The organism is Klebsiella sp. K-Nf6 (assembly GCF_002806655.1).
Taxonomy (GTDB): domain Bacteria; phylum Pseudomonadota; class Gammaproteobacteria; order Enterobacterales; family Enterobacteriaceae; genus Klebsiella; species Klebsiella variicola.
This window is the reverse complement of the sequence record NZ_PIBN01000003.1, coordinates 344,004-389,560: the sequence shown is the minus strand read 5'-3', so window position 1 is coordinate 389,560 and position 45,557 is coordinate 344,004. Positions and strand designations below refer to the sequence as shown.

At 57.1% G+C, this 45,557-nt stretch carries 48 protein-coding genes (1 of these 48 only partly in view); 15 read left to right on the top strand and 33 right to left on the bottom strand.

Going from position 1 to position 45,557, the window contains the following annotated elements:
• The 9 genes from CWM61_RS08255 to fkpA form a co-directional block, all read right to left on the bottom strand.
• On the bottom strand, positions 1 to 253 hold a 253-nt coding region (locus CWM61_RS08255), incomplete at its 3' end, for a GTP-binding protein (protein WP_032983140.1).
• A 69-nt stretch (positions 254 to 322) separates the two neighbouring features.
• A complete protein-coding gene (gene fusA, locus CWM61_RS08250) occupies positions 323 to 2,437 on the bottom strand; it encodes an elongation factor G (RefSeq protein ID WP_100631046.1) in 2,115 nt (704 codons plus the stop codon).
• A gap of 96 nt (positions 2,438 to 2,533) precedes the next feature.
• Entirely contained in the window at positions 2,534 to 3,004 is a 471-nt protein-coding gene (gene rpsG, locus CWM61_RS08245) for a 30S ribosomal protein S7 (protein WP_008807044.1), read from the bottom strand.
• A 96-nt stretch (positions 3,005 to 3,100) separates the two neighbouring features.
• Positions 3,101 to 3,475: a 30S ribosomal protein S12 gene (gene rpsL / locus CWM61_RS08240; protein ID WP_002920115.1), complete on the bottom strand. Its 375-nt coding sequence runs from the start codon at positions 3,473 to 3,475 to the stop codon at positions 3,101 to 3,103.
• 124 nt (positions 3,476 to 3,599) lie between these two features.
• Positions 3,600 to 3,887: a sulfurtransferase complex subunit TusB gene (gene tusB, locus CWM61_RS08235; protein ID WP_008807043.1), complete on the bottom strand. Its 288-nt coding sequence runs from the start codon at positions 3,885 to 3,887 to the stop codon at positions 3,600 to 3,602.
• A 7-nt stretch (positions 3,888 to 3,894) separates the two neighbouring features.
• Positions 3,895 to 4,254 (bottom strand): sulfurtransferase complex subunit TusC, encoded by a 360-nt coding sequence (gene tusC / locus CWM61_RS08230; RefSeq protein WP_074387079.1) that lies wholly within the window; start codon positions 4,252 to 4,254, stop codon positions 3,895 to 3,897.
• The gene (gene tusD, locus CWM61_RS08225; RefSeq protein ID WP_074387078.1) at positions 4,254 to 4,640 is read right to left on the bottom strand and encodes a sulfurtransferase complex subunit TusD; all 387 of its coding nucleotides are present in this window, start codon (positions 4,638 to 4,640) and stop codon (positions 4,254 to 4,256) included. Before tusD ends, tusC begins: the two co-directional genes overlap by 1 nt.
• A complete protein-coding gene (locus tag CWM61_RS08220) occupies positions 4,640 to 5,362 on the bottom strand; it encodes a transcriptional regulator (protein WP_002920130.1) in 723 nt (240 codons plus the stop codon). The genes tusD and CWM61_RS08220 overlap by 1 nt, the downstream gene beginning before the upstream one ends.
• A 168-nt stretch (positions 5,363 to 5,530) precedes the next feature.
• On the bottom strand, positions 5,531 to 6,361 hold the full coding sequence (gene fkpA / locus CWM61_RS08210) for an FKBP-type peptidyl-prolyl cis-trans isomerase (RefSeq protein ID WP_008807040.1): 831 nt from the start codon (positions 6,359 to 6,361) through the stop codon (positions 5,531 to 5,533).
• 222 nt (positions 6,362 to 6,583) lie between these two features.
• Here fkpA and CWM61_RS08205 point away from each other — a divergent pair, with 222 nt between their 5' ends.
• Entirely contained in the window at positions 6,584 to 6,802 is a 219-nt protein-coding gene (locus CWM61_RS08205; RefSeq protein ID WP_002920136.1) for a protein SlyX, read from the top strand.
• A 58-nt stretch (positions 6,803 to 6,860) separates the two neighbouring features.
• Here the strand turns inward: CWM61_RS08205 and slyD are convergent, their stop codons facing one another.
• From slyD to kefG, 4 genes are all read right to left on the bottom strand, one after another.
• Positions 6,861 to 7,451 (bottom strand): peptidylprolyl isomerase, encoded by a 591-nt coding sequence (gene slyD, locus CWM61_RS08200; RefSeq protein ID WP_008807039.1) that lies wholly within the window; start codon positions 7,449 to 7,451, stop codon positions 6,861 to 6,863.
• Positions 7,452 to 7,544: 93 nt separating this feature from the next.
• A complete protein-coding gene (locus tag CWM61_RS08195; RefSeq protein ID WP_002920143.1) occupies positions 7,545 to 7,745 on the bottom strand; it encodes a YheV family putative zinc ribbon protein in 201 nt (66 codons plus the stop codon).
• 11 nt (positions 7,746 to 7,756) lie between these two features.
• The gene (gene kefB / locus CWM61_RS08190) at positions 7,757 to 9,562 is read right to left on the bottom strand and encodes a glutathione-regulated potassium-efflux system protein KefB (protein WP_100631045.1); all 1,806 of its coding nucleotides are present in this window, start codon (positions 9,560 to 9,562) and stop codon (positions 7,757 to 7,759) included.
• Positions 9,549 to 10,112 carry a glutathione-regulated potassium-efflux system ancillary protein KefG gene (gene kefG, locus CWM61_RS08185; RefSeq protein ID WP_074387076.1) on the bottom strand — a complete coding sequence of 188 codons (564 nt, stop codon included), beginning with the start codon at positions 10,110 to 10,112 and terminating at the stop codon, positions 9,549 to 9,551. The genes kefB and kefG overlap by 14 nt, the downstream gene beginning before the upstream one ends.
• Before the next feature lie 173 nt (positions 10,113 to 10,285).
• On the opposite strand from kefG, the gene CWM61_RS08175 reads away from it, so the two are divergent.
• The 4 genes from CWM61_RS08175 to CWM61_RS08155 all read left to right on the top strand — a co-directional run bounded on the left by CWM61_RS08175 (position 10,286) and on the right by CWM61_RS08155 (position 14,535).
• Positions 10,286 to 12,190 carry an ABC transporter ATP-binding protein gene (locus tag CWM61_RS08175; protein ID WP_074387075.1) on the top strand — a complete coding sequence of 635 codons (1,905 nt, stop codon included), beginning with the start codon at positions 10,286 to 10,288 and terminating at the stop codon, positions 12,188 to 12,190.
• A gap of 225 nt (positions 12,191 to 12,415) precedes the next feature.
• Positions 12,416 to 13,414 (top strand): hydrolase, encoded by a 999-nt coding sequence (locus CWM61_RS08165; RefSeq protein ID WP_165784225.1) that lies wholly within the window; start codon positions 12,416 to 12,418, stop codon positions 13,412 to 13,414.
• Positions 13,411 to 13,629, top strand: a complete 219-nt coding sequence (locus tag CWM61_RS08160; RefSeq protein ID WP_061153124.1) for a YheU family protein — start codon at positions 13,411 to 13,413, stop codon at positions 13,627 to 13,629. The genes CWM61_RS08165 and CWM61_RS08160 overlap by 4 nt, the downstream gene beginning before the upstream one ends.
• 36 nt (positions 13,630 to 13,665) lie before the next feature.
• The gene (locus tag CWM61_RS08155) at positions 13,666 to 14,535 is read left to right on the top strand and encodes a phosphoribulokinase (RefSeq protein WP_061153123.1); all 870 of its coding nucleotides are present in this window, start codon (positions 13,666 to 13,668) and stop codon (positions 14,533 to 14,535) included.
• 55 nt (positions 14,536 to 14,590) lie between these two features.
• Here the strand turns inward: CWM61_RS08155 and CWM61_RS08150 are convergent, their stop codons facing one another.
• Entirely contained in the window at positions 14,591 to 14,995 is a 405-nt protein-coding gene (locus CWM61_RS08150) for an OsmC family protein (RefSeq protein ID WP_004202200.1), read from the bottom strand.
• Positions 14,996 to 15,301: 306 nt separating this feature from the next.
• On the opposite strand from CWM61_RS08150, the gene crp reads away from it, so the two are divergent.
• The gene (crp, locus tag CWM61_RS08140; RefSeq protein ID WP_000242758.1) at positions 15,302 to 15,934 is read left to right on the top strand and encodes a cAMP-activated global transcriptional regulator CRP; all 633 of its coding nucleotides are present in this window, start codon (positions 15,302 to 15,304) and stop codon (positions 15,932 to 15,934) included.
• A gap of 51 nt (positions 15,935 to 15,985) precedes the next feature.
• Positions 15,986 to 18,064 (top strand): YccS/YhfK family putative transporter, encoded by a 2,079-nt coding sequence (locus CWM61_RS08135; RefSeq protein ID WP_100631044.1) that lies wholly within the window; start codon positions 15,986 to 15,988, stop codon positions 18,062 to 18,064.
• Here the strand turns inward: CWM61_RS08135 and argD are convergent.
• The 5 genes from argD to ppiA all read right to left on the bottom strand — a co-directional run bounded on the left by argD (position 18,054) and on the right by ppiA (position 21,396).
• A complete protein-coding gene (gene argD / locus CWM61_RS08130) occupies positions 18,054 to 19,274 on the bottom strand; it encodes a bifunctional acetylornithine/succinyldiaminopimelate transaminase (protein ID WP_100631043.1) in 1,221 nt (406 codons plus the stop codon). The genes CWM61_RS08135 and argD overlap by 11 nt on opposite strands.
• Positions 19,275 to 19,364: 90 nt before the next feature.
• Positions 19,365 to 19,928 (bottom strand): aminodeoxychorismate synthase component 2, encoded by a 564-nt coding sequence (gene pabA, locus CWM61_RS08125; RefSeq protein ID WP_008807029.1) that lies wholly within the window; start codon positions 19,926 to 19,928, stop codon positions 19,365 to 19,367.
• Between the two features lie 32 nt (positions 19,929 to 19,960).
• On the bottom strand, positions 19,961 to 20,563 hold the full coding sequence (locus CWM61_RS08120; protein WP_061153119.1) for a putative adenosine monophosphate-protein transferase Fic: 603 nt from the start codon (positions 20,561 to 20,563) through the stop codon (positions 19,961 to 19,963).
• A complete protein-coding gene (locus CWM61_RS08115) occupies positions 20,553 to 20,720 on the bottom strand; it encodes a YhfG family protein (RefSeq protein WP_012540423.1) in 168 nt (55 codons plus the stop codon). The genes CWM61_RS08120 and CWM61_RS08115 overlap by 11 nt, the downstream gene beginning before the upstream one ends.
• A gap of 106 nt (positions 20,721 to 20,826) precedes the next feature.
• Positions 20,827 to 21,396, bottom strand: coding sequence for a peptidylprolyl isomerase A (gene ppiA / locus CWM61_RS08110; protein WP_002920238.1), 570 nt, complete (start codon positions 21,394 to 21,396; stop codon positions 20,827 to 20,829).
• A 277-nt stretch (positions 21,397 to 21,673) separates the two neighbouring features.
• On the opposite strand from ppiA, the gene tsgA reads away from it, so the two are divergent.
• Positions 21,674 to 22,861 (top strand): MFS transporter TsgA, encoded by a 1,188-nt coding sequence (gene tsgA / locus CWM61_RS08105; RefSeq protein ID WP_061153118.1) that lies wholly within the window; start codon positions 21,674 to 21,676, stop codon positions 22,859 to 22,861.
• On the opposite strand, the gene CWM61_RS08100 is transcribed toward tsgA, so the two are convergent.
• On the bottom strand, positions 22,858 to 24,180 hold the full coding sequence (locus CWM61_RS08100) for a cytosine deaminase (RefSeq protein WP_061153117.1): 1,323 nt from the start codon (positions 24,178 to 24,180) through the stop codon (positions 22,858 to 22,860). The two genes, tsgA and CWM61_RS08100, sit on opposite strands and share 4 nt — an antisense overlap.
• 238 nt (positions 24,181 to 24,418) lie before the next feature.
• Here CWM61_RS08100 and nirB point away from each other — a divergent pair, with 238 nt between their 5' ends.
• The 3 genes from nirB to cysG all read left to right on the top strand — a co-directional run bounded on the left by nirB (position 24,419) and on the right by cysG (position 28,811).
• A complete protein-coding gene (gene nirB / locus CWM61_RS08095) occupies positions 24,419 to 26,962 on the top strand; it encodes a nitrite reductase large subunit NirB (RefSeq protein ID WP_074387069.1) in 2,544 nt (847 codons plus the stop codon).
• Entirely contained in the window at positions 26,959 to 27,285 is a 327-nt protein-coding gene (nirD, locus tag CWM61_RS08090) for a nitrite reductase small subunit NirD (protein WP_074387068.1), read from the top strand. Before nirB ends, nirD begins: the two co-directional genes overlap by 4 nt.
• Before the next feature lie 152 nt (positions 27,286 to 27,437).
• On the top strand, positions 27,438 to 28,811 hold the full coding sequence (cysG, locus tag CWM61_RS08085; RefSeq protein ID WP_012967144.1) for a siroheme synthase CysG: 1,374 nt from the start codon (positions 27,438 to 27,440) through the stop codon (positions 28,809 to 28,811).
• A 74-nt stretch (positions 28,812 to 28,885) separates the two neighbouring features.
• Here cysG and trpS read toward each other — a convergent pair whose 3' ends face one another.
• The 12 genes from trpS to CWM61_RS08020 all read right to left on the bottom strand — a co-directional run bounded on the left by trpS (position 28,886) and on the right by CWM61_RS08020 (position 38,848).
• Positions 28,886 to 29,890 carry a tryptophan--tRNA ligase gene (gene trpS, locus CWM61_RS08080; protein WP_008807022.1) on the bottom strand — a complete coding sequence of 335 codons (1,005 nt, stop codon included), beginning with the start codon at positions 29,888 to 29,890 and terminating at the stop codon, positions 28,886 to 28,888.
• On the bottom strand, positions 29,883 to 30,644 hold the full coding sequence (gene gph / locus CWM61_RS08075; RefSeq protein ID WP_012540418.1) for a phosphoglycolate phosphatase: 762 nt from the start codon (positions 30,642 to 30,644) through the stop codon (positions 29,883 to 29,885). Before gph ends, trpS begins: the two co-directional genes overlap by 8 nt.
• Positions 30,637 to 31,314, bottom strand: coding sequence for a ribulose-phosphate 3-epimerase (gene rpe / locus CWM61_RS08070; protein WP_004202179.1), 678 nt, complete (start codon positions 31,312 to 31,314; stop codon positions 30,637 to 30,639). Before rpe ends, gph begins: the two co-directional genes overlap by 8 nt.
• A gap of 17 nt (positions 31,315 to 31,331) precedes the next feature.
• The gene (gene dam / locus CWM61_RS08065; RefSeq protein WP_074387066.1) at positions 31,332 to 32,159 is read right to left on the bottom strand and encodes an adenine-specific DNA-methyltransferase; all 828 of its coding nucleotides are present in this window, start codon (positions 32,157 to 32,159) and stop codon (positions 31,332 to 31,334) included.
• Positions 32,160 to 32,237: 78 nt separating this feature from the next.
• Positions 32,238 to 33,539, bottom strand: a complete 1,302-nt coding sequence (gene damX / locus CWM61_RS08060) for a cell division protein DamX (protein WP_100631042.1) — start codon at positions 33,537 to 33,539, stop codon at positions 32,238 to 32,240.
• A gap of 84 nt (positions 33,540 to 33,623) precedes the next feature.
• Positions 33,624 to 34,718 (bottom strand): 3-dehydroquinate synthase, encoded by a 1,095-nt coding sequence (gene aroB, locus CWM61_RS08055; protein ID WP_061153111.1) that lies wholly within the window; start codon positions 34,716 to 34,718, stop codon positions 33,624 to 33,626.
• A 55-nt stretch (positions 34,719 to 34,773) separates the two neighbouring features.
• On the bottom strand, positions 34,774 to 35,295 hold the full coding sequence (gene aroK, locus CWM61_RS08050) for a shikimate kinase AroK (RefSeq protein ID WP_004106441.1): 522 nt from the start codon (positions 35,293 to 35,295) through the stop codon (positions 34,774 to 34,776).
• Positions 35,296 to 35,565: 270 nt separating this feature from the next.
• Positions 35,566 to 36,807 carry a DNA uptake porin HofQ gene (gene hofQ, locus CWM61_RS08040; protein WP_074387064.1) on the bottom strand — a complete coding sequence of 414 codons (1,242 nt, stop codon included), beginning with the start codon at positions 36,805 to 36,807 and terminating at the stop codon, positions 35,566 to 35,568.
• Positions 36,743 to 37,123, bottom strand: coding sequence for a HofP DNA utilization family protein (locus CWM61_RS08035; RefSeq protein WP_100631041.1), 381 nt, complete (start codon positions 37,121 to 37,123; stop codon positions 36,743 to 36,745). Before CWM61_RS08035 ends, hofQ begins: the two co-directional genes overlap by 65 nt.
• Positions 37,113 to 37,541: a pilus assembly protein PilO gene (locus CWM61_RS08030; protein WP_100631040.1), complete on the bottom strand. Its 429-nt coding sequence runs from the start codon at positions 37,539 to 37,541 to the stop codon at positions 37,113 to 37,115. The genes CWM61_RS08035 and CWM61_RS08030 overlap by 11 nt, the downstream gene beginning before the upstream one ends.
• On the bottom strand, positions 37,531 to 38,064 hold the full coding sequence (locus tag CWM61_RS08025; protein ID WP_100631039.1) for a PilN domain-containing protein: 534 nt from the start codon (positions 38,062 to 38,064) through the stop codon (positions 37,531 to 37,533). The genes CWM61_RS08030 and CWM61_RS08025 overlap by 11 nt, the downstream gene beginning before the upstream one ends.
• Positions 38,048 to 38,848 (bottom strand): pilus assembly protein, encoded by an 801-nt coding sequence (locus CWM61_RS08020; RefSeq protein WP_100631038.1) that lies wholly within the window; start codon positions 38,846 to 38,848, stop codon positions 38,048 to 38,050. Before CWM61_RS08020 ends, CWM61_RS08025 begins: the two co-directional genes overlap by 17 nt.
• Positions 38,849 to 38,966: 118 nt before the next feature.
• Between CWM61_RS08020 and mrcA the strand changes: the two genes are divergently transcribed.
• The gene (gene mrcA, locus CWM61_RS08015) at positions 38,967 to 41,525 is read left to right on the top strand and encodes a peptidoglycan glycosyltransferase/peptidoglycan DD-transpeptidase MrcA (protein WP_074387060.1); all 2,559 of its coding nucleotides are present in this window, start codon (positions 38,967 to 38,969) and stop codon (positions 41,523 to 41,525) included.
• Positions 41,526 to 41,578: 53 nt separating this feature from the next.
• Here mrcA and nudE read toward each other — a convergent pair whose 3' ends face one another.
• Positions 41,579 to 42,139 (bottom strand): ADP compounds hydrolase NudE, encoded by a 561-nt coding sequence (gene nudE / locus CWM61_RS08010; RefSeq protein WP_012967138.1) that lies wholly within the window; start codon positions 42,137 to 42,139, stop codon positions 41,579 to 41,581.
• A gap of 320 nt (positions 42,140 to 42,459) precedes the next feature.
• Between nudE and CWM61_RS08005 the strand changes: the two genes are divergently transcribed.
• The 3 genes in view from CWM61_RS08005 to hslR are tightly spaced (at most 60 nt apart) and all read left to right on the top strand, a layout consistent with a single transcriptional unit that may run on beyond the window.
• The gene (locus CWM61_RS08005; protein ID WP_100631037.1) at positions 42,460 to 44,589 is read left to right on the top strand and encodes an intracellular growth attenuator family protein; all 2,130 of its coding nucleotides are present in this window, start codon (positions 42,460 to 42,462) and stop codon (positions 44,587 to 44,589) included.
• A 60-nt stretch (positions 44,590 to 44,649) separates the two neighbouring features.
• A complete protein-coding gene (gene yrfG, locus CWM61_RS08000) occupies positions 44,650 to 45,333 on the top strand; it encodes a GMP/IMP nucleotidase (protein ID WP_074387058.1) in 684 nt (227 codons plus the stop codon).
• A protein-coding gene (gene hslR / locus CWM61_RS07995; protein WP_008807008.1) for a ribosome-associated heat shock protein Hsp15 crosses the window boundary here: on the top strand, positions 45,330 to 45,557 show its 5' portion. The gene runs 174 nt beyond the window's last position; only the first 228 of its 402 coding nucleotides appear in the window; the start codon lies at positions 45,330 to 45,332; its stop codon lies off the right edge, out of view. The genes yrfG and hslR overlap by 4 nt, the downstream gene beginning before the upstream one ends.

The window sequence follows — 45,557 nt, the reverse complement described above, 5'->3', positions numbered from 1 at the left end:
GGCCCGGGCAGTCTACGTGCGCGTAGTGGCGAGTCGGGGTGTCATATTCAACGTGAGAAGTGTTGATGGTGATACCACGAGCTTTTTCTTCCGGCGCGTTATCGATCTGGTCGAATGCACGAGCAGAACCACCGTAGGTTTTAGCCAGAACGGTAGTGATGGCAGCAGTCAGGGTAGTTTTACCATGGTCAACGTGGCCGATAGTACCAACGTTGACGTGCGGTTTTGTACGTTCAAATTTTTCTTTAGACACGGCTATATTCCTTACTATAGTGCTCTCCCCACCGGAGAGAGCACGGGACTTAGGTTTTAATCCTGTGGATTATTTACCACGGGCTTCAATAACGGCCTGAGCAACGTTGTTCGGCGCATCATCATACTTCAGGAATTCCATGGTGTATGATGCACGACCTTTGGTCAGAGAACGCAGCTGAGTTGCATAACCGAACATTTCGGACAGCGGTACTTCAGCGTGGATCTTAACGCCGGTTACTTCGGATTCCTGACCGCGCAGCATACCGCGACGACGGCTCAAGTCACCGATAACATCACCCGTGTTCTCTTCCGGAGTTTCTACTTCAACCTTCATGATCGGCTCAAGCAGAACTGGTTTTGCTTTCTTAAAGCCTTCTTTAAAGGCAATAGACGCAGCCAGTTTAAACGCCAGCTCAGAGGAGTCAACGTCGTGGTAAGAACCGAAGTGCAGACGGATACCCATATCAACTACCGGGTAACCTGCCAGCGGACCAGCTTTCAGCTGTTCCTGGATGCCTTTATCAACGGCCGGGATGTATTCGCCAGGAATTACACCACCTTTGATGTCGTTGATGAACTCGTAACCTTTCGGGTTAGAGCCCGGCTCCAGCGGGTACATGTCGATCACAACGTGACCGTACTGACCACGACCACCAGACTGCTTGGCGTGTTTACCTTCGATATCGGTAACTTTCGCGCGAATCGCTTCACGGTAAGCAACCTGAGGTTTACCAACGTTCGCTTCAACGTTGAATTCACGCTTCATACGGTCAACGATGATGTCGAGGTGCAGCTCACCCATACCAGCGATGATGGTCTGGTTAGACTCTTCGTCAGTCCATACACGGAATGACGGGTCTTCTTTAGCCAGACGACCCAGAGCCAGACCCATTTTTTCCTGGTCAGCTTTGGTTTTCGGCTCAACGGCGATGGAGATTACCGGCTCAGGGAATTCCATACGCTCCAGAATGATCGGCGCATCCGGGTCACACAGGGTGTCACCAGTGGTTACGTCTTTCAGACCGATAGCAGCAGCGATGTCGCCCGCGCGAACTTCTTTGATCTCTTCACGTTTGTTAGCGTGCATCTGAACGATACGACCGAAACGCTCACGTGCAGTTTTCACGGAGTTCAGTACGGTATCACCAGAGTTAACCACACCGGAGTACACACGGAAGAAGGTCAGGTTACCCACGAACGGGTCGGTAGCGATTTTGAACGCCAGTGCAGAGAACGGCTCTTCGTCGCTTGCGTGACGCTCAGCCGGAGTATCTTTACCGTCGTCCAGAATACCGTTGATTGCCGGAACATCGACCGGGGATGGCAGGTAATCAATTACCGCATCCAGCATCGCCTGAACACCTTTGTTCTTGAACGCAGAACCGCAGGTTACCAGGATGATTTCGTTGTTCAGAACGCGCTGACGCAGAGCTTTTTTGATCTCTTCTTCAGTCAGTTCTTCACCACCCAGGTATTTTTCCATCAGCTCTTCGGAAGCTTCCGCAGCGGACTCGATCAGGTTCTGGTGCCATTCGTCAGCCAGGTCCTGCATTTCAGCCGGGATATCTTCGTATTCGAAGGTAACGCCCTGGTCGGCATCGTTCCAGTTGATGGCTTTCATTTTCACCAGGTCAACAACACCGGTGAAACCTTCTTCAGCACCAATCGCCAGCTGCAGCGGAACCGGGTTCGCGCCCAGACGGGATTTGATCTGACCAACAACTTTCAGGAAGTTCGCACCCATGCGGTCCATTTTGTTAACGAACGCAATGCGCGGAACTTTATATTTGTTTGCCTGACGCCATACGGTTTCAGACTGCGGCTGAACACCACCAACTGCGCAGTAAACCATTACCGCACCATCAAGAACACGCATGGAACGTTCTACTTCGATAGTGAAGTCAACGTGCCCCGGGGTGTCGATGATGTTTACACGGTGCGGTTCATACTGCTTAGCCATACCAGACCAGAATGCAGTAGTCGCAGCGGAAGTGATGGTGATACCACGTTCCTGCTCCTGCTCCATCCAGTCCATGGTAGCGGCGCCGTCATGAACTTCACCGATTTTGTGGTTTACACCGGTGTAGAACAGAATACGTTCGGTAGTAGTGGTTTTACCGGCGTCGATGTGCGCACTGATACCGATGTTACGGTAGCGTGCGATGGGTGTTGTACGAGCCATTTGATTCCTCGTTTATTTCTTTAGGCGTTCAGTTAAGTTATCCAGAGCGGGCGACTCATCTGAAGCGCCCGCCTGGTGACTATGACTCCGAAGGGATTACCAACGGTAGTGTGCGAACGCCTTGTTGGCTTCGGCCATACGGTGAACGTCTTCACGTTTCTTAACTGCAGTACCTTTGTTGTCTGCAGCATCAGTGAGTTCGTTCGCCAGGCGCAGAGCCATGGATTTATCACCGCGTTTACGAGCAGCTTCAACGATCCAACGCATTGCCAGAGCATTACGACGAACCGGACGAACTTCAACTGGAACCTGATAAGTAGAACCACCAACGCGGCGAGACTTAACTTCTACAGTCGGGCGCACGTTGTCGAGAGCGACTTCGAAAGCTTCCAGTTCATTTTTACCAGAGCGCTGAGCCAGGGTCTCCAGCGCGCTGTATACGATTGCTTCTGCAGTAGATTTTTTACCATCTACCATCAGGATATTGACAAATTTAGCCAGCAGTTCTGATCCGAACTTCGGATCCGGCAGAATTTTACGCTGACCAATGACGCGACGACGTGGCATGGAAATACTCCGTTGTTAATTCAGGATTGTCCAAAACTCTAAGAGTTTAGTATGACATTAAGGTAAATCAGTTTGGCCTTACTTAACGGAGAACCATTAAGCCTTAGGACGCTTCACGCCGTACTTGGAGCGAGCCTGCTTACGGTCTTTAACGCCGGAGCAGTCAAGCGCACCACGAACGGTGTGGTAACGAACACCCGGAAGGTCTTTAACACGACCGCCACGGATCAGGATCACGGAGTGCTCCTGCAGGTTGTGACCTTCACCACCGATGTAGGAGGTGACTTCGAAACCGTTAGTCAGACGCACACGGCAAACTTTACGCAGTGCGGAGTTCGGTTTCTTAGGAGTGGTGGTATATACGCGAGTACATACGCCACGTTTCTGCGGGCAGGCTTCCAGCGCAGGCACGTTGCTCTTTGCAACTTTGCGTGCGCGTGGTTTGCGTACCAGCTGGTTAATTGTTGCCATTAAATAGCTCCTGGTTTTAGCTTTTGCTTCGTAAACACGTAATAAATCGCCTCATATAATATGAGGACGCAGAATTTTAGGGCGGTGCCGAAAAGGTGTCAAGAAATATACAACGATCCCGCCATCACCAGGCCAACTGACCGGCATGTTTTACCGTGAGTCTGACGAAATCAGTATAGCTAACCCTACCGACACTGTCCGCAATTTGACCAGCCAACCCGCGGGCGTCAACGTCGTCTTGCAGCACATAGAGGGTTATGGGGGCGGATTGCAGGATCTCAAGGAAGCGACCGCCGGCGATGGCCGCCGTGACGCCATCAGACAGCAATAACAGATCGTCGCCGTGATCCATCACGCGAAGCATTGCTGCGATATCGGCATGCCAGGGAGAAACACTGAGCGTATGGAGCATGGGGACCTCAGAAACGCAAAATCACATCAAATTCATGCAGACGGGCGCGCAGGGTATCCGGCGCCAGGCATTCGACATCCACCGCCCACGGAGTAGCGGGGTCCAGACCGCGCTCCCGCGCGGAGTCGGCACACAGCCAGCACTGATCGATGTCATACAGTGACAGCAGTTTAAAGGTGGCTATGTAGTCGCGAGCCAGCACTGCACCCGGCCGTTGATCGGGCAGCAGTTGAAAAACGCCGTCGCCGACAAAAAATACGCCAATCTCGTCGGTAAGCGCGGAGGTGGCGAGTAACGCATCGAGGCCTTCCCTGCCGGCGGCGCTACCGTGCGGCGCGGAGGAAAAAACAAAAGCTACACGTTTCATCAGAACTGTACCATCCGATCGCAAGTGAGCGCGGCTTCCGCCAGCGCACCGAGCCCGCTAAGCGTGAAACCCGGCTGCAAATTGTGGCTGGCCAGCGCGAGCTGTTGCGCTTCACGTTCGTCCGTTACGCCTCGACGTAAGGCAGCCGCCACACAGATGTGCAATGCCACACCTTGTTCATCGTGCAGTGACTGCCATGCGCGCACCAGATCGAACTCATCGCTGGCGGGCGCCGTCAGCTGATTAGCGTTGAGTACGCCTTCGCGATAGAAAAAAACACATGCCAGTTCATGACCTTCCTGCAAAACGGCCTGGGCAAACTGCCAGGCGCTGCTTGCCTGCTGCGTCCCATAGGCAGGGCCAGTCACCGTAATGGCAAAACGCATTACTTATCCAGCCCCTGGAAATCGCCGCTCTTGAACTGGCGGATATAGAGGTAGACGGTGTGCTTGGAGATGTTCAGACGATCGGCCACCTGGTTAATGGCGTCTTTGATATCGAAGATCCCTTTTTCATAGAGATTCAGCACGATTTGGCGGTTTTTCGCATTATTAGACACGCTGCGATCGGCATTCACCTCTTCAATGGTGAATTCCAGCGTCTGCGCGACCAGATCGTCAACCGAGGAAGCAAAGTTCACCGGTGAGTTGACCTCCGGCGTTTCTGGCGGAATAAAGGTGCTCATGATCTGGGAAAACGGAACATCCAGATTCATGTTGATGCACAGCAGACCAATCACCCGATGATCGCGGTTGCGAATGGCAATCGTCACCGACTTCATCAGTACGCCGCTTTTGGCGCGGGTGAAGTAGCATTTGGAAACGCTGCTATCGGCGCCAGTCATATCGTGCAGCATGCGCAGCGCAAGATCGGTAATCGGTGAACCGATTTGGCGGCCGGTATGTTCACCATTGGCGATACGAATGGCAGAGCATTTAAGATCCTGCAAAGAATGCAGCACGATTTCACAGTGCGAACCGATGAGCATCGCCAACCCGTCCACCACCGCTTCATAAGATTTAAGAATATCGAAATCGGTCTGGTCAAAGGGACGTTGATCCAGCAGGTCAAGCTCGCTGGTTTCGTTGGTTAAAAGCGACCTGGACATGAAAAAAAGCACTCCTTTTCAGGAGCCTGTCGTTATTGTCAGGGCAGGCTCATCATCATTATTAAGCTATCTAAAGTAATACAGCGCCTGAGGATCTTTCCAGTTTTAATTATATCTGCGCTCAATAAAAAAGCCGCCGCCTCTGACGAGACGGCGGCCTGAACTCGATTACTTCTTAGCGTCAGCGTTCGCGTCTGCGGCTTTCGCTTCGCCAGCGGCTTCCGGCTGTGCATCTGCCTTCGGCGCCGGTTTGATATCCAGCAGTTCTACGTCAAAGACCAGCGTAGAGTTGGCCGGGATCCCCGGAACGCCGGTTTTGCCGTACGCCAGATCCGGTGGAATGACCAGCTTGATTTTACCGCCTTTCTTGATGTTCTTCAGGCCTTCCGTCCAGCCCGGGATCACGCCGTCCAGGCGGAAAGAGAGCGGCTCACCACGGGTATAAGAGTTATCAAACTCTTTACCATCGATCAGGGTGCCTTTGTAGTTAACGACCACAGTGTCGCTGTCTTTCGGCGCATCACCAGTGCCTTCTTTCTCGACTTTATACAGCAGGCCAGTTTTCGAGGTTTTCACGCCCTTCTCTTTAGCAAAGCTATCGCGGAAGGTTTTGCCTTTGGCTTCGTTCTCAGTTGCGTCTTTTTCCATTTTCTGCTGAGCCGCGGTCTTCACGCGCGTTTCAAAGGCCTGCAGAGTCTGTTCGATCTCCTGGTCGGACAGCTTGCTCTTGTCGGCAAACGCGTCCTGTACGCCGGCGATCAGCTGGGCTTTGTCCAGCTTGATGCCCAGCTTTTCTTGTTCTTTCAGGGAATTTTCCATGTAACGCCCCAGGGACGCGCCCAGCGCATAGGCGGATTTCTGATCGTCATTTTTAAATGCCGATTTACTCTCAGCCGCTGGGGCTGCCTTCGCCGCCGTATCTGCAGCAAAGGTCAGCGGTGCATTCAGGGCGACGGCCATTGTGGTCGCCAGCAGCGTTACTTTAAACAGTGATTTCATCCATTTCTCCAGGGCCGGGGCCTCTCACCCCAGGGTTATCGTAAAAAGCAAAAAACGTACTATAGAACGTTGCCGTTAAAATCTACATACGGACGTTCCTGAATATCGCCTCTTTTAGGACTATTTTTGTATGAATAAGTTTCCTGTCAGACGCAGCGATGCTGCGCGAAAAGAGAAACTTAAGTAGAATCCGCTCGCAGGATCAGACTAAAGAGGTTACCCATGCACGATAGCACATTAGAAACGCGCCTTGCAGAGCTGGAAAGCCGGCTGGCGTTTCAGGAAATCACCATCGAAGACCTCAATAAAACCGTGACCGCCCACGAGATAGAGATGGCGAAGATGCGGGAGCATATGCGTCTGATGATCGAGAAACTGAAGGCGACCCAACCGTCCCATATCGCCTCTCAGGCAGAAGAGACGCCGCCGCCGCATTATTGAGACGTAAAAAAAGCGGGTTTCCCCGCTTTTTTTGGCTATCCGCGCGAACGCGACGCCATTAGTGGCAACCGCAACCACCGTTACCGCAACCACCTTTGCCGTGTTCATGGTCGTGACCATGATCGTGGCCGTGGCCGCCGCAGCAACCGTCATGACCGTGGTCATGATCGTGATCGTGGCCATGAGCGCCATGCACGTGACCATGCTCCAGCTCTTCAGCCGTTGCTTCACGGATAGCGACAACTTCCACATTGAACTTCAGGTTCTGGCCAGCCAGCATGTGGTTGCCATCAACCACAACGTGGTCGTCTTCAACTTCAGTGATTTCTACCGGTACTGGACCCTGATCGGTCTCCGCCAGGAAGCGCATGCCAACCTGCAGTTCATCAACGCCCATAAAGACGTCTTTCGGTACACGCTGCACCAGGTTTTCGTCATACTGGCCGTAAGCGTCGTTAGCGCCGACAGCTACGTCAAATTTGTCGCCCACTTCGTGGCCATCCAGCGCGTTTTCCAGGCCGGAAATCAGGGAGCCGTGACCATGCAGGTAATCCAGCGGCGCGCTTACCGGAGACTCATCAACCAACACACCGTCTTCTGTACGTACCTGATAGGCCAGGCTGACCACCAGGTCTTTTGCTACTTTCATGATATCTCCTGAGATGGGAAGAATAGTGGCGCAGATTGTAGCGGAATTCTGCAGCCGTGTACCCTCTAGCTTAAAAAAAGCCGACGGATAACGCTAGTCGGGATGAAAAATGCCAATCACCTGCTCCTCTTTGCGTACATGCTCGCGGGCCTCTTTATCCGCCTCACGCATTTGGTGACCACACTTAACGCATTCAACGACATCAACATTATTCTCACGCCACATCGCCAGCGAATCCTGCGCCTGGCACGCCGGACATTTAGCCCCGGCAATAAAACGTTTACGTACTGCCATATGATTTACCTTTATTCAAACTCGTCCCAGCCGTCCAGCTGCCGGCTTTCTTTCTGCATTTCACGCTGAAAAATCTCTTCCAGTTCGCGTCGGGCTTCCCGCACGCGAGATATCTGTACCGTATCAGTATGCACCGGCATTAACTCACGCAGCATTCGCATATCGAGCCGTCGGAAGTGCAGCTGCGCGCGCTGCGCCTGGTGAGGATGCATGCCCAGGGTGATAAGCGCTTTCCGCCCCAGCTCCAGCGCGCTGGAGAAGGTTTCACGAGAAAACTGCGTCACGCCGGCCTGCAGCAGCTCATGCGCCTCAACGCGGCCGCGTGCGCGGGCCAGAATATGCAGATGTGGAAAGTGTTGTTGACACATTTCCACCAGCCGCATGGTGTCTTCCGGCTCATTACAGGTGATGACGATCGACTGCGCCTCTTCCGCACCTGCCGAGCGCAGCAGCTCCAGCTGGGTGGCATCGCCAAAATAGACTTTATAGCCATAGTTGCGCATCAGATTCACCGCGCTGATGTCCCGCTCCAGCACCGTAATACGCATCTTATTGGCCATCAGCAGGCGGCCGATGACCTGACCAAAGCGACCAAACCCGACAATAATCACCTGCGGCTTGTCATCCTCCACCCACGGCGCCTCATCGGTATCGTCCGCTGGATTCAGCCGTCGCGACAATAGCCTATCTATCCCCTTCATCAGCAGCGGCGTCGTCATCATCGACAACGTCACCGCCACCAACAGCAGCGCCATCTGGTCATGCTGGAACAACCGCTGAGAGGCGGGCAACGAAAAGAGGACAAAGGCGAACTCGCCGCCCTGGCTTAATACGCCCGCGAACTGCATCCGCTCTGAACTTCGCAGGCCATAGAGGCGGGCCAGGAGATAGAGCACCAGCATTTTTACCGCCACCAGCACCGCCACGCTCACCGCCACCCACAGCAGATGGGTGTACAGCACGCCAAGGTTCAACGCCATGCCGACGGAGATAAAGAACAGCCCGAGCAGCAGCCCCTTGAACGGATCGATAGCGATTTCCAGTTCGTGGCGATACTCGCTTTCCGCCAGCAGCACGCCGGCAATAAAGGTACCCAGCGCCATCGACAGCCCCAGCGCCTCCATAAACAGCGCAGACCCAAGAACCAGCAGCAGCGTGGCGGCAGTAAACACTTCCCTGACCCCCGAGCTGGCGATAAAGCGGAACACCGGCCGCAGCAGATAACGTCCGCCAATCAGCATCCCGGCAAAGGCCAGGACCTTCATGCCGACCGTCAGCCAGTTAACATGCTCCTCCGCTGAACCGGCCAGCAGGGGCACCAGCGCCAGCGCCGGGATCACTGCCAGATCCTGAAACAGCAGCACCGAAAAGCCTAATTGCCCCGACTCACTACGGCTCATTCCCTTCTCACGCATCAGCTGCAGCGCCATGGCGGTGGAAGACATCGCCAGGCCGATCCCGCCGACCACCGCCGCCTGCCATGAAAACCCGGTCGTCATCAGCAGACCGCCGAGGATCGCCGCGCTGAGCATCACCTGCGCCGCGCCAACGCCGAAGATGGAGCTCCGCAGCCGCCATAACTTGGCCGGATTAAGCTCCAGGCCGATGATAAACATCAGAAACACTACGCCGAGCTCAGAGAAATGGAGAATCTCATCCACATCGCTGATAAACCCAAGTCCCCACGGACCAATCGCAATCCCGGCCAGCAGATAGCCCAGCACCGCGCCAATACCCAGTCTTGAGGCCAGAGGGACGGCAATAACGGCGGCGAACAAAAACAGAACGCCCGCCAGCAGCAAATCAGATCCCGCCATGTATACCTCCGGCGGCGATGGGGTTGGCCAGCCAGTCCCGGTAGGCCCGGGCGCGGCTACGCAGCTCCTCTGGCTGTTGCCGCCGGGCCCAGTAGACAATAATGGGACTCATCCAGTGCATACGGCACATGCCGGCGGTCAGTTCAAAAGGACGTAAAATTTCGTTCATCGGATAGCGATTGGCATCGCGACGGTAGGCGCTCTCAGGTTCGCCGGTGGTGATCACACTACGCCAGTACTTTCCCGCCAGCTCGTTCCCTCCGGCACCGCTGGCGAAGCCGCGGCTCAACACACGATCCAGCCACTCCTTGAGCAGCGCCGGACAGCTCCAGGTATATAAAGGATGCTGGAAAACAATCACCTCATGCTGGCGCAGCAGATCCTGTTCATGAGCGATATCGATAAAAAAATCCGGATAGTGCGCGTAAAGATCGTGCACGGTGACGTTCGGCAACTGTAAGGCCGGCTCTAATAAAACCCGGTTGGCCACGGAATCATGAGATTCTGGGTGGGCATACAGCAGCAACACTTTCGCTGTCTGAGACATCATTCCCCTCCCGTAGGTCTTCTGGCGGCCTGTGCAGCCCCGGCGTTCTGACACCGCCAGAATGACTTTGTGTATCGTCTTCGTTTTGGGCTACCATGGCGGCCCGGTGAAGCGATTCGCTTCCACACTACATTATCATAATGACAAATTAACATAGTCTGAACATACGGCGCCTTATGATTGTTTTCTCCTCGTTACAAATTCGTCGCGGCGTACGCGTCCTGCTGGACAACGCCACCGCTACCATCAACCCAGGTCAGAAGGTCGGACTGGTGGGGAAAAACGGCTGCGGGAAATCGACGCTGCTATCGCTTTTGAAAAACGAGATAAGCGCTGACGGCGGCAGTATGACCTTTCCAGGCAGCTGGCAGCTGGCATGGGTGAATCAGGAAACCCCGGCGCTGCCTCAGCCGGCTATCGATTATGTTATTGATGGCGATCGAGAATACCGCCAGCTGGAAGCCGCGCTCCAGCAGGCTAATGAGCGCAACGACGGCCATGCCATCGCCACGGTCCACGGCAAGCTGGACGCCATCGACGCCTGGACTATCCGTTCGCGCGCTGCCAGCCTGCTGCACGGTCTGGGATTCAGCAACGAACAGCTGGAGCGGCCGGTCAGCGATTTTTCCGGCGGCTGGCGTATGCGCCTTAACCTCGCCCAGGCGCTGATTTGCCGTTCTGATCTGCTGCTGCTCGATGAACCGACTAACCACCTCGACCTCGATGCCGTCATCTGGCTCGAAAAATGGCTTAAGGGTTACACGGGTACGCTGATCCTGATCTCACACGATCGCGATTTTCTCGATCCTATCGTCGACAAAATTATCCATATCGAACAGCAGACGATGTTTGAGTACACCGGTAACTACAGCTCGTTCGAAGTGCAGCGCGCTACCCGACTTTCTCAGCAGCAGGCGATGTACGAAAGCCAACAGCAACGCGTTGCGCATCTGCAAAGCTATATCGATCGCTTCCGCGCCAAAGCCACCAAGGCCAAGCAGGCGCAAAGCCGTATCAAAATGCTGGAGCGGATGGAGCTTATCGCCCCGGCGCACGTGGATAACCCGTTCCACTTCAGCTTCCGCCAGCCGGAGAGTCTGCCTAACCCGTTACTGAAAATGGAGAAAGTCAGCGCCGGTTACGGCGAGCGTATTATCCTCGACTCCATCAAGCTCAATCTGGTGCCGGGCTCGCGCATCGGCCTGCTGGGCCGCAACGGCGCCGGGAAGTCGACGCTGATTAAGCTGCTGGCGGGCGAACTCCAGCCGGTGAGCGGCGAGATCGGCCTCGCAAAAGGTATCAAGCTCGGCTACTTCGCCCAGCATCAGCTTGAGTTCCTGCGTGCCGATGAATCACCGATACAGCATCTGGCTCGCCTGGCGCCGCAGGAGCTGGAACAAAAGCTGCGTGATTATCTGGGCGGCTTTGGTTTCCAGGGCGATAAAGTCAGCGAAGAGACCCGCCGCTTCTCCGGTGGAGAAAAAGCGCGTCTGGTACTGGCCCTGATCGTCTGGCAGCGCCCTAACCTGCTGCTGCTCGATGAACCGACCAACCACCTTGACCTCGATATGCGTCAGGCCTTAACCGAAGCGCTGATCGACTTTGAGGGGGCGCTGGTTGTCGTGTCGCACGATCGTCACCTGATCCGCTCCACCACCGACGATCTGTACCTCGTCCATGACGGTAAAGTTGAGCCGTTCGACGGCGATCTGGAAGATTATCAGCAGTGGCTCAGCGACTCGCAAAAACAGGAATCCCAGAGCGGCGAGGCGCCAAAAGAGAGCGGCAACAGCGCGCAGGCACGCAAGGACCAGAAGCGTCGAGAAGCGGAACTGCGCAGCCAGACCCAACCGCTGCGCAAAGAGATCGCCCGTCTGGAAAAAGAGATGGACAAGCTCAACGCGCAGTTGGCCAGTGCGGAAGAAAAACTTGGCGACAGTGAGCTTTATGACGCCTCACGCAAAGCCGAGCTGACCGAATGCCTGCAGCAGCAGGCCAGTGCGAAGTCCGGGCTGGAGGAGTGCGAAATGGCCTGGCTGGAGGCCCAGGAGCAGCTAGAGCAGATGCTTCAGGAAGGCTAATATTGACTTCCTCATCCTGCCTGCGCGTACGATGCCGCTGGCAGGGTGGGTTTATGCCCTCTCCATGGCCTGCCATCGGTGACATCAATGATTTGTTTTTGGTGTAACCTCGAGTCACTGGCCACAAGACCACATATTGGCTAACCCCTGTGCGCCCTGCGCGGTATAGTCATCATCACGTTTATTAATTGTTCTGGTGCTATGGTTGAAATCATCCCCACAGACATGACGCCCCCCGAAAACGATTCGCGTGAGTTCCATCCGATGCGCGGCGTGGGCAATCGTCATCTGCAAACCATGCTGCCGCGGCTGATCCGCCGTAAATTGCGCTTTACCCCGCACTGGCAGCGCCTAGAGCTGCCGGACGGCGATTTTGTCGATCTGGCCTGGAGCGAAGATCCGCATCAGGCGCGCCATAAGCCGCGCCTTGTCGTCTTTCATGGTCTGGAAGGAAGCCTGCACAGCCCATATGCCCATGGTCTGATCCACGCGGCGATGCAGCGCGGCTGGCTGGGCGTGGTTATGCATTTCCGCGGCTGCAGCGGCGAACCTAACCGCAATCACCGCATCTATCACTCCGGCGAAACGGAAGATGGCACCTGGTTTCTGCACTGGCTACAGCGCGAGTTTGGTCCCGCGCCGACTGCGGCCGTCGGCTATTCACTGGGCGGCAATATGCTGGGCTGCCTGCTGGCAGAAGAAGGCGACCGCTGCCCGCTGGATGCGGCGGTGATCGTCTCCGCGCCTTTCATGCTCGAAGCCTGCAGCTATCATATGGATAAGGGCTTCTCGCGGGTTTATCAGCGCTATCTGCTCAATCTGTTAAAAGCCAATGCCTCACGCAAGCTGAAAGCGTATCCGGGCTCACTGCCTGTCGATTTACGCCAGCTCAAAGGGATGCGCCGCATCCGGGAATTTGACGATATGATCACCGCCAAAATCCATGGCTTCGCCGATGCGCTGGATTATTACCGGCAATGCAGCGCCATGCCGCGGCTCAGCGATATCACTAAGCCGACGCTCATCATTCACGCGAAAGATGACCCATTTATGGATCACCACTCCATACCACCGCAGGAGCAACTGCCCGCGAACGTTGAGTATCAATTAACCGAGCAAGGCGGTCACGTTGGTTTCGTCGGCGGCACCCTGCGTAAGCCGGAGATGTGGCTGGAACGACGCATCCCGGACTGGCTAAACCGTTGGCTGGAGGACCCCGTATGATTATTCCCTGGCAGGATCTGGATCCCGAAACGCTGGATAACCTGATTGAAAGCTTTGTGTTACGTGAAGGCACCGATTATGGTGAACATGAACGTTCACTTGCCGATAAAGTCGCCGATGTTAAACAGCAGCTGAAACGCGGAGAGGCGGTCCTCGTGTGGTCTGAACTGCATGAGACGGTCAATATTATGCCGCGCGGCCTGTTTAACGGCTAAGGCGACGCCACTACATCGTTTAACCAGGGAGTTGTTATGTCTGCCAAACATCCGGTGATCGCCGTCACGGGCTCCAGCGGCGCGGGCACTACCACCACCAGCCTTGCCTTTCGCAAAATCTTCGCGCAGCTAAACCTGCACGCCGCGGAGGTAGAAGGCGACAGCTTTCATCGCTATACCCGCCCGGAAATGGACATGGCGATCCGCAAGGCGCGGGATCAGGGCAAACATATCAGCTACTTTGGCCCGGAGGCGAATGACTTCGGCCTGCTGGAGCAGACCTTTGTCGACTATGGTCGCCACGGAAAAGGCCAGTCGCGGAAATATCTTCACACCTATGACGAAGCCGTGCCGTGGAATCAGGTACCGGGGACCTTCACCCCCTGGCAGCCGCTGCCGGAGCCGACAGATGTACTGTTCTATGAAGGGCTGCACGGCGGGGTTGTCACGCCGCATCATGATGTCGCCAGCCATGTCGACCTGCTGGTCGGCGTAGTGCCTATCGTTAACCTCGAGTGGATCCAGAAGCTCGTTCGCGACACCAGCGAACGCGGCCACTCCCGGGAGGCGGTGATGGACTCGGTCGTCCGCTCGATGGAAGACTACATCAATTTCATCACCCCACAGTTTTCCCGCACCCATATCAACTTTCAGCGCGTGCCGACGGTGGACACTTCCAACCCGTTTGCTGCGAAAACTATTCCCTCGCTGGACGAGAGCTTTGTGGTGATCCATTTCCGTAACCTGCAGAATATCGACTTTCCCTGGCTGCTGGCGATGCTGCAGGGGTCGTTTATCTCGCACATGAACACGCTGGTGGTGCCGGGCGGTAAAATGGGGCTGGCGATGGAGCTTATCATGACGCCGCTGGTCGAGCGCCTGATGGAAGGCCGCAAGATCGGCTAACAGAAAAAACCCCGGCCAGGCCGGGGTTGAGATGCTTCACTATGGCAGGTGAAGACTACGCCTCGATCACTTCATAGGAGTGGGTGATCTTCACCGCTTTTTCCAGCATCAGTGCCACCGAGCAGTATTTCTCTGCCGACAGATCCACCGCACGGGAGACCGCGGCATCTTTCAGCGCCTTACCGGTGACGATAAAGTGCAGATTAATATGCGTAAACAGACGCGGTGCCTCTTCGCGGCGCTCAGACGTCAGCTTCACTTCACAGTTGGTCACCTCATGGCGACCTTTTTGCAGAATGGAGACGACATCGATCGCACTGCAACCGCCCGCCGCCATCAGCACCATCTCCATCGGGCTGGGTGCCTTATCCCCGGAGTTGCCATCCATCAGAATCTGGTGTCCTGACGCGGACTCCCCGATAAAGGTTAACCCTTCAACCCATTTCACACGCGCTTGCATAAAATTTAACTCCAGTATCGCAATTTTCCTGTCAGATTACGCGCACATAACAATTCTCGCAACGGAAGGCGACCTGCGTCATGCTGAAGCGAGACACCAGGAGACATGCGGCGAAAGCTATGCTAAAACAGTCTGGATGCTACAGTATTACATTGATGTACTGCATGTATGCAGAGGAGTTCACATTACGGGCTGTCGAAAAATCATCAGCCAGCTTCCCAGGTATAGGGAAACAATACGATTGCATGCCCGGACGCCGTGTAGTGTCGGCGCCCGGAGATAGCTTATAACAGAGGATAACCGCGCATGGTGCTTGGCAAACCGCAAACAGACCCTACCCTTGAATGGTTCTTGTCTCATTGCCACATTCATAAGTACCCATCAAAGAGCACGCTGATCCACCAGGGTGAAAAAGCAGAAACGCTGTACTACATCGTTAAAGGCTCCGTGGCTGTACTCATCAAGGATGAAGAAGGTAAAGAGATGATCCTCTCCTACCTCAACCAGGGCGATTTCATCGGTGAATTAGGCCTGTTTGAAGAGGGTCAGGAGCGTAGCGCCTGGGTACGGGCGAAAACCGCATGTGAAGTGGCCGAAATCTCTTATAAGAAATTCCGTCAGCTGATCCAGGTTAACCCGGACATTCTGATGCGTCTCTCTTCGCAAATGGCTCGCCGTCTGCAGGTCACGTCTGAGAAAGTGGGCAACCTCGCCTTCCTCGACGTGACGGGCCGTATCGCCCAGACGCTGCTGAACCTGGCGAAGCAACCCGATGCCATGACCCACCCGGACGGTATGCAAATTAAAATTACCCGTCAGGAAATTGGTCAGATCGTCGGCTGCTCTCGTGAAACAGTTGGCCGTATTTTGAAAATGCTGGAAGATCAGAACCTGATTTCCGCACACGGTAAAACTATCGTCGTCTACGGCACCCGTTAAGTTGCTAAGCGGCGTATTGCTCCTGCAGTACGCCGTTCTTGTTTTTCCCTCATGTGGCGCAGGCTGATTTACCACCCGGAAGTCAACTATGCACTGCGGCAAACGCTGGTGCTGTGTCTGCCTGTGGCCATCGGTCTTCTGCTCGGCCATCTCCAGCAGGGGCTGTTGTTTTCCTTAGTGCCCGCCTGCTGCAACATTGCCGGTCTTGATACCCCGCATAAGCGCTTTTTCAAACGCCTGATTATCGGCGGCTGTTTGTTTGCCGGATGCAGTCTGGTCGTGCAGTTGCTGCTCGCCCAGGACATTCCTTTGCCGCTTATTCTCAGCGGTCTGGCGCTATTGCTCGGCGTCACCGCGGAGATCAGTTCGCTGCACGCTCGCCTGCTGCCCGCGTCGCTGATCGCCGCTATCTTTACCCTGAGCCTGGCGGGCAATATGCCCATCTGGGAACCACTGCTGATCTACGCTTTCGGTACGCTGTGGTACGGCGTGTTTAACTGGCTCTGGTTCTGGCTGTGGCGCGAACAGCCGCTGCGGGAGTCGCTCAGCCTGCTTTACCGGGAACTGGCTGACTATTGTGAAGCCAAATACAGTCTGTTGACCCAGCATACCGATCCGTCGACCGCCCTGCCGCCGCTGCTCACCCGCCAGCAGAAGGTAGTCGACCTGATTACCCAGTGCTATCAGCAGATGCATATGCTGGCCGCCAACCAACGCAACGATCACAAGCGTCTGCTGCGGGCGTTCCAGGTTGGGCTGGATCTACAGGAACATATTTCGGTTAGCCTGCATCAGCCAGAAGAGGTGCAAAAGCTGGTGGAACGCAGCCATGCCGAAGCGGTGATCCGCTGGAATGCGCAAACCGTCGCTGCCCGCCTGCGCGTGCTGGCGGATGATATTCTCTATCATCGCTTTCCGCAGCGCTTTCAGATGGATAAACAGATTGAGGCTCTGGAAAAGATCGCCCGCCAGCATCCGGACAACCCGGTCGGTCAGTTCTGCGCCTGGCACTTTAGCCGTATCGCCCGGGTGCTGCATACCCAGCGCCCCCTGTATGCCCGGGATCTGATGGCCGACAAAGAGCGTCGTTTACCGCTGTTTCCCGCGCTAAAGAATTATCTGTCGCTGAAATCACCCGCACTGCGCAATGCCGCCCGCATCAGCGTGATGCTGAGCGTCGCCAGCCTGATGGGCAACGCCCTGCATTTGCCGAAGCCCTACTGGATCCTGATGACGGTGCTCTTCGTCACGCAAAACGGCTACGGCGCCACGCGGGTGCGAATTGTTCACCGGGCGGCGGGAACGCTCGCCGGTCTGGTCATCGCCGGGCTAACCTTGCACTTTCACGTTCCGGAGAGCTATACCCTGAGCGGGATGCTGCTGATTACCCTGCTCAGCTATCTGATCATCCGTAAACACTATGGCTGGGCGATGGTAGGCTTTACGGTGACGGCGGTGTATACCCTGCAACTGCTGACGCTCAACGGCGAACAGTTTATTGTCGCCCGGCTTATCGACACGCTTATCGGCTGCCTGATCGCCTTCGGCGGGATGGTCTGGCTCTGGCCGCAGTGGCAGAGCGGCCTGCTGAAAAAAAACGCCCACGATGCGCTGGAGGCCGACCAGCAGGCGATTCGCCTGATCCTCAGCGCCGACCCGAAAGCCCCCGCGCTGGCCTACCAACGCATGCGCGTCAACCAGGCGCATAACGCGCTCTACAACTCCCTGAATCAGGCGATGCAGGAGCCCGGGTTTAATACCCACTATCTGGAAGATATGAAGCTGTGGGTGACGCACAGCCAGTTTATCGTCGAACACATCAACGCTATGACCACCCTCGCCCGGGAGCACACGATGCTGACCCCGGATCTTGCCCAGCGCTATCTCGAATCCTGTGAGATTGCCCTGCAGCGCTGCCAGCAGCGGCTGGACAGCGATGGTCCCGGCAGCGCAGGGGATGCCAATATTCTGGAGTCGCCGGAAACAGAGGTGCCGAACGGTCCGTTAAGCACCCTGGAGCAACACCTGCAACGCATTCTGGGCCATCTGAACACCATGCATACCATTTCGTCAGTGGCATGGCGTCAGCGGCCGCATCATGGCATCTGGCTGCGGAAAATCAGCCGTTAATCACCTTTGCCACTGCCAGGGCAAAGCGCGCCATCCCCTCGGCAATATCCTGCTCTTCGATGATCAGCGAGGGAACAAAACGCATCACGTCCGGCCCGGCGTTGAGCACCATGACGCCGGCTTCCGCAGCGGCATAGAGGAAATCGCGCGCGCGGCCCTTGTGCTGCGGCTTGAGTTCGGCGCCAATCAGCAGGCCCATCCCGCGAATATCACTGAACAGATCAAATTCAGCATCCAGCTGCTGCAAGTGTTTGACGAACAGTTCGCGCTTCGCGCTCACGCCATCCAGCACCGCCGGGGTATTGATCAGGTCGAAGGCGGCGTTGGCGACCGCGCAGGCCAGTGGGTTGCCGCCATAGGTTGAGCCATGGGATCCCGCATGGAAGGCACTGGCGATCTCATGGGTGGTCAGCATGGCGCTGACCGGGAAGCCGCCGCCGAGCGCCTTGGCGCTGGTCAAAATATCCGGAGTCACACCGTAGTGCATATAGGCGAACAGCGATCCGGTACGCCCCATGCCGCACTGCACTTCATCAAAGACTAACAGCGCCTGGTGCTGATCGCACAGCTCACGGAGCCCCTGCAGGAAGGCCGGCGTCGCTGCCGTCACGCCGCCTTCGCCCTGAATCGGCTCCACCACCACCGCGCAGGTGTGGTCATCCATCACCGCTTTTACCGCCTGCAGGTCGTTGAAGGGAACATGGACAATGTCCGCCGGTTTCGGGCCGAAACCATCGGAGTACTTCGGTTGCCCGCCGACGGAAACGGTAAACAGGGAGCGGCCATGGAAGGCATTATGGAAGGCAATGATTTTGGTTTTATACGGGCTATGGCGGGTCACCGCATAGTGACGCGCCAGCTTGAAGGCCGTTTCATTGGCTTCAGTCCCGGAGTTCATAAACACCACGCGCTCGGCGAAGGTGGCATCGACAAGTTTACGTCCCAGACGCAGCGCTGGCTCATTGGTAAAGACGTTGCTGGTGTGCCACAGCGTTTCACCCTGCTCGTGGAGCGCCGCCACCAGCGCCGGGTGGCAATGACCGAGCGCCGTCACCGCAATGCCGCCAGCGAAATCGACATACTCTTTGCCCTGCTGATCCCAGACGCGGCTGCCTTTCCCTTTCACAGGGATGAATTCTGCTGGTGCATAAATCGGCAAAATAACTTCATCGAATGTGGCGCGGGTGATTGCCGGTTGTTCAGTTGCCATGTCTTGCCCATCCCTCTTCGTTATGCAGATGTAATCATGAAAATATAATCACAAAATATGCATAAAAAATCAGTCAATGGCAACTGAAAATCACCGCTTCAGAAAGTTTTCCAGCAATTGATGGCCCTGCTCGCTGAGGATGCTTTCCGGATGAAACTGCACGCCCTCAAGATCCCAGTCGCGGTGGCGGATCCCCATAATCTCAGCGCTGGCGCTGCGGGCGGTGACGATAAACTCGGGCGGGAGCGTCGGCGGGTCAATCACCAGCGAGTGATAACGGGTCACCGTCAGAGGATTATTCAGCCCCTGAAACACCCCTTCGCCGTTATGCTCGATAAGCGAGGTTTTACCATGCATCACCTGTGCCGCCCGTACGATGGTCGCGCCAAACGCCTGGGCTATCGCCTGGTGCCCGAGACAGACGCCCAGTAGCGGCGTTTTCCCCGCATAGTGGCGGATCACCGCGAGGGAAATCCCCGCCTCATTCGGCGTACAGGGGCCAGGCGAGATCACGATCTTCTCCGGCGCCAGCGCCGCTATCTCCTCCAGCGTCAACGCATCGTTGCGCCTGACCAGTACTTCCGCACCCAATTCACAGAAGTACTGATACAGATTCCAGGTGAAAGAGTCATAGTTATCGATAAGCAGGATCATAGTGGCTCCGGAACAATCAAAACCGGGCTATTCTACTCAGATTCCCGCGCTTCGCTTACCACTTTGCGAAAGATCGCCACCAGCGGAGCCGGATCGCCCATCGCGCTCTGCTGGCAGGCCGCGTTCCAGCCGGCAGGGTCGACGTCACGCCAGTCAAGAAGGTAGCCGGCATGTATCGCCAGCTGTTCAAAGAAAATGCGCTGGGTCAGGCCATTGCCAAGACGAAAAGGGTGCAGCACATTAATTTCACCATAGAACCAGCTCAGGCGTTCAATAAAGGTATCGCGCGGCAGGCCGCTAAGGTAATCCTCCTGCTCAAGGGCCTGCATCAGGGCGTTCCCCTCCTCCTCGATCCGGGCAAAATGGCAGAACGGCGTATCGCCCAGGTAGAGGTTCACTTCGCGCAACCGCCCCGCCCAGTCAAACAGGTCCTGGTACAGCTGATGATGAATCGCGCACAGATAGGGTAAGCCGCGCACGCGCGGGCCCAGCGGCAAGGTTGCCGCCCGCAGCGCCGTCATCTCAAAGGCGGCCTGTTGCAGATTTTTAGCCTGACGGATGCCGAGGCGGTTGCGCAGGACGTTCAGCGTCGGGTAGAGGTAAGGATCGCGTTCATCACCAAATTTATCGCTCATACTCCCTCCGCAGCGTCGCCAGACGCGCCAGCGCCTCCTCGGCAGTCAGCGTAACCAGCGGCACCGTCACACCTTCAAGGCGACGACTGGCCTGAAAATTGGTATTGCGTGTCTGTTCCCAGAGTCGGGATTTTTGCTTTTCGGTGAGTGGACGCATCGTCGCCCCCCTTATCGTCCCCTATGTGCCACAAGTATAAGCAGCAATTTCAGGTTATGCCGGGAGGCGACCGGACGCGGCGATAGCACACCGCGCCGTGGAAGGATTAGGGCAGCACTTTCGCAGAGAGGATAACGACTGGTTTGGTCGGCACATTCTGGTACGGGCCGACGTTATGGGTCTGGACCTGGGAGATCTTATCCGCAACGTCCATACCTTTCACTACCTTGCCAAACACCGCATAGCCAAAGTCGCGCTGACCATGGTCAAGGAAGGCGTTATCCGCCACATTGATGAAGAACTGGCTGGTGGCGCTATCCTGATCGGCGGTACGCGCCATCGCGATGGTCCCGCGGGTGTTGCGCAGGCCGTTGTCTGCTTCATTCTTGATCGGCGGGTTAGGCTGTTTCTGCTGCATCTGCTCGTTAAAGCCGCCGCCCTGCACCATGAATCCCGGGATCACGCGGTGGAAGGTGGTGTTGTTGTAGAAGCCACTGTTGACGTACTTCAGGAAGTTATCCACGGAAATCGGGGCTTTCTGGCTGTTTAACTCAAGCTCAATATTACCTGCCGAGGTGGTCAGCAGCACATGCGGATCGCCCTTTGCCGCCATGGCCGGGGAGAAAGCTGAAATGGCGAAAACGGCAGCCATCGCCGCCAGTGTTGATTTGAGCATGGAAATTCCTTAACGGAGCAGAATAAAAGCGAGTGCCTTGATTCTAAAGAGCCTTTGCATCCTGGGCCAGCCTTTTACCAAATTTTACTTAGCTGTAATAATTGTAACCGCGCAAACGTTATCCTGTACGACGGATAAAGTGTGATGAAAGTCACATTAACCTATGCAAAAGATAACCACTTTCACAATAAACATTTGATTACATCACCTGAACGAATAAAATCTGTCCGCCCGGCGCAGCGTCAACGCGCTTTACCTTTCTATTCACAGGCCAGTCATGACTAACAGCAACCGTATTAAGCTCACATGGATCAGCTTCTTCTCCTACGCCCTGACCGGCGCGTTGGTGATCGTCACCGGGATGGTGATGGGTAACATTGCGGATTATTTCCATCTGCCCGTTTCCAGTATGAGCAACACCTTTACCTTTCTGAACGCCGGTATTCTGATCTCCATCTTCCTCAATGCCTGGCTGATGGAAATCGTGCCGCTGAAAACTCAGCTGCGCTTTGGCTTTATTTTGATGGTGCTGGCGGTGGCCGGCCTGATGCTCAGCCACAGCCTGGCGCTGTTCTCCGCATCGATGTTTGTTCTCGGCCTGGTGAGCGGGATCACCATGTCGATCGGGACCTTCCTGATCACCCATATGTATGAAGGCCGTCAGCGCGGGGCGCGTCTGCTGTTTACCGACTCCTTCTTTAGTATGGCGGGAATGATTTTCCCGATGGTCGCCGCCGTCCTGCTGGCGCGCAGCATCGAGTGGTACTGGGTTTACGCCAGTATCGGTCTGGTGTATGTCGCCATTTTCGTCCTGACTTTTGGCTGTGATTTCCCGGTGCTGGGCAAAAAAGCGCAGAGCGAAAACAGCCAGCCGGTAGTGAAAGAGAAGTGGGGCATCGGCGTGCTGTTCCTCTCCGTTGCGGCGCTGTGCTACATCCTCGGTCAGCTGGGCTTTATCTCCTGGGTACCGGAATATGCGAAGAGCCTGGGCATGAGCCTCGGGGATGCCGGTAAACTGGTGAGCGATTTCTGGATGTCCTACATGATCGGCATGTGGTCATTCAGCTTCATCCTGCGCTTCTTCGACCTGCAGCGTATCTTAACCGTCCTCGCCGGGCTCGCGACGGTGCTGATGTACCTGTTTATCAATGGTTCGCCAGAGCACATGCCGTGGTTTATTCTGACTCTGGGCTTCTTCTCCAGCGCCATCTACACCTCGATCATTACGCTCGGCTCGCAACAGACGCGGGTCGCTTCGCCGAAGCTGGTGAACTTTATCCTCACCTGCGGCACCATCGGCACCATGCTCACTTTCGTCGTCACCGGCCCGATTGTGGCTGCCAGCGGTCCACTGGCAGCGCTGCACACCGCTAACGGCCTCTACGCCGTGGTGTTCGTGATGTGCTTTATCCTCGGCTTCGTCTCCCGTCACCGCCAGAACAACGCTCAGGCGGCGTCTCACTAAGCCTTCGGCCCCTTTGCGTCCGCAAGGGGGCTGTTCCTCATAAAAGAGAGCTCCTCGCCACCGCGGTCGGTCTGGATCCAGGTTTGCGCCAGCTGGGTGGTCGCGATCACCCTTCCCTGGCGAATTGACCAGCGCACAGGCACCTGGCAGCGGACGGCCTCAAAGCCATTCTCCGCCGGGAGAATGATCAGGTTAGCCGGGTTGCCGCTGACAATGCCGTAATCCTCCAGGCCAAACGTGCGGGCGCTGTTGTCGGTGATAAGCTTCAGGCCGTCGTTGATCTGCTGGTAGCCCATCAGTTGGCAGACGTGCAGCCCCATATGCAGGACCTGCAGCATATTGCCGGTCCCCAGCGGGTACCATGGGTCAAAGACGTCATCATGACCAAAGCACACGTTGATCCCCGCCGCCATGAGTTCCTTCACTCGGGTAATCCCCCGTCGCTTCGGGTAGTCATCAAACCGGCCCTGCAGATGAATATTCACCAGCGGATTGGCGACAAAGTTGATACCAGAGAGCTTAAGCAGGCGAAACAGGCGCGAGGTATAAGCGCCATTATAGGAGTGCATGGCGGTGGTATGGCTGGCCGTCACCCGCGCCCCTATCCCCGCCTTTAACGCCAGCGCGGCAACGGTTTCGACAAAGCGCGACTGTTCATCGTCAATTTCATCGCAGTGAATATCCAGCGGGCGGTCATATTTCTGCGCCAGCCGGAAGGCGATATGCAGCGACTCCACACCATATTCACGGGTGAACTCAAAATGCGGGATGGCCCCAACGACGTCCGCTCCCAGCTTGAGGGCCTCCTCCAGCAGCGCCTCGCCGTTGGGGTAAGAGAGGATCCCTTCCTGCGGAAAAGCGACAATCTGCAACTCGACCCATGGCGCTACCTCCCGTTTGACCTCCAGCATCGCCTTCAGCGCTGTTAACGTGGGATCGGAGACGTCGACATGAGTGCGGACAAACTGCACGCCATTGGCGATCTGCCACTTCAGGGTTTTCCACGCCCGGGCTTTGACGTCCTCATGGCTGAGCAGCGCTTTTCGCTCCGCCCAGCGCTCAATCCCCTCGAACAGGGTGCCGGACTGGTTCCAGTGCGGCTCGCCGGCCGTCTGGGTGGTATCCAGGTGGATATGCGGCTCAATAAAAGGCGGGATCGCCAGCCCACCGCGAGCGTTCAACACTTCGTAGCTTTCGTCGCTCGCCTCGCCCATCGGCGTGATCTCGCCAAAGCGGCCCTTATCAATCGCTATCTGCCACAGGCCGTCGCGGTCTGCCAGGCGTACGTTCTGAATTAACCAAAGCGGCGCTGCTGTCATATCACCTTCTCCATTCAATATGGCTAGTTTTCTGCCCAACCCCAATCGCGGCTCATCCAATTCTTGTACACAAAATCAGCAAAAAGGAAAAGCCAGCGTTTTCCATAACTTATAAAAATACTGACAAATCAATCATATACCCATTAAGTGGTAGGTGAAGTTGTCATTGATTTGCATCAATAAGCCTGATGGCTGAATCGTTAAGGTAGGCGGTAATAGAAAAGAAATCGAGGCAAAAATGAGCAAAGTCAGAATCGCTATCATCGGTAACGGCATGGTTGGCCATCGCTTTATCGAAGAGCTTCTCGATAAGGCGCCTGCCGGACAGTTCGACATTACCGTGTTCTGTGAAGAACCGCGTATCGCCTACGACCGTGTCCACCTGTCGTCTTATTTCTCCCACCATACCGCAGAAGAGCTGTCGCTGGTGCGCGAAGGTTTCTATGAGAAACACGGCGTCAAGGTGCTGGTCGGCGAACGGGCGATCACCATTAACCGCCAGGAGAAGGTGATCCACTCCAGCGCCGGGCGCACCGTGTTCTACGACAAGCTGATTATGGCGACCGGCTCATACCCCTGGATCCCGCCGATTAAAGGCGCGGAAACTCAGGATTGCTTCGTTTATCGCACCATTGAAGATCTTAACGCGATTGAATCCTGCGCCCGTCGCAGCAAACGCGGCGCGGTGGTCGGCGGCGGCCTCCTTGGCCTGGAAGCCGCAGGCGCGCTGAAAAACCTCGGCGTGGAAACCCACGTGATCGAGTTCGCGCCGATGCTGATGGCCGAGCAGCTCGACCAGATGGGCGGCGAGCAGCTGCGGCGCAAAATTGAAAGCATGGGCGTGAAAGTTCACACCAGTAAAAATACCAAAGAGATCGTCCAGCAGGGCACTGAGGCGCGTAAAACCATGCACTTCGCCGACGGTAGCGAGCTGCAGGTCGATTTCATCGTCTTCTCAACCGGGATCCGCCCGCGCGATAAGCTGGCCACCCAGTGCGGGCTGGCAGTCGCCCAGCGCGGCGGCATCATGGTCAACGATAGTTGCCAGACTTCCGACCCGGACATCTACGCGATCGGGGAATGCGCCAGCTGGAACAACCGCGTGTATGGTCTGGTCGCTCCGGGCTACAAAATGGCCCAGGTGACCGTCGACCATCTCCTCGGCAGTGAAAACAGCTTCACCGGCGCCGACCTGAGCGCCAAGCTGAAGCTGCTGGGTGTGGACGTGGGCGGGATCGGCGATGCCCACGGCCGTACGCCGGGCGCCCGCAGCTACGTTTATCTCGACGAAAGCAAAGAAGTCTACAAACGTCTTATCGTCAGCGAAGACAACAAGACCCTGCTCGGCGCGGTACTGGTCGGCGACACCAGCGATTACGGCAACCTGCTGCAGCTGGTGCTCAACGCTATTGAGTTGCCGGAAAATCCGGATTCGCTGATCCTCCCGGCCCACGCCGGCAGCGGCAAGCCGTCGATCGGCGTCGATAAACTGCCGGACAGCGCGCAGATTTGTTCCTGCTTTGACGTCAGCAAAGGCGACCTGATCGCCGCCATCAACAAAGGCTGCCACACCGTAGCGGCGCTGAAAGCGGAAACCAAAGCCGGTACCGGCTGCGGGGGCTGTATTCCGTTGGTGACGCAGGTGCTCAACGCCGAGCTGGCGAAACAGGGCATCGAAGTGAACAATAACCTGTGCGAACACTTCGCTTACTCCCGCCAGGAGCTGTTCCATCTGATCCGCGTGGAAGGCATTAAAACCTTCGACGAACTGCTGGAAAAACACGGTCAGGGTTATGGCTGCGAGATCTGTAAGCCGACCGTCGGCTCCCTGCTGGCCTCCTGCTGGAATGAGTACATCCTCAAGCCGCAGCACACGCCGCTGCAGGACACCAACGACAACTTCCTTGCCAACATTCAGAAAGATGGCACCTATTCGGTGATCCCGCGCTCCGCTGGCGGCGAAATCACACCGGAAGGGCTGGTCGCCGTGGGCCGTATTGCACGCGAATTCAATCTGTACACCAAGATCACCGGCTCCCAGCGCATCGGCCTGTTTGGCGCGCAGAAAGACGACCTGCCGGAGATCTGGCGGCAACTGATTGAAGCAGGCTTCGAAACCGGCCATGCCTACGCCAAAGCGCTGCGAATGGCGAAAACCTGCGTCGGTAGCACCTGGTGCCGCTACGGCGTCGGGGATAGCGTCGGCTTCGGCGTGGAACTGGAAAACCGCTACAAAGGCATCCGCACCCCGCACAAAATGAAGTTCGGCGTCTCCGGCTGCACCCGCGAATGTGCGGAGGCCCAGGGCAAAGACGTCGGGATCATCGCCACCGAGAAAGGCTGGAACCTGTACGTGTGCGGTAATGGCGGGATGAAGCCGCGCCACGCCGATCTGCTGGCCGCGGACCTCGACCGCGAGACGCTGATTAAGTATCTCGACCGCTTTATGATGTTCTACATCCGCACCGCCGATAAGCTGACCCGCACCGCACCGTGGCTGGACAACATGGAAGGCGGCATCGACTATCTGCGCAGCGTCATCATCGATGACAAGCTGGGCCTGAACGACCATCTGGAAGAGGAGCTGGCTCGCCTGCGCGCCGCCTTCGCCTGCGAGTGGACCGAAACCGTCAACAACCCGGCGGCGCAGACCCGCTTCAAACACTTTATCAACAGCGACCAGCGCGACCCGAACGTTCAGGTGGTGCCGGAACGTGACCAGCACCGCCCGGCCACGCCGTATGAGCGTATCCCGGTTACTCTGGTGGAGGAAAAAGCATGAGCCAGTGGGTAAACATCTGCAGCATCAACGACATCCTGCCGGCCACCGGCGTCTGCGCGCTGCTCGGCCAGCAGCAGGTGGCGGTCTTCCGTCCCTACCATGACGAGCGGGTATTCGCCATCAGCAACATTGACCCGTTCTTCAACGCCAGCGTGCTATCTCGCGGGATTATCGCCGAACATGACGGCACGCTATGGGTTGCCAGCCCGCTGAAAAAGCAGCGCTTCCGCCTGAGCGACGGCCTGTGCATGGAAGATGCCAGCCACTCCATCGCCCGCTTCGACGCCCGGGTGAAAGACGGCCAGGTGCAGCTTAAAGCGTAAGTCCCCTTCCTCCCCCCGGTTACGGGGGGAGACATAAGCAACACTTCTGACCGACAATGCATGAGTGCGGGATAAGTCGCATGTTTTGTATTACCTTTGCTGCTATTCTACGACCACGCATTTTCTACCCCTTATTTTCATGAGGTTATTCTGTGGATCACTTACCCATATTCTGCCAGTTGCGCCAGCGCGATTGTTTACTGGTTGGCGGCGGGGATGTCGCCGAACGCAAGGCCCGCCTGCTACTGGATGCCGGCGCGAACGTCACGGTCAATGCGCTCGACTTCACCCCGCAGTTTCAGGTGTGGGCCGATTCACAGATGCTAACCCTGGTGCAGGGGGAGTTTATCCCCTCGCTGCTGGACACCTGCTGGCTGGCCATTGCCGCTACCGATAATGAGACGGTGAACCAGCAGGTCAGCGATGCGGCCGAAGCGAGGCGTATCTTCTGTAACGTGGTGGATGCCCCACGTCAGGCCAGCTTTATTATGCCATCCATCATTGACCGCTCGCCGCTGATGGTCGCCGTCTCTTCGGGCGGGACATCGCCGGTACTGGCGCGCCTGCTGCGCGAGAAGCTGGAGTCAGTCTTACCCCTGCATCTCGGCCAGCTGGCCCGCTATGCCGGCCATCTGCGCGCGCGCGTTAAGCAGCAGTTTGCCAGCGTGGGCGAACGTCGCCGCTTCTGGGAGAAGCTGTTTGTGAACGACCGGCTGGCGCAGTCGCTGGCCAATGACGATCGGCAGGCGGTGGCGGATACCACCGAGCAGCTACTGACGGAGCCATTGGAGCATCGCGGCGAGGTCGTCCTGGTTGGCGCCGGTCCCGGTGACGCCGGGCTGCTCACGCTCAAAGGCCTGCAGCAGATCCAGCAGGCCGACGTGGTGGTTTATGACCGGCTGGTTTCCGACGACATCATGAATCTGGTGCGTCGCGACGCTGACCGGGTGTTCGTCGGCAAACGCTCTGGCTATCACTGCGTCCCGCAGGAGGAGATCAACCAGATCCTGCTGCGTGAAGCGCAAAAAGGAAAACGCGTGGTCCGGCTGAAAGGCGGCGATCCCTTTATCTTTGGCCGCGGAGGGGAAGAGCTGGAAACCCTTTGTGAGGCGGGCATCCCCTTCTCCGTTGTTCCAGGCATCACCGCCGCCTCCGGCTGCTCCGCCTACTCGGGGATCCCATTAACACACCGCGATTTCGCCCAGGGCGTCCGCCTGGTCACCGGCCACCTGAAAACCGGCGGCGAGCTGGACTGGGCGAACCTGGCGGTGGAGAAACAAACCCTGGTGTTCTACATGGGTCTGAACCAGGCGCCGGCGATCCGCGAGAAGCTTATCGCTCACGGCATGGCGGAAGATATGCCCGCCGCCATCGTCGAGAACGGCACCGCCGTATCGCAAAAAGTGGTCAGCGGCACCTTAGGGCAACTGGATATCCTGGCGCAGCAGATGGCCAGCCCGGCGCTGATCATCGTCGGTCGCGTGGTTGGCCTGCGGGATAAACTGAACTGGTTCTCGAACCACTAACCTTCGCCTCCCCACGTGGACGACAGACATAAAAAAGGCGGGATAATATCCCGCCTTTTTAGCTGTTGCGTCGCTTACGGCCTGGCGACAAAACCAATCGCTTCGTATACCGCTTTCAGGGTCTGAGAAGCGCGCGCGCTGGCTTTCTCTGCGCCGTCTTTCATTACCTGGTTGAGAAACGCTTCGTCGTTACGGAAACGGTGATAGCGCTCCTGCAGCTCAGTCAGCATGCCCGACACCGCTTCAGCGACTTCGCCTTTCAGGTGGCCATACATTTTGCCTTCAAAATGCTGCTCCAGCTCAGGAATGGTTTTCCCGGTGACCGCGGAGAGGATATCCAGCAGGTTGGAGACACCCGCTTTTTCTTTCAGGTCGTAGCGTACCACCGGCGGCTCGTCGGAGTCGGTCACCGCGCGTTTGATCTTCTTGACCACCGATTTCGGATCTTCCAGCAGGCCGATGACGTTGTTGCGGTTGTCGTCGGACTTGGACATCTTCCTGGTCGGCTCCAGTAGCGACATCACGCGTGCACCGGACTTCGGAATAAACGGCTCAGGCACTTTAAAGACATCGCCATAGATGGCGTTAAAACGCTGGGCGATATCGCGGCTCAGTTCCAGGTGCTGTTTCTGATCTTCCCCTACCGGAACCTGGTTGGTCTGATACAGCAGAATGTCAGCGGCCATCAGTACCGGGTAATCAAACAGACCGGCATTGATGTTCTCCGCGTAGCGCGCGGACTTATCTTTAAACTGGGTCATGCGGCTCAGTTCGCCGAAATAGGTGTAGCAGTTCAGCGCCCAGCCTAACTGAGCGTGTTCCGGCACGTGCGACTGAACGAAGATGGTGCTTTTCTGCGGATCGATACCGCAGGCCAGATACAGCGCCAGGGTATCCAGCGTCGCCTTGCGCAGCTGCTGCGGATCCTGACGCACGGTAATGGCGTGCTGGTCCACGATGCAATAGATGCAGTGGTAATCGTCCTGCATGTTTACCCACTGACGCAGCGCACCCATGTAGTTGCCAATGGTCAGTTCACCTGAGGGCTGTGCGCCACTAAAAACGATGGGCTTAGTCATGTTTCAATTCCTGAGTTTCACTGTGCGGTAACCCGAGAGCGGGTAAGAGTTCATTAAACTGGTCGAAGAGATAGTCCGGCTCGCTCAGCGCAAGCGGTTCGCCATAGTTATAACCGTAGGTCAGGCCGACAGAGCAGCAGCCTGCCGCTTTGGCCGCCTGAATATCATTGCGCGAATCGCCGACGAACAGCAGCTCGGCAGGAGCCAGAGAGAGCTTTTCCGCCACCAGCAGCAGCGGTTCCGGATGCGGCTTTTTGTTCTGCACGTCATCGCCGCCAATCACCACGGTAAAATATTTCGCGATATCGAGCGCGTCCAGCAGCGGGGCGACAAACGGCGTCGGCTTATTGGTGACCAGCGCCAGCGGCAGGCCTTTGGCATGCAGCGCGCCGAGCGTATCGGCCACCGCCGGGAACAGGAAGCTACCCTCTTCCGCCGTTTCGGCGTAATAGCGGTCAAACAGCTTACGCAAAATGCGCAGCTGTTCGTCTTGCGGAATATCATGATCGTCGACGGAAGGCTTACCCATCGCCGCCCGTAATGTCGCACGCTCCTGACGAGCCCAGGTCAGCGCCCGCTCCATCAGGACATCGGCGCCGTTGCCGATCCAGGTGACAACGCGTTCTTCTCCCGCCACAGGCAGCTCCAGGGCGTAGAGGGCGTTATCAACCGCCGAGGTTAGACCCGGCGCGCTGTCCACCAGCGTGCCGTCGAGATCAAACGCGATGCCGCGGATCGCCTGTAATTTATCCATGACTCACCTTCGCTAATTCACTACGCATTTGATCAATCACTTTCTTGTAGTCCGGCTGACCGAAGATCGCCGAACCGGCAACAAACATATCCGCACCCGCCGCGGCGATTTCGCCAATGTTGCTGGCTTTCACGCCGCCATCCACTTCCAGGCGAATATCGTAGCCAGAAGCATCGATGCGCTGGCGTACTTCACGCAGTTTATCCAGCGTCTGGGGAATAAAAGACTGGCCGCCAAAACCCGGGTTAACCGACATCAGCAGGATCACGTCCAGCTTATCCATCACATAATCGAGATAACTCAGCGGCGTTGCCGGGTTAAACACCAGGCCCGCTTTACAGCCGTGCTCTTTAATCAGCTGCAGGCTACGATCGACGTGTTCGGAGGCTTCAGGATGGAAGGTGATGATGCTGGCGCCGGCTTCAGCAAAATCAGGAATGATGCGGTCAACCGGCTTCACCATCAGGTGGACGTCGATCGGCGCGGTAATACCGTAGTTACGCAGCGACTTCAGCACCATCGGGCCAATCGTCAGATTCGGCACGTAGTGGTTGTCCATGACGTCGAAGTGCACGACATCCGCACCTGCCGCCAGCGCCTTCGCGGTATCCTCACCCAGACGGGCAAAATCAGCTGACAGAATCGAAGGGGCAATCAAATACTGCTTCATCCGCATCTCCTTGAAATTTATTTGGTCTTAGGCGGACGGTAGAGCGCTAATAGCTCATCCACCTTTTTACGCGTACCACCGTTGCTGCTGATGCTGCGCCGAACCTTCACAATATGTGTTTCTGCCGCGTTTTTATACCATTCCTGCGTCAACGGTGTGCGGTGGTTGGAAATCAACACCGGGATCCGCTTTTTCATCAGCGATTCCGCCTTTTGCGCCAGCAGTACCTGTTGTTCCAGATTGAAGCTGTTGGTGTGGTAGGCGGTAAAGTTCGCCGTCGCCGTCAGCGGCGCATAGGGTGGATCGCAATAAACCACCGCGCGGCTATCGGCACGTTGCATGCACTCTTCATAAGATTCGCAGTAAAACTCGGCGTTTTGCGCTTTCTCGGCGAAATGATAGAGCTCTGCCTCGGGGAAATAGGGCTTTTTATAGCGGCCAAACGGCACATTAAACTCGCCGCGCAGATTGTAGCGACACAGGCCGTTGTAGCCGTGGCGATTCAGATACAGGAACAGCACCGCGCGACGCAGCGGATCCTGGCTTTGGTTGAATTCATCACGATACTGGTAGTAGCGCTCAGCGATGTTGTTTTCCGGGACAAACATCTCACGCGCAGCGGCGACGTATTCGTCGGTACGCAATTTAACGATGTTGTACAGGCCAATTAAGTCACTGTTGATATCCGCGAGGATATAACGAGAAAAGTCGGTATTGAGAAATACCGACCCGGCGCCCACAAAGGGCTCGATTAAGCACTCGCCTTCCGGCAAATGCTTTTTAATATCGTCAAGCAGGGGGTACTTCCCCCCTGCCCACTTCAGAAAAGCGCGATTCTTTTTCATGCTGCCTAACTAATTACACATTCTCCGGCTGTGGAGAAAGCTCCGACAGCATCCTGCGCTTAAGACTACCCCACGGCATTATTTCAGGTCAGCCTGAACCTGATGCAGTGGTTTTGCCCATGGATTTTTCGCCTGCACGTCCGCCGGCAGTGAGGTGACAGCGCGTTTCGCTTCTTCTTTCGAAGCATAGATACCGCTCACCAGCACGTACCACGGTTGGCCGTTACGCGACGTTTCATAGACAACATATCGATCCAGCTTCTCTTTCTTCGCCCAGTTGTTCAGGTTGTCGTAGTTAGAGGAGCTGCTGAGCTGCAGGGTATAGTTACCCGACGGCGCAGATTTCATTGAACTCACGTCACCTGCCGTTTTACCGCTCTTCGCGGCTGGCGCTGCCGTGGCTGCCGTTGCGGCTGGCGCGGCAGTGGTGGTGGTTGCTGTTGCTGCCGGTTTGCTCTGCGCTGTTGCCACCGGTTTGCTTTCGGTTACGGTGGTTTTCGCCGGGGCGGTAGTCGCCGCGCTTTCAACATGCTTCGGCTGAACCGGCTTCGTTTCTACCGGCGCTTTTGCCACGGCCTGAGGCTTCGTCTGTGGCTTCGCTTCGATAACGGTGTGCTTACGCTCAGCCGGACGCGGCGTTGCAGCCGTCTGACGCTCGGTCGCCTGGCGCGGAGCCGCAGTGCCATTGGCACCATTACGGATCGGCGCGACGGTTGCCGGTTCAGTTGGCAGCGTCGAGTTAGCCACAGCGCCGTCCAGCTGGCCCTGCTGCTGGGTCAGCGCATTGTTCAGATCGCCCTGAACTTCAACACGCTGCTGGCCCTGCGGTTCTGCCGCGGCCTGGCCCTGCGTCGGGTTCGCGGCAATAGGCGGAACCGTTACGTCCTGCTGTGGGGCGGTATTGGCGGAGGTCTGTTCCTGGCCGGCAGCAGGCGTAGGCGTGCTGGTGGACTGGTCGTCAGACAGATTAATGCTCTTCTCGCCGGAAGCGGTCTGCTGGCTGGACGAGGATGGCGATTTCAGCGCAGAACCGATACCCACGATTAACAGCAGCAGCACCAGAATCCCCACGCCCATCATGATGTACTGACGGGAAGCAGGTTTGGCTGGCGCTTTTTTACGCTTGCGCGGACGACGCTCTACAGGCTGCTCTTCGAGCAGTTCCTCGTCTTCCGCATCCAGTTCTTCTTCGAACTCTTCCTCTTCACGCTCGCGACGGGCCTTACCGGCGCGCGTCGGACGGCCTTCATCGGCATCAAGATCGACGTCGTCAAAATTGATCTGCGGATCGGCATCACGCTCGGAAGACTGACGGGAACGACCAGCACGACGATCGTTGCGATCGGCTTTCATATCGTCTTCTGGTTTGAAATCATCCATTTAACACCCCACTAAAAGGCTTATGCTCACGATTATTGCACATCACCCGAAATGATAACGCCGCGCGAACGCGGCCAGACCTTCTTATTGTTGCGCCTGCTGAGTATCAGCAATCGCGCCAAGAACCACATCGTGCGGCACTCCGCCGCGCAGCTCGCTGCTTCCTATTGCGAGCGGGAGCACCAGCCGCATGTCGCCCGCCAGTACTTTTTTATCGCGCATCATATGGGGCAAATACGCCTGCGCACTCATCTCCTGCGGGCCGCGTACCGGTAAGCCTGCACGCTTGAGCAGAGCGATAATGCGCTGAGTATCCTGCGTGCGGAACTGCCCCAGCCGTTCGGACGTATGCGCCGCCATCACCATACCTGCCGCCACCGCTTCGCCGTGCAGCCAGTTACCGTAGCCCATTTCCGCCTCGATAGCATGGCCGAAGGTATGTCCAAGATTGAGTAAAGCACGTAACCCAGTTTCACGCTCGTCGGCAGCGACAACTTCCGCTTTCAGCTCACAGCAACGGCGAATACAGTACGCCATCGCTTTTTCATCCAGCGCCAGCAGCGCATCAATGTTGTTTTCCAGCCAGCTGAAGAATTCGCCGTCGAGGATCACCCCGTACTTGATAACTTCAGCCAGTCCGGAAGCGAGCTCGCGCGTCGGCAGGGTCTTCAGACAGTTAAGATCAACCACCACGGAAACCGGCTGCCAGAAGGCGCCAATCATGTTTTTGCCGAGAGGATGGTTCACTGCGGTTTTGCCGCCGACCGACGAATCGACCTGCGACAACAGAGTGGTGGGGACCTGGATAAAACGCACGCCGCGCTGATAGCTTGCCGCGGCGAAACCGGTTAAATCACCAATTACGCCGCCGCCAAGCGCCACCAGTGTGGTGTCGCGACCATGCGGTTTTTGCAACAGAGCGGTAAAAACGGTATCCATCACCGCCAGGCTTTTATACTGCTCGCCATCGGGCAGGATCACGCTGTCAACGTTGACCCCTGCCTGCTCCAGCACAGAGCGGACGGTATCCAGATAAAGCGGCGCCAGCGTTTCGTTGGTGACCAGCATAGCCTGGTCGCCCGACTTGAGTGGCAGGAAGGAAGCTGGATCGTTAAACAAACCAGCCGCGATGGTAATCGGGTAACTACGTTCCCCGAGGGTAACAGTAAGCCTCTCCATAACGCGACGTCCACCTCAGTGACTTTTACTCTGACGCACTTTTATTAAGCCAGAATCAATTGCTTTCCAGCATATGAATAATCTGGTTCGCGACGACTTTCGCACTCTGATCGTCTGTGCGGATAGTCACATCGGCGATCTCTTCATACAGCGGGTTACGCTCGTCAGCCAGCGCTTCCAGCACTTCACGAGGCGGCGCATCGACTTGTAGCAAAGGACGCTTTTTATCGCGCTGCGTACGGGCCAACTGCTTCTCGATTGTCGTTTCCAGGTAGACCACCACGCCGCGGGCGGAGAGACGGTTACGCGTTTCACGGGATTTTACAGAGCCGCCGCCAGTCGCCAGCACAATCCCCTGTTTTTCCGTCAACTCATTGATAATTTTTTCTTCACGGTCGCGGAAGCCGTCTTCGCCTTCAACATCGAAGACCCAGCCCACATCAGCGCCAGTGCGTTTCTCAATTTCTTGATCGGAATCGTAAAATTCCATGTTGAGCTGTTGGGCTAACTGGCGCCCAATAGTGCTTTTGCCGGCACCCATAGGCCCAACCAGAAAGATATTGCGTTTCTCTGCCATTTTTTCGGTACTACTAAGACTATTCGTTAATGATAAACCCGCTTCGCAGACACCCAGCGCCGCAGGGCATGAACTGAAACCTCATATGCAATAGAGCGAGAGTCAGACTAAAAATTATCTCAATACTCCGGCTGGTTTGGCAACTGAATAAAATCGCCGGACAATAAAGGGAGGATTGATGTCGTACCCGACTCTCAAATCGGTACCCCTTGTATGCTAAATCCGTCCTCACGTCAAACACCTGAAACGTGTTTAGCATGAAAAACCTGCTTAACGTACTGCCAGAATCCGTGGCGTAATAAAGACAACCAGTTCACGGCGTTCATTATCTTTCCCATCGCGCCGAAACAGACGCCCCAGCACCGGGATATCGCCAAGCAGCGGGACGCTGTCGCGGGCGGTTTTGTTTTTCTGCGAAAAGATGCCGCCCAACGCTAAGGTCTCGCCGCTGCGAACTTCCACCAGAGTCTCTATCTCCTGTTTATCGATGGCCAGCGCCTCGCCATTATCCTGCTTCAGCACCTGGCCCGGCGTATTTTCGCTGATCCGCAGCTTCAGCCGCACTCTCCCCTGCTGCAGCACCGTCGGCGTCACCTCCATCCCCAGCACGGCTTCTTTAAACTCCACCGACGTGGCGCCGCTTTCACCGCTGGAAACCTGATAGGGGATCTCGCTCCCCTGCTTGATGCTGGCGGGCTGCATATGCGAGGCCAGCAAACGAGGGCTGGCGATAATATCGACCTGCTGCTTGCGCTCCAGCGCGGAAAGCTCGAGTTCAAGCAAGCGACCGTTGATCTTGCCGATGTTAAAACCCGCGCGGGTGCTGGCATCGTTCACCGACAAATCGCTGCTCAGGGTGGTCATTTTACCGGAGCCCGGCGTGCCGCCGACCTCCGCCAGCCGCCACTTCACCCCCAGCTCGCGAAGGCTGGTTTCGCTCATCGACACGATATGGGCAGCCAGCTCAACCTGCCCGACGGGCAAATCCATCTCCTGCGCCCAGGCTTTCAACGCCGGCAGGTGCCGGGCATCATCGCGGATCAGCAACCGGTTGGTCCGCTTGTCCGCCATCAGGTGCCCCCTGGCGCTGAGCAACTTACCGCCTGTTTTAGCCAGCTCCTCGGCATCGGCATAGTGCAGGGTCACGTTCTCGGCCTGCAGGGGCAGGTTCTGCAGGCGTTTCTCCTGTTCGGCTTCACGCTGCGCCTGATTTGCCTTTTGCCAGGCCTGGGTATGCGCGTAGATGACCGTCCCCTGCTGTTGCAAAGAGAGGCCTGCGCTATCCGCTACCGCCCGCAACGCCTGGGTCCAGGGAACCTTTTGCAGACGCAGGGAGAGCGTACCGCTAACGTCCGGCGCCACAACAAGGTTCTTGTGGTTCATTTCGGCCAGCGCTTGCAGCACATGGGCCACCGGCGCGTCATCGACCACCAGCGAAATTGTCTTTTCATTTCGGGCGGCGCCCGCCGCCAGCGGCAGCAGCAGAAGCAGCAGGCTTATCCATCGCATCATATTGTTTCCCTTCACGTTGCCAGCGCCACGCTGACGGTTCACACCCAGGAGGCGTAGCGATCACCAGCTCACCGGCCGTCAGCCGGCTCACCCGCCAGCCCGTGGGCAATTGATCATCCATGCGCACCCGTCGCCACTTGCCGCTCCCGTCCTGCAGAAACCCCATCCAGCCAGCGTCATCCCCGGCCGCGCCGCCATAGCGCCATTGCGATAGCTGCGCTGTGCGGCAGGGATCCTCAACCGGCTGGAAAGGGTCACGCTCTGCTGCCAGCAGCGACAGCGGCAACCACAGTAATGCCCAGCATTTACCCCCCATCTTCCGCCTCCAGTTGCAAACGCAGGCGGAGTGCCTGCGCCTCGTGCTCCAGTGAGAACGATCGCGGGGTCATTCCACAGCGCGCCAACCAGGAAAAAAGCGCGGGCAGCGTCTGCCAGGGTAGGGTCAGCTCCATCTCGCCCCCGCTCCCCTGGGGTCGCCAGGCGATAAGCTTCACCCCGGCAAGCGGAATGGCTATCGGCGAAAACGGCTGTTTGTCGATGCCCTCCACTGGGATTTCACCGGCGGGTATGCGTAATGCCATCACCCGACGCCATTGCATCTGCAGGACGGTGTCGCGGGACACTGCCGCCAGCGGCGGTCCGGCAGCGCGCCAGAGCGTAACGCCGAAGCCCAGCAGCCCCATCATGAGCAGGATCAGCAGCACCGTCTGGCTGCGCCGGGTGCTAATCCGCATCGGCGCGCTCTCCTGTGAGGGTAAAGCTGAACTGCCAGCGCTCCTCGGCGTCGCGCTGCGTTCCGCCCGCTTTTGCCGGCGCGAATCCCGCCACGTTAGTCAGAACGCGCTCCAGTCCGGCCAGCGCCTGCAGATTCAGGGCCAGGCCGTTCACGGTCAGAACTGCGCCCTGGTAATCCAGCCGCGTCAGCCACGCCTGCGCGGGCAGATCTGCCGCCAGCGCCAGCAGCCTGGGTTGCCAGGCGGCGATCGCCGCTCTACGCCGTTGCTGCTGACGATGACGCTGGTGCTGCTGCCACGCCTCGCGCATTGGAAGCTCGCGCTGTTTAAGCGAGGCGAGCAGCTGCGCGTCGGCCGTCGCGTGGAGTGTCGTCAGGGTGAGATGCTGCAGACGGACCGTGCGCCATACCTGCAGGATCATCAACCCCAGCAGCATAATGCCGGTAGCAATCAGCAGGAGGAAGCGCAGGCGCTGGCGCCGCCGCAGGTCACGCCAGGGGAGAAGATTAACGGCATGCGTCATGGTGTTCACTCCCCAGCGCCAGCCCAAGGGCGATAGCGTAGCGATCGCCATCGGCCGGCAGAGGAGGCTGCCGGCGGTGAATGACCTGCCAGACATCTAAGCTGTTGGCTTCGTCGCCAGCGTCAGCGCACAGACGCAAAGGAATCTGAAGTTGCTCCGCCAGCTGGCTTAACGACTTCACCTCATCGCAGGTGACACAACCCCAGGCCTCCTGCGTTGCCCATAGCCAGTGATTTTCATCCCGCCACGCGAGGCCCTGCGACTGCGCGTTCAGCCAGGGGACAAACGCGCCGAGCGCGCTGGCATCCGGCACGATGGCCGCTACTCGCAGTCGCAGCCGTCCTGCCAGCTCCCGCAGGACATTGATGTCCAGCCGCTGCGCCGCCGTGACCTGCCAGCCGTCATCCCGCGAAGTGGGGGCATAATCAATGCTTAAGGAGGCGGCGGGCATCGCCAGCTGCTGGGTCATCGCGCTGGCTATCCACGTCGCCTGTTCACGATCCCGCAGGGCGAACTGGGGATACGGCAGGCGCTTTTGCAGCGTGCGAACGGCAGGGAAAGCGATACTGACCTGATGCTGCACCGGTAGCTCCCGCCGCCAGGCGGCAAGCCGTGCGCCAAGGGCGCTGACGTCCACCACCATCCCCTGCCGTACCAGGCCTGACGGCAGCGGAATACGCCACCAGCGGCGCAGCGCCCAGTGTGAGCGTTCATGCAGTAGTGCGACAATAGCAATGCTATCCTGTTGGATATGCATCCCGATCCGCCAGTTTCTGAAAGCCATGCTTACGATCTCCTTATCCGGCAAAACTGTCCGGCTATATCAATGCACCTGGCTTGCCTTTATACTACCGCGCGTTTGTTTATAAACTGCCCAAATAAAACTAAATGGGAAAACACCGGTGAAGTTCGTAAAGTATCTATTGATCCTTGCAGTCTGTTGCGTACTGCTGGGAGCAGGCTCGATTTTTGGCCTCTACAAATACATAGAGCCGCAACTCCCTGATGTCGCAACCCTGAAGGATGTGCGTTTGCAGATCCCGATGCAGGTCTATAGCGCCGACGGTGAGCTTATCGCGCAATATGGCGAAAAACGCCGTATCCCTGTGACGTTGCAGCAAATTCCCCCCGAGCTGGTAAAAGCGTTTATCGCTACCGAAGACAGCCGTTTCTATGAGCATCACGGCGTCGATCCGGTGGGTATTTTCCGCGCTGCCAGCGTGGCGATGTTTTCAGGCCACGCCTCCCAGGGCGCCAGTACCATCACCCAGCAGTTAGCACGTAACTTCTTCCTCAGCCCCGAGAAGACGTTGATGCGTAAGATTAAAGAGGCCTTTCTGGCCATCCGCATCGAGCAGTTGCTGAACAAAGATGAAATCCTTGAGCTGTATCTGAACAAGATCTACCTCGGCTACCGCGCCTATGGCGTCGGCGCCGCGGCGCAGGTCTATTTTGGCAAGCCTATCGACCAGCTGACCCTGAGTGAGATGGCGGTGATTGCCGGCCTGCCGAAAGCCCCTTCCACCTTTAACCCGCTCTACTCGATGGATCGCGCGACAGCCCGCCGCAACGTGGTGCTGTCACGTATGTTAAGCGAGGGGTATATCACCCAGGCACAATACGATCAGGCACGCAGCGAAGCGATCGACGCCAGCTATCATGCCCCGAAAATCGCCTTTTCCGCCCCTTACCTGAGCGAAATGGTGCGCCAGGAGATGGTGAATCGCTACGGCGAACAAGCCTATGAAGATGGCTACCGGGTTTACACCACCATTACCCGCAAAAACCAGCAGGCAGCCCAGCAGGCGGTACGCAATAACGTGCTGGATTACGATATGCGTCACGGCTACCGCGGCCCGGCCAGCGTGCTGTGGAAAGTCGGTGAAACGCCGTGGGAGACGAAGAAGATCGTCGACTCGCTGAAGCGCCAGCCTGGCTTCGGCCCGCTTTCGCCCGCAGTGGTCACTGCCGCGAATGCCCAGGAGGCCGTCGCGCTATTGGCTAACGGCGACTCGGTTTCTCTGACGATGGATGGCGTACGCTGGGCCCGTCGCTTTATCTCTGACACGCAGCAGGGAGCGACGCCGCGTAAGGTCAACGACGTCCTGCAGGCCGGGCAGCAGATCTGGGTTCGTAAAGTGGGTGACAGCTGGTGGCTGTCGCAGGTTCCGGACGTCAACTCGGCGCTGGTCTCCATTAACCCGCAGAACGGCGCGATTATTGCTCTCGTCGGCGGGTTTGACTTTAACCAGAGCAAGTTCAACCGTGCCACTCAGGCACTGCGTCAGGTCGGCTCCAACATTAAGCCGTTCCTCTATACCGCCGCGATGGATAAAGGCTTAACGCTGGCAAGCATGCTTAACGATGTGCCGATCTCGCGCTGGGATGCGGGCGCAGGCTCCGACTGGCGACCGAAGAACTCGCCGCCGCAGTATGCCGGTCCGATTCGTTTACGCCAGGGGCTTGGACAGTCGAAAAACGTGGTGATGGTGCGCGCTATGCGTGCCATGGGCGTCGACTATGCCGCCGAGTATCTGCAGCGCTTTGGCTTCCCGGCGCAAAACATTGTCCATACCGAGTCGCTGGCCCTGGGTTCTGCCTCCTTTACCCCTATGCAGGTTGCCCGCGGATATTCGGTGATGGCCAATGGCGGCTTCCTGGTCAATCCGTTCTTTATCAGTAAGATTGAGAATGATCAGGGCGGCGTTCTCTTCGAAGAGCGTCCGAAGATCGCCTGCCCGCAGTGCGACTTACCGGTGATTTACGGCGATACGCCAAAATCCAACGTGCTGGAAAACAAAGATGTGGAAGATGTTGCCACCTCGACGGAACCGCAGAATGACAACGTGCCGCCGCAGCCGCAGCTGGAGCAGGCCAACCAGTCGCTGATCGCACAGAGCGGCGCCCAGGAATACGCGCCGCATGTGATTAATACGCCCCTGTCGTTCCTGATCAAAAGCGCGCTGAACAGCAACATCTTTGGCGAGCCGGGCTGGATGGGAACCGGCTGGCGCGCCGGACGCGATCTGCAGCGGCATGACATCGGCGGGAAAACCGGGACCACCAACAGCTCGAAGGATGCCTGGTTCTCAGGCTACGGGCCGGGTGTGGTGACCTCGGTATGGATCGGCTTTGACGATCATCGTCGCGATCTTGGCCGCACCACCGCCTCAGGGGCGATTAAAGATCAGATCTCCGGCTATGAGGGCGGTGCTAAAAGTGCCCAGCCGGCTTGGGACAGCTTTATGAAAAGCGTGCTGGAGGGGGTGCCGGAAGAACCATTAACCCCGCCGCCAGGTATCGTCACGGTGAATATTGACCGCAGCACCGGTCAGCTGGCGAACGGAGGCAACAGTCGTGCGGAATACTTCATTGAAGGAACCCAACCCACGCAGCAGGCGGTCCATGAGGTGGGCACCACCCTGACTGACGGCGGTGGTGAAACCCACGAACTGTTCTGACAAAAAAAGCGCCTGCGGGCGCTTTTTTATTGCTGCTAACGGCGCGCTTTCTCTCAGAGTCGGCCCTGAGCCAGCAGCCATTCGCGCACTAAAAACAGCGCGCTGACGTTACGAGCCTCGTTAAAATCTTCTTCATCCAGCAGCGACATCAGCTGCGCCAGCGGCCAGCGCACCTGCGGCAGCGGTTCGGGCTCATCGCCCGGCAGCGACTCAGGATAAAGGTCTTCCGCCACCAGGATATTCATTTTGCTGGAGAAGTAGGAGGGGGCCATACTGAGCTTCTTCAGAAACGTCAGCTTATTGGCGCCAAAGCCAACCTCTTCTTTCAACTCGCGGTTGGCTGCTTCATCCACCGTTTCACCCGGGTCAATCAGCCCTTTGGAGAAACCCAGCTCGTAGGATTCCGTGCCGACGGCATACTCGCGAATCAAAATAATGTGATCATCAACAATCGGAACAATCATCACCGCTTCACGGGTAGACGGCCGCATACGTTCATAAACGCGACGCACACCGTTGCTGAATTCCAGATCGACGCTTTCGACATTAAAGAGGCGCGAACGGGCGACGGTTTCAACATTGAGAATGGTGGGTTTTTGTAATGATTTGCTCATTGTCATCGGTCTATGCTGTGATTAAGCAGTCATTGTGCGATACGCAACACGCTTTCGGCAATCCAAATCGCTACTTATTTACAGAGTTGTAACCTTTTACCGGCAAAGGGGAAAGTAATAAAGATAAAAAAGTCAATAGCTTGAATTCTGTTTGAGAATTTACCGATTTCTGCGCATTAACGTTTTTGGTAAGCTTATACGCTGCTGCATGACATATTCACTACCCTGTAACCAGGTGCGCCGCTAACACTGCAGCTTGACGTTAGTATTGACGTTCACCGACGATATCGTAAGAAAAAAATAACTATGATGGGATGGGCATGGGCACCTTTCTGATTTTCCTTATAGCTCTGCTAATCTGCGTATTGCTCATCGGATGGTGGTATCGCTCTCACGCCAGACGTCGACGCCTTCCTCTACTGCACGCCTTTAGCGACGCGACCACGCGGCCGCTTCCTGCCGATGAGCGTCAGGCTATCGAAAAGTATCTTGCGGAGCTCAGCCGCGCCCTGCAGGTCCCGGCGTCCGGCGCAACGACGGCGCCCATTGTTCTGGCGCTGAACGAACAGAGTGATACTGTCTACGCCGTGACGCGAGCCATTACTCGCTACGGGATCACCACCGACGCGCCGAACAAATGGCGCTACTTCCTCGATTCGGTGGAAGTCCATCTGCCGCCATTCTGGGAACAGCATATTAACGACGAAAACAGCGTCGAGCTGATCCCCACCGACAGCCTGCCGCTGGTCATCACGCTCAACGGTCATTCCCTGAGCGACTATCGCCAGGAAGCGCAAAGCTACGCCCTGGAACGCGCATCGGCCACCCAGGCCTCCATTCGCGGCGAAGAAAGTGAGCAGGTTGAGCTGCGGCAGATCCGTCGGGAAAGCCCGGAAGAACACGCGCTGAACCGGCCGGATGGACTACGCGAAGCGATCCTGATCGTCGCCTCCTTCCTGTTCTTTTATTTCAGCCTGATTGGGCCAGCCGTCTTTACCCCCTGGCTGGTGGCCGCGGGTGTATTGCTTCTCGCCGCCGGCATCTGGGGGATCTATGCCCCACCGCGCCGCGCCGCGCTGCGCGAAATTCACTGCCTGCGGGGCGTCCCCAAGCGCTGGGGACTGTTTGGCGAAAACGATCAAGAGCATATCAATAACATCTCACTGGGCATTATCGATCTCATCTATCCGCGCCACTGGCAGCCGTGGATCGCGCAGGACCTGGGGCAGCAGACCGATATTGATATCTATCTCAACCGCCACGTGGCCCGCCAGGGACGCTACCTGTCGCTCCATGATGAAGTGAAAAACTTCCCGCTCCAGTACTGGCTGCGCAGCGCGATTATCGCCGCCGGCGCGCTGGTGGTGGTGGTCATGCTGTGGGCCAGCGTACCGCTGAATATGCCGTTTAAGTTCACCCTGTCGTGGTTGAAGGGCGCCCAGACGATTGAAGCGACTACCGTCGACCAGCTGGCGAAAGCCCATGTGCGCATTGGTGATACGCTGCGTCTGACAGGCACCGGGATGTGTAATATCCGCACGCCGGGTAGCTGGTCGGCCAAAGAGGATTCGCCGTTCCTGCCTTTCGATTGTTCACAGATTGTATGGAACGATGCCCCTCCTCTGCCGCTGCCGGAGTCTGATATTGTCAGCAAAGCGACCGCCCTGATGCAGTCCGTCCAGCGGCAGTTGCATCCGGAAACCGACGATGACTCCCGCGTCAGCCCGGCGTTGCGTTCCGCTATACAGAAATCAGGCATGGTGCTGCTGGATGATTTCGGCGATATCGTCCTGAAAACTAACGATCTCTGCTCGGCAAAGGATGACTGCCTGCGCCTGAAGAATGCGCTGGTCAACCTCGGAAATACCCGTAACTGGGAGGCGCTGACCAAGCGCGCCACCGCCGGGAAACTGGATGGCGTGAACGTGCTGCTGCGCCCGGTCAGCGCGGAGTCGCTGGAGAATCTGGTGACCACCTCCACCGCCCCCTTTGTGATGCGTGAAACCTCGCGAGCCGCGCAGGCGCTAAACAGCCCGGCGCCCGGCGGTTTCTTAATCGCCAGCGATGAGGGCAACGTGCTGGTCAATCAGCCGTGGCCGGCGGTGAGCCTGTATGATTATCCGGCACACGAGCAGTGGAGCGAGCTGCGGCGGCTGGCCGGTATGCTCATGCATACCCCTTTCCACGCCGAAGGGATCGTCACCAACCTGTTCACCGACGCCAACAGCACCCAGCATATCAACCTGCATCGCATCCCTGATCGCAGCGGGCTGTGGCGCTATCTGGGCATTACGCTGCTGCTGTTGTCGATGCTGGGATGCATGGCTTACCACGGCGTACAGGCGCTGCGTCGTTATCAACGCCATCGCCAGCGTATGGAAGAGATTCAGAAATATTACGAAAGCTGCCTGAACCCGGTGCTGCTCCCCGCGTCTGACCCGCAAGATTAATTTCCCCGGCGACGGGGTATGATACCCTGTCGCCCATTTTCTGCTCGCTGGAGAGTCATCATGCATTTTGATATCGCCTGGCAGGAGGTTGATACCGTTCTGCTGGATATGGACGGCACGCTCCTGGACCTCGCTTTCGACAACTATTTCTGGCAAACGCTGGTGCCTGAAACCTGGGGAGCCGCCCGCGGCCTCAATCTGCAGGAGGCGAAAGACGCCATGCGCCAGGAGTATCACGCCGTGCAGCATACGCTAAACTGGTATTGTCTGGATTACTGGAGCGAGCGCCTGGGTTTGGATATTTGTGCGATGACCAGTGAACAGGGTCCGCGCGCCACGCTGCGCGAGGATACGGTGCCGTTCCTTGATGCGCTCAAGGCCTGCGGTAAGCGACGCATTCTGTTGACCAATGCCCATCCCCACAATCTGGCGGTGAAGCTCAAACATACCGGCCTGGATGCGCACCTTGATTTATTACTTTCCACCCACACATTTGGTTATCCGAAAGAGGATCAGCGCCTGTGGCGCGCCGTAGCGGAGGAGACCGGTCTTGAGGCGCGTAAAACGCTGTTTGTCGACGACAGCGAGGCGATTCTGGATGCCGCGAGGGAATTTGGCATTCGTTACTGCCTGGGCATTACTAATCCCGACTCCGGGCTGGCGGAAAAGCAGTATCTGCGCCATCCGGGGCTGAATGATTACCGGCGACTGATCCCTTCGCTTACCCCGAAGGAGAGGCGATGAAAGAGAAGCCCAGCGAAACCGTCAGACTGGACAAATGGCTTTGGGCCGCTCGCTTTTACAAAACCCGCGCGCTGGCGCGGGAGATGATTGAAGGCGGCAAGGTGCATTACAACGGACAACGCAGCAAGCCCGGGAAAATTGTCGAACTGGACGCCATGCTGACGCTGCGACAGGGCAACGACGAGCGTACGGTACGAATCGTCGGTATCACCGAGCAGCGCCGC

What these genes read in the sequence shown, in the direction of transcription:
- fusA (WP_100631046.1), bottom strand. Translation starts at nt 2,437, where the DNA reads ATGGCTCGTACAACACCCATCGCACGCTACCGTAACATCGGTATCAGT.
- rpsG (WP_008807044.1), bottom strand. Translation starts at nt 3,004, where the DNA reads ATGCCACGTCGTCGCGTCATTGGTCAGCGTAAAATTCTGCCGGATCCG.
- rpsL (WP_002920115.1), bottom strand. Translation starts at nt 3,475, where the DNA reads ATGGCAACAATTAACCAGCTGGTACGCAAACCACGCGCACGCAAAGTT.
- tusB (WP_008807043.1), bottom strand. Translation starts at nt 3,887, where the DNA reads ATGCTCCATACGCTCAGTGTTTCTCCCTGGCATGCCGATATCGCAGCA.
- tusC (WP_074387079.1), bottom strand. Translation starts at nt 4,254, where the DNA reads ATGAAACGTGTAGCTTTTGTTTTTTCCTCCGCGCCGCACGGTAGCGCC.
- tusD (WP_074387078.1), bottom strand. Translation starts at nt 4,640, where the DNA reads ATGCGTTTTGCCATTACGGTGACTGGCCCTGCCTATGGGACGCAGCAG.
- CWM61_RS08220 (WP_002920130.1), bottom strand. Translation starts at nt 5,362, where the DNA reads ATGTCCAGGTCGCTTTTAACCAACGAAACCAGCGAGCTTGACCTGCTG.
- fkpA (WP_008807040.1), bottom strand. Translation starts at nt 6,361, where the DNA reads ATGAAATCACTGTTTAAAGTAACGCTGCTGGCGACCACAATGGCCGTC.
- CWM61_RS08205 (WP_002920136.1), top strand. Translation starts at nt 6,584, where the DNA reads ATGCACGATAGCACATTAGAAACGCGCCTTGCAGAGCTGGAAAGCCGG.
- slyD (WP_008807039.1), bottom strand. Translation starts at nt 7,451, where the DNA reads ATGAAAGTAGCAAAAGACCTGGTGGTCAGCCTGGCCTATCAGGTACGT.
- CWM61_RS08195 (WP_002920143.1), bottom strand. Translation starts at nt 7,745, where the DNA reads ATGGCAGTACGTAAACGTTTTATTGCCGGGGCTAAATGTCCGGCGTGC.
- kefB (WP_100631045.1), bottom strand. Translation starts at nt 9,562, where the DNA reads ATGGCGGGATCTGATTTGCTGCTGGCGGGCGTTCTGTTTTTGTTCGCC.
- kefG (WP_074387076.1), bottom strand. Translation starts at nt 10,112, where the DNA reads ATGATGTCTCAGACAGCGAAAGTGTTGCTGCTGTATGCCCACCCAGAA.
- CWM61_RS08175 (WP_074387075.1), top strand. Translation starts at nt 10,286, where the DNA reads ATGATTGTTTTCTCCTCGTTACAAATTCGTCGCGGCGTACGCGTCCTG.
- CWM61_RS08165 (WP_165784225.1), top strand. Translation starts at nt 12,416, where the DNA reads ATGACGCCCCCCGAAAACGATTCGCGTGAGTTCCATCCGATGCGCGGC.
- CWM61_RS08160 (WP_061153124.1), top strand. Translation starts at nt 13,411, where the DNA reads ATGATTATTCCCTGGCAGGATCTGGATCCCGAAACGCTGGATAACCTG.
- CWM61_RS08155 (WP_061153123.1), top strand. Translation starts at nt 13,666, where the DNA reads ATGTCTGCCAAACATCCGGTGATCGCCGTCACGGGCTCCAGCGGCGCG.
- CWM61_RS08150 (WP_004202200.1), bottom strand. Translation starts at nt 14,995, where the DNA reads ATGCAAGCGCGTGTGAAATGGGTTGAAGGGTTAACCTTTATCGGGGAG.
- crp (WP_000242758.1), top strand. Translation starts at nt 15,302, where the DNA reads ATGGTGCTTGGCAAACCGCAAACAGACCCTACCCTTGAATGGTTCTTG.
- CWM61_RS08135 (WP_100631044.1), top strand. Translation starts at nt 15,986, where the DNA reads ATGTGGCGCAGGCTGATTTACCACCCGGAAGTCAACTATGCACTGCGG.
- argD (WP_100631043.1), bottom strand. Translation starts at nt 19,274, where the DNA reads ATGGCAACTGAACAACCGGCAATCACCCGCGCCACATTCGATGAAGTT.
- pabA (WP_008807029.1), bottom strand. Translation starts at nt 19,928, where the DNA reads ATGATCCTGCTTATCGATAACTATGACTCTTTCACCTGGAATCTGTAT.
- CWM61_RS08120 (WP_061153119.1), bottom strand. Translation starts at nt 20,563, where the DNA reads ATGAGCGATAAATTTGGTGATGAACGCGATCCTTACCTCTACCCGACG.
- CWM61_RS08115 (WP_012540423.1), bottom strand. Translation starts at nt 20,720, where the DNA reads ATGCGTCCACTCACCGAAAAGCAAAAATCCCGACTCTGGGAACAGACA.
- ppiA (WP_002920238.1), bottom strand. Translation starts at nt 21,396, where the DNA reads ATGCTCAAATCAACACTGGCGGCGATGGCTGCCGTTTTCGCCATTTCA.
- tsgA (WP_061153118.1), top strand. Translation starts at nt 21,674, where the DNA reads ATGACTAACAGCAACCGTATTAAGCTCACATGGATCAGCTTCTTCTCC.
- CWM61_RS08100 (WP_061153117.1), bottom strand. Translation starts at nt 24,180, where the DNA reads ATGACAGCAGCGCCGCTTTGGTTAATTCAGAACGTACGCCTGGCAGAC.
- nirB (WP_074387069.1), top strand. Translation starts at nt 24,419, where the DNA reads ATGAGCAAAGTCAGAATCGCTATCATCGGTAACGGCATGGTTGGCCAT.
- nirD (WP_074387068.1), top strand. Translation starts at nt 26,959, where the DNA reads ATGAGCCAGTGGGTAAACATCTGCAGCATCAACGACATCCTGCCGGCC.
- trpS (WP_008807022.1), bottom strand. Translation starts at nt 29,890, where the DNA reads ATGACTAAGCCCATCGTTTTTAGTGGCGCACAGCCCTCAGGTGAACTG.
- gph (WP_012540418.1), bottom strand. Translation starts at nt 30,644, where the DNA reads ATGGATAAATTACAGGCGATCCGCGGCATCGCGTTTGATCTCGACGGC.
- rpe (WP_004202179.1), bottom strand. Translation starts at nt 31,314, where the DNA reads ATGAAGCAGTATTTGATTGCCCCTTCGATTCTGTCAGCTGATTTTGCC.
- dam (WP_074387066.1), bottom strand. Translation starts at nt 32,159, where the DNA reads ATGAAAAAGAATCGCGCTTTTCTGAAGTGGGCAGGGGGGAAGTACCCC.
- damX (WP_100631042.1), bottom strand. Translation starts at nt 33,539, where the DNA reads ATGGATGATTTCAAACCAGAAGACGATATGAAAGCCGATCGCAACGAT.
- aroB (WP_061153111.1), bottom strand. Translation starts at nt 34,718, where the DNA reads ATGGAGAGGCTTACTGTTACCCTCGGGGAACGTAGTTACCCGATTACC.
- aroK (WP_004106441.1), bottom strand. Translation starts at nt 35,295, where the DNA reads ATGGCAGAGAAACGCAATATCTTTCTGGTTGGGCCTATGGGTGCCGGC.
- hofQ (WP_074387064.1), bottom strand. Translation starts at nt 36,807, where the DNA reads ATGATGCGATGGATAAGCCTGCTGCTTCTGCTGCTGCCGCTGGCGGCG.
- CWM61_RS08035 (WP_100631041.1), bottom strand. Translation starts at nt 37,123, where the DNA reads ATGGGGGGTAAATGCTGGGCATTACTGTGGTTGCCGCTGTCGCTGCTG.
- CWM61_RS08030 (WP_100631040.1), bottom strand. Translation starts at nt 37,541, where the DNA reads ATGCGGATTAGCACCCGGCGCAGCCAGACGGTGCTGCTGATCCTGCTC.
- CWM61_RS08025 (WP_100631039.1), bottom strand. Translation starts at nt 38,064, where the DNA reads ATGACGCATGCCGTTAATCTTCTCCCCTGGCGTGACCTGCGGCGGCGC.
- CWM61_RS08020 (WP_100631038.1), bottom strand. Translation starts at nt 38,848, where the DNA reads ATGGCTTTCAGAAACTGGCGGATCGGGATGCATATCCAACAGGATAGC.
- nudE (WP_012967138.1), bottom strand. Translation starts at nt 42,139, where the DNA reads ATGAGCAAATCATTACAAAAACCCACCATTCTCAATGTTGAAACCGTC.
- CWM61_RS08005 (WP_100631037.1), top strand. Translation starts at nt 42,460, where the DNA reads ATGGGCACCTTTCTGATTTTCCTTATAGCTCTGCTAATCTGCGTATTG.
- yrfG (WP_074387058.1), top strand. Translation starts at nt 44,650, where the DNA reads ATGCATTTTGATATCGCCTGGCAGGAGGTTGATACCGTTCTGCTGGAT.